The sequence below is a fragment of the Exiguobacterium sp. s91 genome, assembly GCF_018618915.1.
GTDB classification, from domain to species: Bacteria; Bacillota; Bacilli; order Exiguobacteriales; family Exiguobacteriaceae; genus Exiguobacterium_A; species Exiguobacterium_A abrahamii.
Genome location: NZ_JACSMZ010000002.1, coordinates 230,687 through 288,357 on the forward strand (window position 1 = coordinate 230,687; position 57,671 = coordinate 288,357).

Annotated in this window: 55 protein-coding genes and 2 riboswitches (2 of these 57 running past the window's edge); of the genes, 24 read left to right on the top strand and 31 right to left on the bottom strand. The window is 47.5% G+C overall.

The features are described from left to right. The 8 genes from KNQ06_RS12605 to pta form a co-directional block, all read right to left on the bottom strand. Positions 1 to 95, bottom strand: partial view of a GDYXXLXY domain-containing protein gene (locus KNQ06_RS12605; RefSeq protein ID WP_215148495.1) — the start only. Its footprint begins 349 nt before the window's first position; the window shows 95 of its 444 coding nt (coding positions 1–95); the start codon lies at positions 93 to 95; its stop codon lies off the left edge, out of view. Continuing rightward, positions 92 to 1,279 carry a DUF2157 domain-containing protein gene (locus KNQ06_RS12610; RefSeq protein ID WP_149426657.1) on the bottom strand — a complete coding sequence of 396 codons (1,188 nt, stop codon included), beginning with the start codon at positions 1,277 to 1,279 and terminating at the stop codon, positions 92 to 94. The genes KNQ06_RS12605 and KNQ06_RS12610 overlap by 4 nt, the downstream gene beginning before the upstream one ends. Before the next feature lie 168 nt (positions 1,280 to 1,447). Further along, positions 1,448 to 3,427, bottom strand: a complete 1,980-nt coding sequence (locus KNQ06_RS12615) for a methyl-accepting chemotaxis protein (protein WP_023466764.1) — start codon at positions 3,425 to 3,427, stop codon at positions 1,448 to 1,450. 155 nt (positions 3,428 to 3,582) lie between these two features. Further along, the gene (locus KNQ06_RS12620; protein ID WP_023466762.1) at positions 3,583 to 3,882 is read right to left on the bottom strand and encodes a rhodanese-like domain-containing protein; all 300 of its coding nucleotides are present in this window, start codon (positions 3,880 to 3,882) and stop codon (positions 3,583 to 3,585) included. 120 nt (positions 3,883 to 4,002) lie between these two features. Beyond that, positions 4,003 to 5,379 carry an amino acid permease gene (locus KNQ06_RS12625; protein ID WP_035399195.1) on the bottom strand — a complete coding sequence of 459 codons (1,377 nt, stop codon included), beginning with the start codon at positions 5,377 to 5,379 and terminating at the stop codon, positions 4,003 to 4,005. 221 nt (positions 5,380 to 5,600) lie between these two features. Continuing rightward, the gene (locus tag KNQ06_RS12630; RefSeq protein ID WP_214772013.1) at positions 5,601 to 6,902 is read right to left on the bottom strand and encodes a nucleobase:cation symporter-2 family protein; all 1,302 of its coding nucleotides are present in this window, start codon (positions 6,900 to 6,902) and stop codon (positions 5,601 to 5,603) included. Next, entirely contained in the window at positions 6,899 to 7,483 is a 585-nt protein-coding gene (locus tag KNQ06_RS12635; protein ID WP_035399199.1) for a xanthine phosphoribosyltransferase, read from the bottom strand. The genes KNQ06_RS12630 and KNQ06_RS12635 overlap by 4 nt, the downstream gene beginning before the upstream one ends. Before the next feature lie 75 nt (positions 7,484 to 7,558). After that, positions 7,559 to 7,658: riboswitch (purine riboswitch) on the bottom strand. A gap of 70 nt (positions 7,659 to 7,728) precedes the next feature. Beyond that, positions 7,729 to 8,715, bottom strand: a complete 987-nt coding sequence (pta, locus tag KNQ06_RS12640; RefSeq protein ID WP_214724837.1) for a phosphate acetyltransferase — start codon at positions 8,713 to 8,715, stop codon at positions 7,729 to 7,731. Between the two features lie 345 nt (positions 8,716 to 9,060). On the opposite strand from pta, the gene hemQ reads away from it, so the two are divergent. Both hemQ and KNQ06_RS12650 read left to right on the top strand, forming a co-directional pair. Further along, positions 9,061 to 9,837, top strand: a complete 777-nt coding sequence (hemQ, locus tag KNQ06_RS12645; protein ID WP_214772011.1) for a hydrogen peroxide-dependent heme synthase — start codon at positions 9,061 to 9,063, stop codon at positions 9,835 to 9,837. Positions 9,838 to 9,940: 103 nt separating this feature from the next. Then, entirely contained in the window at positions 9,941 to 10,090 is a 150-nt protein-coding gene (locus tag KNQ06_RS12650; RefSeq protein WP_023466754.1) for a hypothetical protein, read from the top strand. 97 nt (positions 10,091 to 10,187) lie between these two features. Here the strand turns inward: KNQ06_RS12650 and KNQ06_RS12655 are convergent, their stop codons facing one another. Beyond that, a complete protein-coding gene (locus tag KNQ06_RS12655) occupies positions 10,188 to 10,556 on the bottom strand; it encodes a DUF423 domain-containing protein (RefSeq protein WP_023466753.1) in 369 nt (122 codons plus the stop codon). Between the two features lie 2 nt (positions 10,557 to 10,558). Beyond that, positions 10,559 to 11,164: a trimeric intracellular cation channel family protein gene (locus KNQ06_RS12660; RefSeq protein WP_023466752.1), complete on the bottom strand. Its 606-nt coding sequence runs from the start codon at positions 11,162 to 11,164 to the stop codon at positions 10,559 to 10,561. 165 nt (positions 11,165 to 11,329) lie between these two features. Between KNQ06_RS12660 and KNQ06_RS12665 the strand changes: the two genes are divergently transcribed. From KNQ06_RS12665 to KNQ06_RS12680, 4 genes are all read left to right on the top strand, one after another. Further along, positions 11,330 to 12,958, top strand: a complete 1,629-nt coding sequence (locus KNQ06_RS12665; RefSeq protein ID WP_058265463.1) for an ABC1 kinase family protein — start codon at positions 11,330 to 11,332, stop codon at positions 12,956 to 12,958. 142 nt (positions 12,959 to 13,100) lie between these two features. Beyond that, the gene (locus tag KNQ06_RS12670; RefSeq protein WP_174514744.1) at positions 13,101 to 13,952 is read left to right on the top strand and encodes a GRP family sugar transporter; all 852 of its coding nucleotides are present in this window, start codon (positions 13,101 to 13,103) and stop codon (positions 13,950 to 13,952) included. 17 nt (positions 13,953 to 13,969) lie between these two features. Further along, positions 13,970 to 14,755, top strand: coding sequence for a glucose 1-dehydrogenase (locus tag KNQ06_RS12675; RefSeq protein WP_149426654.1), 786 nt, complete (start codon positions 13,970 to 13,972; stop codon positions 14,753 to 14,755). 32 nt (positions 14,756 to 14,787) lie between these two features. Beyond that, the gene (locus KNQ06_RS12680; RefSeq protein WP_149426653.1) at positions 14,788 to 15,765 is read left to right on the top strand and encodes a cation diffusion facilitator family transporter; all 978 of its coding nucleotides are present in this window, start codon (positions 14,788 to 14,790) and stop codon (positions 15,763 to 15,765) included. 41 nt (positions 15,766 to 15,806) lie between these two features. Here the strand turns inward: KNQ06_RS12680 and KNQ06_RS12685 are convergent, their stop codons facing one another. The 3 genes from KNQ06_RS12685 to KNQ06_RS12695 all read right to left on the bottom strand — a co-directional run bounded on the left by KNQ06_RS12685 (position 15,807) and on the right by KNQ06_RS12695 (position 17,570). Further along, on the bottom strand, positions 15,807 to 16,517 hold the full coding sequence (locus KNQ06_RS12685) for a thermonuclease family protein (RefSeq protein WP_353049198.1): 711 nt from the start codon (positions 16,515 to 16,517) through the stop codon (positions 15,807 to 15,809). Positions 16,518 to 16,592: 75 nt separating this feature from the next. Further along, complete coding sequence (locus KNQ06_RS12690; RefSeq protein WP_214772007.1) at positions 16,593 to 17,243, bottom strand: SDR family NAD(P)-dependent oxidoreductase; 651 nt, start codon at positions 17,241 to 17,243, stop codon at positions 16,593 to 16,595. A gap of 60 nt (positions 17,244 to 17,303) precedes the next feature. After that, positions 17,304 to 17,570, bottom strand: coding sequence for a DUF5327 family protein (locus tag KNQ06_RS12695; RefSeq protein ID WP_050677319.1), 267 nt, complete (start codon positions 17,568 to 17,570; stop codon positions 17,304 to 17,306). Between the two features lie 57 nt (positions 17,571 to 17,627). Here KNQ06_RS12695 and KNQ06_RS12700 point away from each other — a divergent pair, with 57 nt between their 5' ends. Continuing rightward, positions 17,628 to 18,596 (top strand): Gfo/Idh/MocA family oxidoreductase, encoded by a 969-nt coding sequence (locus KNQ06_RS12700; protein WP_215148499.1) that lies wholly within the window; start codon positions 17,628 to 17,630, stop codon positions 18,594 to 18,596. 32 nt (positions 18,597 to 18,628) lie between these two features. Continuing rightward, positions 18,629 to 20,290 carry a glycerol-3-phosphate dehydrogenase/oxidase gene (locus KNQ06_RS12705; protein ID WP_058265456.1) on the top strand — a complete coding sequence of 554 codons (1,662 nt, stop codon included), beginning with the start codon at positions 18,629 to 18,631 and terminating at the stop codon, positions 20,288 to 20,290. 46 nt (positions 20,291 to 20,336) lie between these two features. Here the strand turns inward: KNQ06_RS12705 and bcaP are convergent, their stop codons facing one another. The 6 genes from bcaP to KNQ06_RS12735 all read right to left on the bottom strand — a co-directional run bounded on the left by bcaP (position 20,337) and on the right by KNQ06_RS12735 (position 28,410). Further along, positions 20,337 to 21,773: a branched-chain amino acid transporter BcaP gene (gene bcaP, locus KNQ06_RS12710; RefSeq protein ID WP_047391976.1), complete on the bottom strand. Its 1,437-nt coding sequence runs from the start codon at positions 21,771 to 21,773 to the stop codon at positions 20,337 to 20,339. A 217-nt stretch (positions 21,774 to 21,990) separates the two neighbouring features. Further along, a complete protein-coding gene (locus KNQ06_RS12715; protein WP_215148501.1) occupies positions 21,991 to 23,295 on the bottom strand; it encodes a DUF2252 domain-containing protein in 1,305 nt (434 codons plus the stop codon). Between the two features lie 67 nt (positions 23,296 to 23,362). Next, entirely contained in the window at positions 23,363 to 24,310 is a 948-nt protein-coding gene (msrA, locus tag KNQ06_RS12720) for a peptide-methionine (S)-S-oxide reductase MsrA (protein WP_064300483.1), read from the bottom strand. A gap of 69 nt (positions 24,311 to 24,379) precedes the next feature. After that, complete coding sequence (locus KNQ06_RS12725; protein ID WP_035399267.1) at positions 24,380 to 24,562, bottom strand: hypothetical protein; 183 nt, start codon at positions 24,560 to 24,562, stop codon at positions 24,380 to 24,382. Positions 24,563 to 24,622: 60 nt separating this feature from the next. After that, positions 24,623 to 26,383: a solute:sodium symporter family transporter gene (locus KNQ06_RS12730; RefSeq protein ID WP_215148503.1), complete on the bottom strand. Its 1,761-nt coding sequence runs from the start codon at positions 26,381 to 26,383 to the stop codon at positions 24,623 to 24,625. A 545-nt stretch (positions 26,384 to 26,928) separates the two neighbouring features. Beyond that, complete coding sequence (locus KNQ06_RS12735; protein ID WP_215148505.1) at positions 26,929 to 28,410, bottom strand: amino acid permease; 1,482 nt, start codon at positions 28,408 to 28,410, stop codon at positions 26,929 to 26,931. 131 nt (positions 28,411 to 28,541) lie between these two features. After that, positions 28,542 to 28,730: riboswitch (Lysine riboswitch) on the bottom strand. A 165-nt stretch (positions 28,731 to 28,895) separates the two neighbouring features. On the opposite strand from KNQ06_RS12735, the gene KNQ06_RS12740 reads away from it, so the two are divergent. Then, positions 28,896 to 29,351 carry a MarR family winged helix-turn-helix transcriptional regulator gene (locus KNQ06_RS12740; protein WP_215148507.1) on the top strand — a complete coding sequence of 152 codons (456 nt, stop codon included), beginning with the start codon at positions 28,896 to 28,898 and terminating at the stop codon, positions 29,349 to 29,351. A gap of 138 nt (positions 29,352 to 29,489) precedes the next feature. Beyond that, complete coding sequence (locus KNQ06_RS12745; RefSeq protein ID WP_231884709.1) at positions 29,490 to 30,581, top strand: diguanylate cyclase; 1,092 nt, start codon at positions 29,490 to 29,492, stop codon at positions 30,579 to 30,581. A 42-nt stretch (positions 30,582 to 30,623) separates the two neighbouring features. Here KNQ06_RS12745 and KNQ06_RS12750 read toward each other — a convergent pair whose 3' ends face one another. Next, positions 30,624 to 31,229 (bottom strand): TetR/AcrR family transcriptional regulator, encoded by a 606-nt coding sequence (locus KNQ06_RS12750; protein ID WP_050677328.1) that lies wholly within the window; start codon positions 31,227 to 31,229, stop codon positions 30,624 to 30,626. A gap of 192 nt (positions 31,230 to 31,421) precedes the next feature. Between KNQ06_RS12750 and KNQ06_RS12755 the strand changes: the two genes are divergently transcribed. The 4 genes from KNQ06_RS12755 (at position 31,422) to KNQ06_RS12770 (ending at position 35,368) form a co-directional block, all read left to right on the top strand. Beyond that, on the top strand, positions 31,422 to 32,078 hold the full coding sequence (locus tag KNQ06_RS12755; RefSeq protein WP_149426645.1) for an HlyD family secretion protein: 657 nt from the start codon (positions 31,422 to 31,424) through the stop codon (positions 32,076 to 32,078). A gap of 12 nt (positions 32,079 to 32,090) precedes the next feature. After that, positions 32,091 to 33,782: a DHA2 family efflux MFS transporter permease subunit gene (locus KNQ06_RS12760; protein ID WP_058265449.1), complete on the top strand. Its 1,692-nt coding sequence runs from the start codon at positions 32,091 to 32,093 to the stop codon at positions 33,780 to 33,782. A gap of 345 nt (positions 33,783 to 34,127) precedes the next feature. Further along, complete coding sequence (locus tag KNQ06_RS12765; RefSeq protein WP_149426644.1) at positions 34,128 to 34,685, top strand: hypothetical protein; 558 nt, start codon at positions 34,128 to 34,130, stop codon at positions 34,683 to 34,685. Between the two features lie 125 nt (positions 34,686 to 34,810). Next, complete coding sequence (locus tag KNQ06_RS12770; protein ID WP_023466727.1) at positions 34,811 to 35,368, top strand: nitroreductase family protein; 558 nt, start codon at positions 34,811 to 34,813, stop codon at positions 35,366 to 35,368. 120 nt (positions 35,369 to 35,488) lie between these two features. Here KNQ06_RS12770 and KNQ06_RS12775 read toward each other — a convergent pair whose 3' ends face one another. Genes KNQ06_RS12775 through KNQ06_RS12785 form a run of 3 tightly spaced genes read right to left on the bottom strand, consistent with a single transcriptional unit; the run spans position 35,489 to position 38,458 of the window. Beyond that, positions 35,489 to 36,691, bottom strand: coding sequence for a CDP-glycerol glycerophosphotransferase family protein (locus tag KNQ06_RS12775; RefSeq protein ID WP_149426643.1), 1,203 nt, complete (start codon positions 36,689 to 36,691; stop codon positions 35,489 to 35,491). A 31-nt stretch (positions 36,692 to 36,722) separates the two neighbouring features. Then, positions 36,723 to 37,748, bottom strand: coding sequence for a ribitol-5-phosphate dehydrogenase (locus tag KNQ06_RS12780; RefSeq protein WP_064300479.1), 1,026 nt, complete (start codon positions 37,746 to 37,748; stop codon positions 36,723 to 36,725). Continuing rightward, positions 37,745 to 38,458, bottom strand: a complete 714-nt coding sequence (locus KNQ06_RS12785; protein ID WP_056064491.1) for an IspD/TarI family cytidylyltransferase — start codon at positions 38,456 to 38,458, stop codon at positions 37,745 to 37,747. The genes KNQ06_RS12780 and KNQ06_RS12785 overlap by 4 nt, the downstream gene beginning before the upstream one ends. 298 nt (positions 38,459 to 38,756) lie before the next feature. On the opposite strand from KNQ06_RS12785, the gene KNQ06_RS12790 reads away from it, so the two are divergent. From KNQ06_RS12790 to KNQ06_RS12800, 3 genes are all read left to right on the top strand, one after another. Further along, positions 38,757 to 40,523, top strand: coding sequence for a CDP-glycerol glycerophosphotransferase family protein (locus KNQ06_RS12790; RefSeq protein ID WP_231884708.1), 1,767 nt, complete (start codon positions 38,757 to 38,759; stop codon positions 40,521 to 40,523). Next, entirely contained in the window at positions 40,520 to 41,581 is a 1,062-nt protein-coding gene (locus KNQ06_RS12795) for an acyltransferase family protein (protein ID WP_214771998.1), read from the top strand. The genes KNQ06_RS12790 and KNQ06_RS12795 overlap by 4 nt, the downstream gene beginning before the upstream one ends. Before the next feature lie 362 nt (positions 41,582 to 41,943). After that, positions 41,944 to 43,140 (top strand): MFS transporter, encoded by a 1,197-nt coding sequence (locus KNQ06_RS12800; protein ID WP_149426640.1) that lies wholly within the window; start codon positions 41,944 to 41,946, stop codon positions 43,138 to 43,140. A gap of 60 nt (positions 43,141 to 43,200) precedes the next feature. Here KNQ06_RS12800 and KNQ06_RS12805 read toward each other — a convergent pair whose 3' ends face one another. From KNQ06_RS12805 to KNQ06_RS12815, 3 genes are read right to left on the bottom strand one after another with little or no spacing between them, the layout of a single operon-like run. Beyond that, positions 43,201 to 43,728 (bottom strand): DM13 domain-containing protein, encoded by a 528-nt coding sequence (locus KNQ06_RS12805; protein ID WP_215148509.1) that lies wholly within the window; start codon positions 43,726 to 43,728, stop codon positions 43,201 to 43,203. A gap of 27 nt (positions 43,729 to 43,755) precedes the next feature. Beyond that, positions 43,756 to 44,208, bottom strand: coding sequence for a DUF4385 domain-containing protein (locus tag KNQ06_RS12810; RefSeq protein ID WP_215148511.1), 453 nt, complete (start codon positions 44,206 to 44,208; stop codon positions 43,756 to 43,758). 49 nt (positions 44,209 to 44,257) lie between these two features. Then, entirely contained in the window at positions 44,258 to 44,887 is a 630-nt protein-coding gene (locus KNQ06_RS12815; protein ID WP_215148513.1) for a TetR/AcrR family transcriptional regulator, read from the bottom strand. A 108-nt stretch (positions 44,888 to 44,995) separates the two neighbouring features. Here KNQ06_RS12815 and kynU point away from each other — a divergent pair, with 108 nt between their 5' ends. The 4 genes from kynU to kynB are packed head-to-tail and all read left to right on the top strand — an operon-like array spanning position 44,996 to position 49,163. Continuing rightward, a complete protein-coding gene (kynU, locus tag KNQ06_RS12820) occupies positions 44,996 to 46,273 on the top strand; it encodes a kynureninase (RefSeq protein ID WP_215148515.1) in 1,278 nt (425 codons plus the stop codon). Between the two features lie 10 nt (positions 46,274 to 46,283). Further along, entirely contained in the window at positions 46,284 to 47,663 is a 1,380-nt protein-coding gene (locus KNQ06_RS12825) for an amino acid permease (protein WP_251133565.1), read from the top strand. Positions 47,664 to 47,686: 23 nt separating this feature from the next. Continuing rightward, the gene (gene kynA, locus KNQ06_RS12830; protein WP_215148517.1) at positions 47,687 to 48,526 is read left to right on the top strand and encodes a tryptophan 2,3-dioxygenase; all 840 of its coding nucleotides are present in this window, start codon (positions 47,687 to 47,689) and stop codon (positions 48,524 to 48,526) included. Positions 48,527 to 48,539: 13 nt separating this feature from the next. After that, a complete protein-coding gene (kynB, locus tag KNQ06_RS12835; RefSeq protein ID WP_029343146.1) occupies positions 48,540 to 49,163 on the top strand; it encodes an arylformamidase in 624 nt (207 codons plus the stop codon). A gap of 40 nt (positions 49,164 to 49,203) precedes the next feature. Here kynB and KNQ06_RS12840 read toward each other — a convergent pair whose 3' ends face one another. The 3 genes from KNQ06_RS12840 to cydD form a co-directional block, all read right to left on the bottom strand. Beyond that, entirely contained in the window at positions 49,204 to 49,842 is a 639-nt protein-coding gene (locus tag KNQ06_RS12840; RefSeq protein ID WP_215148519.1) for a cyclase, read from the bottom strand. A gap of 125 nt (positions 49,843 to 49,967) precedes the next feature. After that, positions 49,968 to 51,677, bottom strand: a complete 1,710-nt coding sequence (cydC, locus tag KNQ06_RS12845; protein ID WP_215148521.1) for a thiol reductant ABC exporter subunit CydC — start codon at positions 51,675 to 51,677, stop codon at positions 49,968 to 49,970. Continuing rightward, on the bottom strand, positions 51,674 to 53,404 hold the full coding sequence (gene cydD / locus KNQ06_RS12850) for a thiol reductant ABC exporter subunit CydD (RefSeq protein ID WP_215148523.1): 1,731 nt from the start codon (positions 53,402 to 53,404) through the stop codon (positions 51,674 to 51,676). The genes cydC and cydD overlap by 4 nt, the downstream gene beginning before the upstream one ends. A gap of 208 nt (positions 53,405 to 53,612) precedes the next feature. Here cydD and KNQ06_RS12855 point away from each other — a divergent pair, with 208 nt between their 5' ends. Together KNQ06_RS12855 and KNQ06_RS12860 are read left to right on the top strand one after the other, a co-directional pair. After that, on the top strand, positions 53,613 to 54,095 hold the full coding sequence (locus KNQ06_RS12855; protein ID WP_215148525.1) for an Rrf2 family transcriptional regulator: 483 nt from the start codon (positions 53,613 to 53,615) through the stop codon (positions 54,093 to 54,095). A gap of 22 nt (positions 54,096 to 54,117) precedes the next feature. Next, positions 54,118 to 54,486 carry a nuclear transport factor 2 family protein gene (locus KNQ06_RS12860; protein WP_029343141.1) on the top strand — a complete coding sequence of 123 codons (369 nt, stop codon included), beginning with the start codon at positions 54,118 to 54,120 and terminating at the stop codon, positions 54,484 to 54,486. Positions 54,487 to 54,547: 61 nt separating this feature from the next. Here KNQ06_RS12860 and KNQ06_RS12865 read toward each other — a convergent pair whose 3' ends face one another. Both KNQ06_RS12865 and ypfJ read right to left on the bottom strand, forming a co-directional pair. Beyond that, on the bottom strand, positions 54,548 to 54,715 hold the full coding sequence (locus KNQ06_RS12865) for a hypothetical protein (protein ID WP_214724810.1): 168 nt from the start codon (positions 54,713 to 54,715) through the stop codon (positions 54,548 to 54,550). Between the two features lie 83 nt (positions 54,716 to 54,798). Further along, positions 54,799 to 55,641, bottom strand: a complete 843-nt coding sequence (gene ypfJ / locus KNQ06_RS12870) for a KPN_02809 family neutral zinc metallopeptidase (protein ID WP_214724808.1) — start codon at positions 55,639 to 55,641, stop codon at positions 54,799 to 54,801. A gap of 183 nt (positions 55,642 to 55,824) precedes the next feature. Between ypfJ and KNQ06_RS12875 the strand changes: the two genes are divergently transcribed. Next, a protein-coding gene (locus KNQ06_RS12875) for a glucosyltransferase domain-containing protein (protein ID WP_215148528.1) crosses the window boundary here: on the top strand, positions 55,825 to 57,671 show its start. It continues 2,599 nt past the right edge of the window; 1,847 of the gene's 4,446 nt are visible here — the first part of the coding sequence; it begins with the start codon at positions 55,825 to 55,827; its stop codon lies off the right edge, out of view.

Genomic DNA, 57,671 nt, shown 5'->3' on the forward strand with positions numbered 1-57,671 from the left:
CGGTACGATGTTCCGAACCAGGAGGTCGCAAAAAAGCTGACGATCAACAGACCAACGGCGCACGTCTGCAATACAGGCATTAGATAGCGCTTCATGACGTCACACCTCCTCTACGGCGTAACCACCATAAGACACCGGACAATAGGAAGATGAGGAGCGCACCGATGAGGAAAAACAAAGACATGTTTAAACGATCCCACGCATAGATGACGTATATCGCGATTTGAACGAGAATGAAATAGAGGAAGGCTGGCCAGATGACGGCATGACGACGTTCTTGATACAACAGATACAGTAGCGCGGATAGTTCAACGAGAATGGCGAGTAGAATGGCCTGTTCATCAAGCCACAGGACTCCAACGAATCCAAGCGGAACGATAAACAATAAGGAGCGACGTTTTTGATAGAGGAAAATTCCTAACCCGATGGATACGATAGCTAGCAGAATCGCTTCTGTCATGGATGGTAATGCGGCATTTGATTCCGCACGTACAGACAGATAGACGATCGAACTGATGGCAGCAACGACCAGATAGACCATTTCGACGATCCGGCGATTGGACTCCTCACGAACAAGCCAGAGAACTGGAACGAGTAAAAATAGCGTCCAGACCGGCCACAGGAATCCGTCATATGATACAAGGAGAAACAAGGAGAGACCACTGAAGAAGAGAAACAGCCAGCTAAACAAAAGCGATGGCAGACGTTGACTGAAGTAAAACCAACTGAACGACAACACGACCATCAGACCGAACGACGTCCAGTCGAGATAACTCGCCTGTTCTTGACCAAAACCACCGAGACTCGTGAAGATCGTCCATCCGGAAAGGAAGGCTACGACACCGTATGCTTCATGACGCCAAAGCATATAATGCACTAATGCGGCGACAAACATACACCAACTGAGCAGTGATCCTTCCATCGGCAAGTGAAAACTTTGAACAACTACGAGAATCGAGGCGCCAAACGCTAGGATTCCACCGATTCGAAAGACGACCGGATGAAGAATACGACGACGTTCCGAAAGATCCGCCATGATGTAACAAATCCACATGAGTGCTACGACAAGTCCGATTTTCCAGCCGATCGGCATCGCTTGCCAGTTGGCAGCTAAAAAGCTGAATACAGCCAAGACGACGAAGGTCCCTCCAACAATCAACAAGAGCGGGAGGCGTTGTTTCGTTGAATGTTGCTTTTCGTAGTTCATGATTCGTTCGACGGTTGATTCATCCAACAGACCCGCATCCTGCCACTCACGTATCTTGCGTAACTGCTTCACCGTACCCACCTCCTTCGAAGTGTTAGATACTTATTATTTTCCCGTTTTAACCCCGTCTCAAGCCCGGATTCACAAGGATTCCAAGCTATTTGTTCAGTTCGTCACAGAATAGTGACAGACGAAAAAAAGCAAGGAAAACTAGCTTCCTTGCTTTGTATAATCGATAGGTTAAACACGGAAACGAGCAACGAGTACCTGTAGCTCTTCCGCCATATCGGATAATGCTTTGGCTGATTGCGAAATCTCTTCCATCGCACTCAACTGTTCTTCTGTCGTCGCTGCGACTTGTTTCGACGCCGATGAATTCTCTTGCGCGATATGTGCGATTTCGGTTGCAGAGGCAGAAACCTCTTGAACGTTCGCTGCGATTTCCTCGACAGTTGCTGTCACATCTTCGATTCGCGGTGTCATCTCTTGCGTCCGTTCGAGAATCTTCTGGAATCGTTCTGCTGATGCTTCTGTCGTCGATAAACCGGCTTTCGTCTGTCCTGATACTTCTTTCATCATCGTGACTGACTGATCTGTCTCCTGCTTGATGTTTTGAATCAGCTGTGCAATCTGCTTCGTTGAATCCTGTGACTGCTCTGCTAGTTTACGCACTTCACTTGCGACGACGGCGAACCCTTTTCCGTTTTCGCCTGCCCGTGCTGCTTCAATCGCCGCGTTCAGTGCCAATAAATTCGTTTGTTCGGCAATGCCGTTGATGACATCGACGATTTTCCCGATTTCATTCGAACGATGTGCGAGTGAGCTGATGACACCACCGAAGTTTTGAACGGAGGCATCGATTTCTTTCATCTGCTGGACGTTCTGTAGTACAGCAACCGTTCCGTTCTCGGCTTCTGTTGCCGTTGAACGTGATAGCTCTGACACATCGGTTGAGCTCTCAGCAATTCGCATGATGCCCGCTGTAATCGACTGGAGCGAAACGGCATTCGCATCGAGTTGACGTTTCGATTGATCCGCCCCTGCTGCGACCTGTTGAATCGATCCCGCGATCTGTTCCGATGCGGACGTCGTCTGGGCAGAGTTCGCCATTAATTCCTGCGACGAGCCGGCCACTTGTGTGATCGACTGGTCGAGATTGATGATGATCGAGCGGAGTGAATCGACCATGACGTTAAAGCTTTGCGCAACTTGCCCGACCTCATCGTTTGATTCAACGATGACGGGTTCCGTCAAATCACCAGATTGAATCCGTTCTGCCCCACGTGTCAAATGACCGAGTGGGCGTAAGATCGAGCGAAGGATGAAGTAAATGAAGACGGCTGCGACGAGTAACATTCCGCCGATGACAGCAAGCGTTGTCCACAGAATACTCGACGTCGCATCGGTGATTTCATGATCGTACAGGGTTCCGGCAACCTTCCACTTCGTTAAATCGTTCGTCATGAAGTCCATCTGTTTACCTTCATTTTCGAATTCATACGAAAATTGTCCGGCTGGGTCATCGTAGAGTGGCGCAACCCAGTTCCCTGTTGCCTTTTCACCTGGTTTTAGCGTCGGGTGCGTAACGAACTTCTTATTCGAATCGAGAATCGTCACATAACCCTCTTTACCAATTTTAATCTTTTTCGCGATTTCCGCGATGCGGTCGACATCGACATCAATCGCCACGACACCTCTTCCGTTTCCGGTCGTTTGTGACAATGTCACCATCATCTTGTTCGAGGCAGCATCGACGTATGGATCCGTGATGACGACTTTTCCACCGGCTGCTTCAGCCGATTGGTACCACGAGCGCTCACGTGGGTCATAATCCTCGGGCATGACTTGTTCCGGGAAAATGTTCATATCCCCTTCTGTCGTCGCGAAATAGATGTTCGCCGCTTGCGGATGCATGTCGAGATATTCCGTCATTTTTTCCTTCAACGCTGCATTTTGTTTTCCTTTTTGATAAAGCGTTCCGTCAATCCGGTCCGCAAAAAAGGCGACATCGCGTCGCATCGGATCAATGATATTCTGAATCTCATCATTCATCCGATCGACTCCACCATGTGCCGATTGTAGAATTTGCTCCGTCATCGTTTGTTTCGCCTGATTGTAGGCAACAAATCCGATCACAAGTGCTGGAATTACTAATAGGAGAATTGATGTCAGAATTAATTTTTGTTTGATGCTCATCGTGCGTTTGATCTTTTGTTCCATGTGTCACTCCATTCCCGAGTGCAAGGACTCGCTATTCTACCTTCTTTATCGGAAGAATAGCGAAGAATATTCATAGTAAAAATAATAATCGTTCATTGATTCACATGAAAAAAAGACGACCCGTATGGAGTCGTCTTCCTTGGTAACGCTTACCCTTATGCTTCTTGATCGCCCTTCCAGTTCATCATGCCGCCTTCGACGTTGACGATATCATATCCATACTGCTCGAGGAAACGACCGACGTTTTCGCTTCGCGCGCCCGCTTTACAGATTAAGTAGTAGGTTTCACCTTCTTGCAGCTCCGTATAGCGTTCACCGATTTCAGACATCGGAAGGAAGCGGACGTTCGGAATATGTCCTGCATCGTATTCATCCTGCTCCCGGACGTCAACGACGTGTAACGCTTCGCCTGCCTCTAATCGCTCTTGTAACTCATCTACATGAATCGTTTTCATTTCGTATGACCTCCTGTATGGTTCTGCCGTAAGTGTAGCAAATTCATCATCAAAACAAAACGAAACCGTTTGATACGAAGTGATGAAAAAGCGGACCCGTTTGCGGATCCGCCCATCTCATTATTCTCCTGATGCTCGACGCGTCGATTGACGTGTCTCCTTATGCATTCCCCGTGCATAATAGACAGCAATCAGAATCGCGTACCATAGTGGTCCAACGACCAAAGCGATGCGTGTACTTGCGTCAAATGCCATCAAGACGATGACACCAGCAAGTGCCGCGAGGGCAATGTAGTTCGCGACCGGGAAGAATGGAACAGCGAATTCTGCTGAACCGTGTACTTTCCGCGCCCGCATCTGAGCGATCAGAATCATCGCCCACGTCCAAACGGCTCCAAACGTCGCGATACTCGTAACGATCGCAAAGACGTCTTCCGGTAAGAAGTAGTTCAAAGCGACACCAACGAGCAACGCAACACCTGAAAGAATCGTCGCCAGTGCTGGGACACCGTTTTTCGAGATTTTCGAGAAACGACGTGGTGCTTCACTGTTCTCGGATAAGTTCATCATCATCCGGGCTGTCGAGAAGATACCGGAGTTACATGACGAGAGTGCTGCCGTTAAGACAACGAAGTTGATGATGCCGGCTGCTGCTGGAATACCAAGTGAATCAAATAATAATACGAACGGACTACTATTGTTCGCTCCGACTTGATCCCACGGATAAATCGATAAAATGACGAAGAGCGCACCGATGTAGAATACTAAAATCCGAAGGAAGACGTTATTGACGGCTTTTCGAATCGTTTTCTTCGGGTTCTTCGCTTCCCCTGCTGTGACCCCAATCACTTCAATTCCTAAGAACGCAAACATGACCATCTGCATGGCAAGGAGTACTCCACCGAATCCGTTCGGCAGGAATCCACCATGTGACCACAGGTTTGAAATTCCAACCGGTGTGCCGCCGTTTCCAAGACCAATGACAATCGTCAAGGTCCCTAAGATGATCATGGCGACGATCGCGACGATTTTAATCAACGCAAACCAAAATTCGAATTCACCATAAAATTTAACAGCAATGAAGTTGATGCTCGTCATCAAGACAAGTGCTGCTAGTGCCCATACCCACCCCTGAGAATCCGGGAACCATACTTTCATGTAAATACCGACTGCTGTGATTTCCGCCATACACGTAAAAATCCAGAGTAACCAATAATTCCAACCTGTTAAAAAGCCAGCTAGTGGACTGACATACTTCCGGGCATACTCCGCAAAACTACCAGCCACCGGCTCCCGCACTGCAAGCTCCCCAAGTGCTCGCATGATAATGAAAATGATGACACCACCAATCAGATAACCAAGTAAGATCCCTGGTCCTGCTAATTGGATCGCTTTTGCTGACCCTAGGAAGAGTCCGACACCGATTGCCGCCCCCAGCGACATCAGTGTAATATGACGTTCTTCCAGTCCCCGATTCAACTCTGTCTGTTGTTTCATTTTTACGACGTCCTTCCCGTCTCTGTTTGTTTCTTAGCAGTTCCCCGTACCGCTACGTTGTCAGTATAAAGAAGATGTGTCGATTTTGTAAACGTTTTCATATGATATTTCTTACCAAAATCACATACTCGGAATATTCTGATTACGTTAGCATTATAAAAAAAGGAACCTCCTGCTACTAAGTAGTATACAGGACGGCTCCTTTCGGAAAGTTACAATTGTTAATCAACTTTAGCAAGTGGCGCGTCTACTGACTCCGACTTACTCGTCAATCGGAAGATTCCATTTAGCAATAATGCCGTTAGCGATCCTGCGACGATCGGGCTGTCCGTCAAGACACGGATTTGTGACGGGAGACCGGCTACGATCTCAGGATTCATACTGATTCCTAAACCAATTCCGAGCGCGAGTGCCACCGTGATGACGTGTTCGTTCTTCGAAAAATCGACCCGCGACAGAATACGAATCCCGCTCGCTGCGACCGTTCCAAACATGATCAACATTGCCCCACCTAGCACAGGTTTTGGAATCAACGTCGTGAACGTCGCCACTTTTGGTAAGAAACCGAGCAAGATTAAAAATCCACCCGCAAATAAAATGACTTTACGTGTCTTCACGCCAGTCAACTGAACGAGACCGACGTTTTGGCTGTATGTCGTATACGGGAAACTGTTGAAGATACCGCCAACAATCGTCGCGACACCCTCTGCCCGGTAGCCACGTGCTAGATCCTTATCCGTCAAGCGACGATCCGTGATCTCACCGAGTGTCAAGAACACACCTGTCGATTCAACCATCGAGACGAGACCAACGAGCGTCATCGTCAAGATCGCCGTCGTATTGAATGTCGGTACACCAAAGTAGAACGGCGTCACCATTTGGAACCAAGACGCTTCCGCCACCGGACTGAAGTCGATCATCCCCATGCCGAACGCGACGAGTGTACTGATCATCACAGCAATCAAAACGGCTGCTGCTTTTGAAAAGACCGTGCCGTAGCGATTCAAGATTAAAATCAAGACGATCGTTAGTCCGGCGAGTCCAAGATAACGTGCGTCACCAAAGTCCTTCACCCCTTGTCCGCCCCCGATATCGTTGATTGCAGCCGGAATCAAGGAAATCCCAATGATCGTCACGACAGAACCAAGGACGACTGGCGGGAACAGGACTGCAATCTTACTAAACCAGCCTGAGATGACGAGAATGATCAAACCACTCGCAATTAAAGCACCATAAATCGCCGTAATCCCTTGAAGACTACCGATCGCGATCATCGGACCGACTGCGGTGAAGGTACAACCGAGGACGACAGGAAGACCGACGCCTGTATATTTCGTGACGAGCACTTGTAGTAAGGTCGCTACGCCACACATGAAGAGATCAATCGCAACTAAATAAGCAAGTTCTTCTCCCGACAATCCGATCGCACTACCAACGATCAGCGGAACGACAGCTGCTCCTGTGTACATCGCGAGCACATGCTGAAGTCCGAGACTAGCGGCTTTGAAGTTCGATAGTTTCATACGGTCACCGAGTCAACGAACGTCGCTTTTCCATCCTTCAACGACTTCACGCGAGCGAGTGACTCGACGCGGAACCCGGCTTCGATTAACTTTTGACGTCCCGGTTGGAACGACTTTTCAATGACGATTCCAAAGCCGGCAACTTCCGCACCTGCTTGTTCAACAAGGCGAGCGAGACCAAATGCCGCTTCTCCGTTCGCGAGGAAATCGTCGATGATCAGAACTCGTTCACCCGGTTGTAGGTATTTTTCTGCAACCGTAATCGTACTCGTCTGTTGTTTCGTAAACGAGAAGACTTCAGCTGAAATCGTTCCTTCATTCAAGGTGACGGATTTCGTCTTACGGGCATAAACCATTGGTACCCCTAGACGGAGCGCCGTCATCATTGCCGGGGCAATACCACCTGCTTCGATCGTCAAAATCCGCGTGATACCGGCATCTTGGAAGCGATCCATGAACTCATAGGCGATTTCCCACATCAAGGTCGGATCGACCTGATGGTTTAAAAAGGCATCCACTTTCAATACTTGATCCGATAATACGATTCCCTCTTGATTAATCATGTCGTGTAGACGTTTCATACATGCATTCTCCTCTTTAAAAACGAAAAAACGTACAGCCGCTACCCGGGGGCAGCCACTGTACGCCAAAAAAGAGAGCAGTAACTCACCACCCGTAGTCGGACCGTTACGGCGATCCGGTAGAGACTCGTGGGCCAATTCCCACTATTATACGAGCGTTGCTATACGTTTACGTTTCGTGATTTTCGTGATGTGTACCATTGTACGGGGTTTAGCGAAAAAGTAAAGACTTTTTCACACCGTGCTTAGGCTTGGCGTTCTTCGACTGCTTGCGCTGCCGTGATGATCGCGAGTTTGTAGACATCCTCTTCGTTACAACCGCGTGAAAGATCGTTGACCGGTTTGTTCAACCCTTGAAGGATCGGACCGATTGCTTCGAATCCACCAAGACGTTGTGCGATTTTGTAGCCAATGTTTCCAGCTTCAAGACTTGGGAAGATGAAGACGTTCGCTTGACCTGCGACATCTGATTCTGGTGCTTTTGATTTCGCGACGCTTGGAACGAATGCTGCATCGAATTGGAGTTCCCCATCGATTGCAAGCTCTGGTGCACGTTCTTTAGCAATGCGAGTTGCTTCAACGACACGCTCTGTCTCTGGTGATTTTGCTGAACCTTTTGTCGAGAAGCTGAGCAATGCCACTTTCGGATCGATACCGAATGTTTTCGCTGTTTTCGCAGATGCAATTGCGTTCTCTGCTAGATCGTTCGCATCTGGTGCGATGTTGATTGCGCAGTCTGCGAAGACGTATTGCTCATCGTCACGTACCATGATGAAGACGCCTGATGTTTTTTTATAGCCTTCTTGCATCTTGATGATTTGAAGTGCTGGACGAACTGTATCGCCTGTTGCGTGCATGGCCCCCGATACAAGACCTTCTGCTTGCCCTGTGTGAACGAGCATCGTACCGAACGTGTTCACGTCTTTTAAGATGACAGCACGTGCTTGCTCTTCTGTTGCTTTCCCTTTACGACGCTCAACGAACGATGCGACGAGCTCATCGATTCCAACGTAAGAAGCAGGATCAATCGTATCAAGTCCCGTGACATCGATTCCGTTTGCTGCTGCTGTTTCTTCAATTTGTACACGTGGTCCGATGACGACCGGTGTGACGAGACCGTCTTTCTTCAAACGGACAGCTGCGCCAAGAACACGCGCGTCAATTCCTTCTGGGAAGACGATTTTCGGTTGGTGCGCTTTAATCTTTTGTTCTAACATATCGAATAATTGCATGAATTTCTCTCCTTTTTAGGTAAACACGACGTCGTCGATTTGATCCATTTTCTTTTCCATCGTTTATTATACACAGTTCTCAATCGTTGTTAAAACAATTTGCAAAAAAGTTATCTAACAAAAGCACTGAAGCCATATTCACCGACTATTACAGTCATTTTCAAGAATGGTACAGAGACTATTTCCAAGCAACGTAATCTCCACTCCCCCTTTTACCCACTCTCTGCTTTTTTCATGTGTTACGATCTCATGGACAAAGACCTTTTCGGGCGAAGCGTTTCAATAGAATGTGATAAGATAGGATATGGAAAAAGACAATTTATTTCAGACTCAGGAGGTCATCCCATGCAACACCAAACATCTGAACCGACTGCTACGCAACAAGCCGCTGAAACACTCGACGGCTGGTATACATTACATGATTTCCGCCGGATCGATTGGTCACGCTTGAAACAAGTCGACGCGACAGAACGCGCGCGCATGATTGAAGAGTTCCAAGCCTTCCTCTCAGAGCTTTCTGGTGTCGAAGCGGCAAAAGACGGAAGCCATGCACTTTACACGATCATCGGTCAAAAAGCCGATCTCGTCTTGATGGTTCTTCGTCCAACGATGGAACAAATCCAAGACGTCGAAGTCAAAATGCAAAAACTCGATCTCTATGATTACTTGATCCCGACGTATTCTTACGTTTCTGTCGTCGAACTCGGTACGTACCGTGGTTCAGGCGAAGGAAACCCATACGAGAACCCTTACGTGCGTGATCGTCTCTATCCAATCTTGCCGCAAGCGAAGCACATCTGCTTCTACCCGATGAGCAAGTCGCGTCGCGATGGCGACAACTGGTACACGCTCTCAATGGAGAAACGTAAAGAGCTCATGTATCGTCATGGTATGATTGGTCGGAGTTATGCTGGGAAAATTCAGCAAATCATCGGTGGATCAACTGGATTTGACGATTGGGAATGGGGCGTCACGCTCTTCTCAGACGACATTCTCCAGTTCAAGAAAATCGTCTATGAAATGCGTTTTGACGAAGTCAGCGCGAAGTACGGTGAGTTTGGTGAGTTCTTCATCGGGAACCGTCTCGAAAGTGAACAATTAAATACTCATTTTGCACTTTAATGTGTTGAATGACGTTTGATTGAAATATCTCATGGGAATATACTCCTTGCGGCTATAAAACAGGCTATAAAATAGTAGGTTGATTACGTAAGGAGGAATTACCATGGGGAATGCTATGAACCGATCGACACGATCGCGTGAATTGCAATTCGCTGTGCTTTCAAAAGAGCTGAAACCGGTTGCAGATCGTGTACTGGATCGCTATGAGCAAGCATTATCGAAGCTAAACAAAACACAAACGACAAAACGATGAACTCGTTTTGATACTTACGCCTACTCCATCGCGAGTAGGCGTTTTTCATACAAAAAAAGACCGTTCTTCTCCATGACGGAAGAAAAACGGTCAATCATCATAGTCCTTTGTAGGCACCAATCGCGACAAAGATCCATGCTGCGATGAACAAGACGCCACCAATCGGTGTGATGGCACCCAGTTTTGTTACATTCGTCAATGCCATGACGTACAGACTACCGGAGAAGAAGACGATTCCGGCAAGCATCAGCCATGCAGCCAACGACCATTGCGGGATCGATGCTTTTAATAAGAGTCCCCCGAGTGCTAGGATACCGAGCGAGTGTACCATCTGGTAAAGTACGCCTGTCTGCCAGTTCGCGAGCATCCGTTCCGTCAACATATCTTTTAAGGCGTGTGCACCGAATGCACCTAGTGCGACCGATAACATCATCGAGATCGCGCCAATCATAATGAAAACTTTCATGCTTATTCTCCCCCTAACCGTCGTGCTGGTAAATTCCATTCATAATAATACGATAGCATACGTAAAACAGTGATGAGTCCGAGCAATGTGAACAAATGTAGAGGATTCGTCAATTGGAAACGATCAATCACAAGTGCTGCCATGACGGCCCACATCGCATAAATCTCTTTATGCAAGACGAGTGGTTTCCGACCAGCGAGTAAATCGCGAATCACTCCACCACCAACACCAGTCAGCACAGCAGCCGAAATCGTTGCTGACAATGGCAGTCCTTTTGCTGTCGCCATCAAAGCACCTTGAATCGCAAACGCAGACAATCCGAGCGCATCCGCGAGGACGCCCCAACGTGTCCAGTGCGGCAAGAACAACTGGGGTAACATGAAGATCAACAACGCAACGAGAATCGCGACTAAAAAGAGACCACCTTGCGACCAGAGAGCGGATACCGGTACACCAATCAGTAAATTACGAATGGCACCCCCGCCGAATGCTGTGATCAAAGCAAGTAACCAGACACCGAATAAATCATATTTTTCTTCCATCGCAACAATCGCACCACTCATCGCAAAAGCGACCGTGCCGATGATATTCAATAAGTCCCAGGACATGCGCACATTTCACCTTTCTACAAAGAAATTCCAATACTTACTATACTCTCTTTTTAGTTTCCGTAAAGCATTAATTTTCTGTCACCGTTTCGATCGTTTGCGAGTGACGTTTTTAGGTAAAGTAACCTATACTGAAACAAACTGTACAGGAAGCTAGGTGACCGTATGAAACGTTGGGCGCTTTATCGCATCGTCGTCATCGTGACGATGTTCGCACGTTACATCTTTACGATCTATCGATTCACCCGGAAAAACCGGCCAGGTACGAACAACGAAGAGTTTGAGCGCATCATGATCCGGATTGCGCGTGACTATAAGAAAAAAGCATTACGGTTAGAAGGGTTACTGATCAAGCTCGGTCAGTTCTTGTCGATTCGAGCCGATCTATTTCCTCCGTCCGTCTTGATGGAACTGACCGAACTCGTCGATAAAGTTCCTTCAAGTAAACTTGGAGAGTCACGTAAGATCATCGAAGAGGATTGGGGTATGCCGATCGAAGAGATCATCTCGGATATCAGTTCCCGTCCTGTCGCTTCTGCCTCGATTGGTGAGGTGTACAGCGGAACCTTAAAATCAAATGGTAAAAAAGTTGCGATCAAAGTTCAGCGACCGAACATCGAACAAATCATCAAAACCGATTTCCGTGCCATGCGCATCGTCATTGCCATGTTACGCCGGACTTCATTAAACAAATCGACTGATTTACAAAGTCTGTATCGCCAAATGGTCTTCGTCATCGGTGATGAATTGAATTACCGAACTGAATTAAAAAACGGTCTCTACTTTAAAAAAATGTATGAGACGAATCCTGTCATCTATATTCCGAGTTATTATGAAGAACATTGTACGAATCGTGTGCTCGTCATGGAATGGATTGACGGGACACGTATCACCGATCTCGATTATTTAGCGGAACATCAGATTGATCGTGACGAACTAGCGCGTAATCTCTTCTTGAACGCTGGTGAGCAATTACTGTTCGGCGGGAAATTTCACGCCGACCCACACCCGGGCAACGTCCTCGTCCAGTCCGACGGCAAAATCGTCTTGCTTGATTTTGGGATGATTGGAGCGACGACGCCTGATGACATGCGAGCGATTCAACGAATCCTCCAATCCTTCGTCACATTAGATTATGATGCAATCGTCGATGGTCTCGAAGATTTACGATTCCTGTTGCCGAATGCGAATAAGCAAAATATCCGACAAGCAATTGAAAAAGCGGTCACGTTCTATCTCGAGAGTGATATGGAAAACGTCGACACGAAACTGATTGAGAAGGTCTTATCCGATATCGAATTGCTCGTCCGAAACGAACCGATCCAGCTCCCTGCCGAGTTTGCGTTCTTCGGTCGTGCTGCCTCGACGATTCTTGGGATTCTTCAGATTCTTTCACCGCAAATCAACCTGCTCGAGTTAGCCAAACCAATGGTTCGGCGTTGGCTCGATGACGAAGGAAAAAACCAAAATCGTTATCTCCAGATTGCCGGTTCTTACGGTGCGCGATTGCTCGCCTTCCCGCGTCTTGTTAACGATGCCTTAAGCGAACCGACACGTTGGCGCATCATGGAGCAACAAAAGTTCTCTCGTGTCGCGAACATCGAGTCACTCAAAATCCGGCAGTGGACGAGTTCGCTCGTCGGAATCATTAGTCTGCCTTTTAGTTATCTCGGCTATTATTTTACGCAGTATGACGTCATGGGCATTTCCTTGACGATCGCCGTCATCGCTTTATGGAATGGTAGACGGATCGGACGACAAATCGTCCGGATCGCCGATGAACCGTTCCGTTAAATAGAACGACAATATGCGTCCACTTCGGTGGACGTTTTTTTATTTCAGAATAATTCCTCTTTGGGCTTCGAGGTTTTTCCTCGCGTCTCGCGGGGTACAGCTTCAAGTAGAGAGATAACAATAAGGAGAGGTGAAACACTTGATTGATATTTTAATTGCCATCGTTCCTGCATTAATGTGGGGATCGTTGCCGCTCGTCGTCTCAAAAATCGGAGGTTCAACGGCGCAACAAATTATCGGTACGACTCTGGGTGCGTTGCTTTTCGCGATCGTCACCTTCTTTTTTGTCAGCCCAGAGCTGTCGACGACTGCTTGGGTCGCCGGATTCTTTTCTGGTGCCTTCTGGGCGCTCGGTCAAAAAAATCAGTTTGCCGCATTCCGTCAAATGGGTGTCTCAAAGACGATGCCCATCTCAACAGGGATGCAACTCGTCGGAACATCGTTGTTTGGTGTTCTCGCTTTTGGAGAGTGGTCAACGACAACTGCGTTGATTCTCGGAATCAGTGCCCTTGTATTGATCATTGCCGGAGCAGCTTTCACGTCTTACAAGGAAGATAAGAGTAAAGAAGATGAGAATATCGGAAAAGGACTGACGCTTCTTCTCATCTCGACTGTCGGGTATGTCGGCTACGTCGTCATTGCCCGTTGGTTCGATATCAATGGATGGGAAGCAGTCTTACCACAAGCTGTCGGGATGGTCGTGAGTGCGATTCTCCTTTCTTTACGAGAAGGAGATCTCTTCACGAAGAAAACAGCCGGCAATACAGTCGGTGGACTCATGTGGGCTGTCGGGAACGTCGCTTTACTGTTTGCCACAGCAAAAGTCGGAGTCGCAACGAGCTTCTCCTTATCTCAAACAGGAGTCGTCATCTCAACGATTGGCGGTGTCCTCTTACTAAAAGAAACGAAGACAAAGAAAGAAATGACCTTCGTCATCATCGGTTGTATTTTAGTCGTTGCTGGTGGGATCATGATTGGATTTACGAAACAATAATGAAGGAGTGAAGCATCATGTATGAAAGTTTAAAGGGAAAAGTAGCCATCGTGACAGGTGGATCAATGGGAATCGGTGAAGCCATCGTCCGCCGTTATGCAGAGGAAGGTATGCGTGTCGTCATCAACTATCGCAGTCATCCGGAAGAAGCGAAGAAAATCGCAGAATCGATTCAAAAACAGGGTGGCGAAGCCATCACGATTCAAGGAGATGTCTCAAAAGAAGACGATATGATCAATCTCGTCAAAGAGACTGTCGCTCACTTTGGTCAGTTGGATGTTTTCGTCAATAACGCAGGAATCGAGATGCCGTCAGCATCTCATGAAATGTCACTCGAAGACTGGCAAAAAGTCATCGACGTCAACTTAACAGGGGCATTCCTCGGTGCGCGTGAAGCACTGAAGTACTTCGTCGAACATGATGTCAAAGGTAGCATCATCAACATGTCGAGTGTTCATGAAATCATTCCATGGCCAACGTTCGTCCACTACGCTGCAAGTAAAGGTGGCGTTAAATTAATGACACAAACCCTTGCGATGGAATATGCACCAAAAGGAATTCGGGTCAATGCGATTGGACCTGGTGCGATTAATACACCGATCAACGCTGAAAAATTCGAAGATCCGGAACAACGAAAAGAAGTCGAGAGTATGATTCCAATGGGCAATATCGGAAAACCTGAGGAAATTTCAGCCGTTGCCGCATGGCTTGCGTCGGACGAAGCGAGTTATGTCACTGGTATCACACTCTTTGCGGACGGCGGAATGACACTTTATCCATCGTTCCAAGCAGGACGCGGTTAACCTATTTTGAATAGACAAGGAGAGAACCGCTCATGGCCACTTTTTTCTCATTGATCCGTCGCGGCAATAAGTCAGCACTTGCTGCTGCTGTCGTCAACACGATCATTGCTATCATCAAGTTCGTCGCTTATATCTTGACTGGGAACGTTGCAATGTTCGCTGAAATGATGCATACGATCGGTGACGCGGCGAATCAGTTTTTCGTCTATATCGGTTCTGCTCTCAGTAAAAAAGCACCAACGAAACGATTCCCGAACGGATTCGGTCGGCTTGTTAACCTCGTGTTACTTGCTGCAATCATCGTCGTCGCACTCCTTGCGTATGAGACGATTCGTGAAGGCATCTTGCATATCGCACACGGTCCTGGCGAAGAGACGACTGGGCTTTGGATCATTTTGACGGCACTTGGAATTGGTGTTGTCCTCGAAGTCGGCGTCTTTTATAAAGCAATGATCGAGATTGCTCATGAAACCGGGCTCAAATCCCGAGGATTGACGCTTGTCGGACAAAGCTTCACCCATCTTGGGCAGGCAAAACCAGCTACACGTCTTGTCTTCATGGAAGATCTTGTTGCGACTCTCGGTGGTATCATCGCGATCATTGCCGTTCTGATTTCGCATTACACATCGTTTTATCAAGCAGAGGGCATTGCATCGATTTTGATTGGTCTGATGATGTTCTACGTCGTCTATAATGTCTTTATTCAAAATGCTGCCGGTGCGCTCGGTGAGATTGATGAAGTACTGACTGCTAAAATCGGTGAAATCCTATTACGTGATGAAGCGGTTCGTGATATTGAAAAGCTTGAAGTCATTAAGGAAGGGGATCACTTCCATGTCGAGACAGAGATTGAAGTGGATCCTAACTTAACGATTGCCCAAGCGGACGACATCAAGGACCGGCTTGAACTTCAAATCCGAATTCTTAAAGGGATCACCGATGTCACGATTTCCTTTGATGAAGATGATAAAGTACAGCAGTATCAATCCCCCTCACCACCTGTAGAATAAACAAAAAGCCATCGATTTCGATGGCTTTTTGTTTGCATTCATTAGCGTGCAGCGCGGACGAATCCGGCTTCTTCTGCTTCTTTTTCCGTACAGAACTGTTGCTCTGGCTTCACTTCATCGTAGGACTGACCTCCCGGTACATGGTAGATTTTTTTACCCGACCGATTAATGTTGCCTTTGATTTCGCAGGATTTCGTTTCTGTAATCGCTTGAGCGTCGAAGCCACGATTTGTGACGTAGCCATCGTGCTCCCAAATCTTTTTCTTCGCCTGCTTGGCTTCCTGTTCGATCTGTTCGAACATATCGACATAACGTGTGTCCGGCTCATAGACGAACGCTACACGTGCGAGTCCTTTTCGAAGTAACTCCTGATTCAACATCTTATCGCCGTACCAGACGTATGCGAGTAATCTTCCGTATCGATCGGTCCGGGAATGATCACGCTCCAACCGAATGGCTGTCCCGCTCGGTAAGGTCTCTTTCGTAAACGCTGAAGCTTCCGTTCCATACGGTTGAACCGGTGTATCCGGTTTGACGGTTTCTGGTGTATCGACAAGGAGTAGACGAACGTCCTCCGTTTTCCCATCCGCCAACTTCACTTTTAACGTATCCCCATCGATGACGCGTTCGACCGTCGCCTTCGTGATTTTTTCGTCGTCCGGTTGCTTGATGCCAAGCAAATCGGTTTCTTCTGGTGCACAACCGATGAGAACGAATAAAAAAAGTAGACTCATCATTGCATATCGTCTCACTTCTGTTTCGCTCCTTTCCATGAAAATACGGATTCGGTCAAAGCCCGAACCCGCATACGCTATCTTGTTTATTCGTTAGTCTGCTGAAAGAACCGTTTCAACTTCATTTCGGTTCGTATAAAGTTGATAGAACGCTTCCGCTACATTTTTCGGATCAAGTGCCGTTCCACGCTTCACTTCCCCGGCAATCGTGACAGTTCCGACGTAGACACCGTCTTCCTTCAACGTATCATGTAACATATGCGTCACTTGGCGAACGCCTGCCTTCCCGATTGAAAGCCCTGGTAACGATTTGATCGCTTGCATCGCAGCGCCGCCTCCAGTAATCAGGATAACGCCGTCTTTCCGTTCCTGCATCGACGGAGCAACGAGTTGTGCGGCATGCAGTGCACCGAGTACGTCGATTTCGAACTCTTTCGTAATCTGTTCTGCCGAAACTTCGAGGACAGACGCTTGATGTAAAATCGAAGCATTGTAGACTAAGACATCGACTTGTCCGTATTGCTCCTCTGTCCATTCGATGAGTGATGCGACATCGGCTTTTCGAGAAGCATCACATTCCACTCCAACCGCTTCCACGCCCGCTTCTTTTAGTTCCGTGATGACGGCTGCGAGTGTTTCTTGCGTCCGCGCCGCACAAACGACTTGAAAGCCTTCTTTTCCGAATCGTTTACTGATTTCATATCCGTTTCCTGGCCCTGCTCCGATGACGATTACTGTTTTCATGACGTATCTCCCCTTCTCATTTCAACTGTGATGGTTATTCCCTGAATCGCGTCATTTCATTCAAAAATCGAGCAATGAAGTGCCTTTTTCTTCTTTCTCCTGCGAAACACCCATGAAACGCGCTAACATCGGATCGACTGTTGGTGTTGCCTGAGGTGTTGACGTAGGTAGCGATATCGTTGAACTTGATGTCGCCTCAGATTCAAGTAATAGTTCACAGTACGTTTTCATTGCTGCAATCTGCTCTTTCTGCGCGGCTCCTGTCGTTTGCTCAATGCGTTGCATCGCTTGACGCATCTTTTCGATGATGTGTTGTTCCGTAATCATCTTGTATTCCTCCTTATGGTAGATTGAGGGTATGAACTTGAAAAGGATGTGTTTTCCATGATTCGTACCGCTTTAGTTGGTTTTGGTATTGCCGGTGAACATTTACATGCTCCTTATTTACACGCACCTGATTATCAGTTAGTCGCTGTTCAGTCGAGTCGTCCGGAAGCAGTCGCTGCTTATGACGCGACGCTACCTGTTTATTCGACACTTGAAGCCCTGCTCGCTAAAGAACAAATCGATTTAGTCGTCATCGCGACAGCAAATGAGCTACATTATCCACTTGCGCGCCTCGCTTTGCTATCGGGCTGTGATGTACTCGTCGAGAAACCGTTCACTGTCACGCTTGAAGAAGCCGAAACGTTGACGGAACTAGCACGTGTACACGATCGGTTACTGACAGTTTATCATAATCGTCGGTATACGAAGGACTTTCGAACGCTGATGACCTTACTCGAATCCGGACATCTCGGCACGCTCCAAACGTTCGAAGCGCATTATGATCGCTATCGTCCAGACGTTGAGGATCGTTGGCGCGAACAGGACGTACCCGGTGCTGGTCTCTTGTACGATCTTGGATCACACTTGATCGATCAAGCACTCGTCGCCTTCAATGCAGTACCAGATCGCGTCTTTTGTGATCAAACGATCCAACGGCAAGGTGGGATCGTTGATGACTATACACATTTGATTTTAGCATTCGGCACGCGACGCGCTATTTTACACATCGGTTCCATCGTTCCGGCTGTTGGTCCTTCGCTAATGGTACATGGGACAAAGGCTAGCTATTTCGTCGATGAAGTCGATACGAAACGCGCGACGTATCAATTGGCTGAAGCAAACGGCCCCCTTGAAGACTTTCCTTTTGTCTCCGGGCAATTTGGGGATTATTATACAGACCTTGCGCCAACCATACGACAGCGAACAACCCCACCTGTCTCTCCGAAACAGGCTGAACTCGTCATGAAAATCATTGATCGTGCTCAAAAGAGTGCAAAATCGGGTACATGGATAGAAGTAGACTAACTATCCATTCAGACGAACAGGGGGAAGACAAGATGTTTTCAAGTACGGAACGGACAGCTTGGTTAGAAGAGATGGGACAAGAACTTTTAGACGTGCTCGTCATCGGGGGCGGTATCACAGGAGCCGGTATTTTGCTTGACGCACAAAGTCGAGGCATGCGGACAGGATTGATTGAGATGCAGGACTTCGCCGAAGGGACATCGAGCCGATCGACGAAACTCGTCCATGGTGGATTGCGTTATCTGAAGCAGTTCGAAATCAAACTGGTTGCCGAAGTCGGAAAAGAACGTGCCATCGTGTATGAGAACGCCCCACACGTGACGACGCCGGAGTGGATGATGCTTCCACTCGTCGAAGGCGGAACGTTCGGCAGCTTCTCGACATCAATCGGCCTACGCGTCTATGACCAGCTCGCAGGCGTCAAACGCAATGAACGCCGGACGATGCTCAGTAAAGAAGAAACATTACGTTACGAGCCACTATTACGTTCGGAACATTTAGTCGGTGGTGGTCGTTATGTCGAATATAAAACGGATGATGCCCGATTGACAGTCGAAGTCTTAAAGGCAGCCGTTGGTTACGGTGGACGTGCCGTCAACTATACGAAGGCTGAATCGCTCGTCTACCACAATGGAAAAGTTGTCGGTGTCGAAGTCCGTGACGTCTTAAGTGACAAAACGTATACGATTCGGGCGAAGAAAATCATCAATGCAACCGGTCCGTGGGTCGACGAACTACGTGAAAAAGATGGTTCGAAAGCTGGGAAATCGCTCCACCTGACGAAAGGGATTCATCTCGTCATCGATCAAGCGCATTTCCCACTCCAACAGGCTGTTTATTTCGACGTTCCAGATGGTCGGATGATCTTTGCGATTCCACGCGAAGGGAAAACCTATGTCGGAACGACTGACACGAACTATAAAGGAGATATCCTTGAGCCGGGTGTCACCGTCGAGGATCAGGATTATATCCTAGAGGCGACGAATCAAATGTTCAACGTCGAGTTACGACCTGAACACGTCGAATCGACATGGTCTGGACTACGCCCACTCATTCATGAAGATGGAAAGGACCCGAGTGAACTGTCTCGAAAAGATGAAATCTTCGTCTCGAAATCCGGTCTGATGTCAATCGCTGGTGGGAAGTTGACCGGGTACCGGAAGATGGCAGAACGAATTATCGATATGGTCGCAGACCAATTCAAGACAGAAGAAAATCGGATTTACCTCGCTTCCCGTACGCACGATATCTTGCTTGGTGGTGGTCATCCACAAGGAAGTAAAGGATTTGCCCGCTACTTGAAGGAACAACAACCAAAAGGAGAAGCACTCGGATTGTCACCGAATGAGGCGACATGGCTCATCCAACGTTACGGTACGAATGTCGAACGTGTCTACGAATTGATTCGGACACGTGGTGACGAGGCGGCTCGTTATCAATTACCGTTACACTGGTTCGGCGCTCTTCTATATGGATTAGAAGCTGAGCTCGTCATGCAACCCGGCGACTTCTTGAACCGTCGTGCCTCGGCCGTCTTCTTTGATTTCCCTCACGCTGAACAGTACGCAGATGGTGTTCTCGCCTTGATGCGTAGCGAACTCGGCTGGTCGGCAGAAGATGAAGCGAGAGCCAATGAAAGCATTCGTCGTGAATTTGATGCGGTCCGCGTCAAAGGACCTGTTCCACTTTCATAACATCAGAAGACCCGATCGCCTTCAGGCGACCGGGTCTTCTTGTATGTTACTGTTCTTCTTTCGAAGCAGCGAGTTCCGCTGCCGGCATGTTGCCTGGGTGTAAATTCGAACTCTTACGTGCAAACGTAAAGTAAAGGACTAAACCAATAGCAAGCCAGATTCCAAAAGCAATCCATGTCTCGAGTTTCAAGTTGAACATCAAGAAAAGACATGCAGCGATTGCTGCGATCGGCACATATGGCATACCTGGACATTTGAACGCACGTGGGAGATCGGGCTGTGTCTTACGAAGAATCAAGACAGCGACAGAGATCAAGACGAATGCTGCGAGTGTACCCATGTTGACAAGGTTTGCGATGACATCGAGCGGAACGAATCCAGCAACGAGTGAGCTACCCAGTCCGATCATCCAAGTCGCCTTGAATGGTGTTTGGTACTTCGGATGCACTTCAGAGAACACTTTCGGGAACATTCCGTCACGCGAGATGGCGAATGCAAGACGCACCATTCCGTAAGTCATGACGAGAATGACTGTTGTGATCCCGAGGATCGCACCGAGATCGATGAATCCAGCTACCCAGCTTTGACCCGCCATTTGAATTGCAAGTGAGACTGGATGATCGACACCAGCGAACTGTTGGTACGGTACGATACCCGTCATGATGGCTGCGACGATGACGTAAAGGACTGTACAAACAGCAAGTGAACCGATGATCCCGCGTGGCAAGTTTTTTTGCGGATCGCGGACTTCTTCAGCTGCTGATGTGACGGCATCAAAGCCGATGTACGCGAAGAAGACGATTGCGGCACCCGAGAAGACGCCTCCCCAACCAAATGGTGTGAACGGTGTCCAGTTCGATGGCTCAACGTAGCCGACACCAACAACGATGAAGAGAATGACGACTGCGACCTTGATGACGACCATGATGTTGTTGACACGTTTCGTTTCCTTGATTCCCATCGACAACAATGCCGTAATGGCAAAGAGGATTAAGAATGCTGGAAGGTTGAAGTATGTCTTGGCTCCTTCGACTGCTCCAGGAGCTGCTGATAAGGCTGTTGGCACATGGATGTTGAATCCTGCAAGTAAGGACTGGAAGTACCCAGACCAACCGGCTGCAACGGCACTGGAGGCGAGTCCATATTCGAGGATCAAGTTCCAACCGATGATCCAAGCGAAGATCTCTCCCATCGTTGCGTACGTGTACGTATAGACGGATCCACTGACCGGAATCGTTGATGCGAATTCAGCGTAAGCAAGAGCAGCTAGACCACAGGCGATGGCAGATAGAATGAATGATACGATAAGTCCTGGTCCTGCAGTCAATGCTCCTGTTCCTGTCAAAACGAAGATTCCGGTTCCGATGATGGCGCCAATTCCTAAAAACGTTAAATCCATCGCGCCAAGATTTCGAGCAAGTCCACTGTTTCGTTTACTTGCAGCAATCATAGCGGAAACATCTTTTTTCCGCGTCAAACTCATGATGTCTTTCCCCCTGTACCTGTTATGATTCGTCCTACGGAGCAAGTCGTCCGTAAGAACTTAATCAAAAATTTACGAAGTTTTCTGATAAATTGATATAGGTCATTATACCTATTTCTATTTTGTTGAACGCTTTCATTCGTTAAACAAAAAAATCCGTACAAAAAAGATGGATGTGTAACACATGTTACACATCCATCTGACAAGTCTCAGTTTGTTAGGTTTTTAATTTGTTTTTTCGGGTCTTCACCCACTCCAAAAACACTTGGTAATCCAGCTTTGTTCGTGTCACATAGGCTTCTGACCAACGCTCGATTTGTTCTAAGAAAGCAGTGTCTGAAACACCGATGGCTTGGATGATTTCAACATCGGCATGATGCGTTAAAATTTTTTCTTTAATCCCGGCATCCTGATCCGCCCGTGCATGTACTTTGGCGGTAATTTGACCTTGAATGCATAAGACATTCTCGAGGTCATCCTGACTTTTGATATGCTTTGCTTTTAGTTTTTTCTTATATGGCGAGCGCTCACGTACATAATATTCCTTTTTTCCAATCGTCAGGTAGCCAAGATATGGATCCTCATGTGCCTGCATCGCTTTTTGGGACGTGATGATCCGGCGTCCTTGATGAACTGTTTCTGCTTCTGGACGATAGACGGGAAGGAACAACGAAGGGACAGAAGTCTGAGCTTGTTTCATCTCTAGAATCAAATCCTCTTCCCCTCCCTCCCCCTCAATTAGGAGGTAATAGCGCTCAAGACCAATCGATGCCGTTCCACTGTCTAGCTTACGAACGATATCCTTAATCGTATAGAACGATTCGTCACGACGATCCTCGGCATCAATCGTTTCGATATAGGAGGACCAAGCAGACTCAATCGCCATTCGCGTCGGATCATCTATCGCTGCCATATCTGGTAATGTACAAAAACGTCTCACGCCATCCACCAGTTCCGTCCGCTCTCCCATTAATTCCTCACGTTTCTTTTCTGCTTTTTTGATCAACTTTTTGATTGGTCCTTTTGTATTTTCTCGCGTAAAACAAACATCACTCGGATCTTTTCCAAGAGCGTACTTTTTTAAATCGTGTAAGTATTCAAGGACATAATTACGAATCGCAGGAGTCGGGTCGTATCCTGCCTCTTCAGCGAATAACCGGACGGAGACCGCCATGCGAATCAAATCATATAAATAAGATCCTAAGTATCCTTCATCAAAGTCATTGACGTCGTAGATGATCTCTCCCTTCGCATTGCCATGGACACCGAAATTCTCAAAATGAAGATCTCCCTGAATCCAGGTCGGTTTATCGCGAGGCGTATCAAAACCAAGGGGGATTCGCGTCACGTCATAATAAAACAGATGCGAACTCCCACGGAAAAAGCGAAACGGACTCAAGCTCATCTTGTCGTACTTTTCCTGACGTGCTTGCTCATCGAGCTGACGGATTTCGTGATCGTAGAAATCAAGCACCTTCGCAATCGTCATTTGTCGAATCTCTTCATATACGGGTCGAAACATTCGATTCTCTCCCTTCCATTTGAAAAAAGAGCAGTCAAAACGAAATCGTTTGACTGCTCCTTACGTGTTACTCGAAATGTTTTTTATATTCCCCATATCCTGCCGAATCAAGCTCTTCAAGCGGAATAAATCGTAATGCTGCTGAGTTGATACAATAGCGAAGACCACCAAGTTCTGTCGGACCATCATCGAAGATATGACCGAGGTGACTATCCGCATTCGCAGAACGCACTTCCGTCCGCGTCATCCCGTGACTCGTATCGAGTTCGACTTCCATCTTGTCTTCTGAGATCGGTTTAGCAAAGCTCGGCCAACCACAGTTTGACTGGAATTTATCTTTCGATGTGAAGAGTGGTGTACCATCGACGATATCGACGTACAGTCCTGGACGTTCTTCATCCCAGTATTCGTTACGGAAAGCGGGTTCTGTCCCGTTCTCTTGTGTGACTTTATACTGAATTGGTGTCAGACGCTCTTTCAGTTCTTTTTCCTTACCTTGGTCCTTCCACGCTTCCTTGATGAATTTCGCGCGACCTGAGCCGACACTATACATCTGATAACGGAACGGATTCTTTTTATAATAATCTTGGTGATATTCTTCGGCTGGCCAAAACGGCTTTTCTGGACGAATCTCTACCGCGACCGGACGCGAGAAGCGTCCTGATGCGTCAAGCGCTGCTTTCGAACGTTCAGCTGCTTCACGCTGTGCTTCATCGACATAAAAGATGGCCGGTTGGTACGATTCACCACGGTCATTGAATTGACCTCCACCATCTGTCGGGTCAATTTGACGCCAGAAGATCTCGAGTAATTCTTCGTACGTAATGACGGACGGATCGTACGTGACTTCAACCGCCTCCAAGTGACCTGTCGTTTCCGAACAGACCTCTTTATAAGTCGGGTTCTCTGTATGACCACCGGTATATCCTGAAATGACCTGCTCTACCCCATCATATTTATGGAATGGCTTGACCATGCACCAGAAACAACCACCTGCAAATATTGCTTTTGCCATCTATCTTCCCCTCCTCTGTATGTGTCTATTTTACCGCGTTCAGAGAATGGACTCGACTTTCCTGCTCATTCAATCCTCTGGATTCGCTTTTAGACGACGCATGACGAAGTAAATCGCCGCAAAGACAAGAAGAAGTCCTCCGAGCGAATACCAGATGTTATTCAAACGATAAATCATTTGGTACAAGGCAAGCGTCACAAGCAATAATGCGATCGGTAAGAAGGCACGCTTGAAGTGGTACCAGTAATTCACGAAGATCGCCTCCTGTTTTTCTTTCATCTTACCCGATATGTCATGTCTTCTGCGAGAGGATTATTCTGCTTGACGGTACTCTTCTTCGAGATAGGTCCGGTACTTCGCTTCCCAAGCGTTTAGCGACACACGCCATAATACGATCGTTGCCATGACAAGTCCTAACGTAACCGGCCAGAACCAAATCGATACGATGCCTGCTGTCGAAGCCAGTCCGATTTTTGAAAACAGAACGTACGTCCAAATGATGGATGTGCATAATAAGATCGAAACCGGAATCGCGAACTTCCATGGAGTGAGCTCGACAGACTGTCGTCGATTGACCTTTCTTGACTGGACGACCGGGTAACGATATCCCATGAATACCATGAACAGCACTTCAATCACGAGTAGAATACCGTACCCATGAATATAGCTAATGCCATGATCCCAGCCGAACAGTTGTTTGAAACCGAAGACGAATAAGTAATACGCGAACACGTGAAAGACGATGACGATTTTCGCTGCAATCGCCGGAATTCGTTTCATGAAAATCCCCATTAATACGATGACGAGAATCGGAATGTTGAAAAAACCTGTGAATTGCCGGATCAAACTCCATAAGCCGTCCGGCGCGTACATCAAGAATGGTGCGATGACGAAAGAGATTAAAGCAACGATCGTTCCGAACCATTTACTGACACGAATCAAATGTTCATCACTCGCCTCTTTCGCAAACACCGGCTGATAGATATCGAGGACAAAAAGTGTTGCAATACTATTTAGCAACGAGTTAAACGAACTGAAGACGGCTCCGAGTAAGACAGCTAAGAAAAATCCCATCAGCGAGACAGGCAACAACTCCGTAATGAGTCGAGGATATGATAAATCACCGCTCGTTAGTGTGTTCCCATACAAGTGATAGGCAATGATCCCAGGAATCAGCATGAAGATTGGAACTAATAACTTCAAGAATCCTGTCATGAGGACGCCCTTCTGTCCTTCCTTCAAATCTTTTGCCCCGAGCACACGTTGAATGACATATTGATTGAGTGACCAATAAAATAAGTTCGCAAATAGGATACCCGTGAAAATCGAGAAGAACGGAACGGCATCGGTTGAGCTTCCAATTGCGTTCAACTTCTCCGGTTGAACGGTCGCAATCGTCTTCATCCCTTGAAGTAAATTCCCGTCACCCAGTGCAATAAAGCCAAGCACCGGAACTAGGAATCCAACGAAGACGAGCCCGATCCCGTTCAAGGTGTCCGAGACAGCCACCGCACGTAGCCCTCCAAAAATCGCATAAATCGCTCCGATGATCCCGACGACCCAAACGACTAACCAAAGGGATTGCGTATAACTGAGACCAAATAATTCCGGAACATCGAACAGCTGCAAGACAGCAATCCCACCCGAATAAAGCATCGAAGGAATCGTGACGCACATATATCCGAGTAAAAAGAGTAAGACTGTCATCCGGCGCACCGTCTCATCATACCGGTGACTTAAGTATTCCGGTAAAGTCGAGATACCGAGCCCGAGAAACTTCGGAAGCAGATAGATAGCCATGATGATCGCAGCAAACCCCGCCGTGACTTCCCACGCCATACTCGACATGTTTCCCATGAAGGATTGTCCGTTTAGTCCAATCAATTGTTCTGCCGACAAATTCGTCAGCAGTAGCGATCCGGCAATGAAAACGCCACTTAGCCCACGCCCCGCTAAGAAGTATTCATCGACGCCTTGTGTTTTCCCACGCGTCAATCGGTAGGATATGTAGGCAACGAGCAACATGAAAAACGCTGCAGAACCTAATGTGAAAAATAATTCAGATGTAGTCATGCGTCTCCCCCTATTCTTTATTCATATTTGCTATTTTTGAATATGTATTCATTGATTCCTTTTTTATACTTTTTCAAAACTATATTTTAGAAAACGTTTTCATTTAATTGAATAAAAAACCACCTTCATTCTAGAAGGTGGTTCCGATTGCAGAAAAATGGGCTGACTCAAAAAAAAAATGACGCGTCTTTTCACGCCCTTTCCTCATGCGAGACACAAGCCAGTTTTCCCGCTCCAGTCGAGCAGGAAAACGGGTCTTGTTTGTCTCTGAAAGCACAAAATTGCGCTTTTTCCTGTAGGAGTGGCGTGTAACGTGTCATTCTTTTTTATACCGGCAGGAGAATCAGAGAAGCGTTTTGTTCACTCGACATCGCTTCCTAGGGAAAAACAAGCAAGAGCGACCCTGCAGCGAAGCGATGCTTGTCCCTGGAAAAACGATTCGAAACGAACAAAAAAGCGCAATCTTTCTCATCAGACTCATCAGAGAAAAATTGCACTTTGTCTTCAATCTCAATCACCTTCATTTATAGAAGGTGGTTCACACATTATGATTGACGTGGATGTTCCGGGAAGTCCATCTCGTCATAACGAACGATCGACGTTCGATTTTTGAATTTATGTCCTAACCAGAAGGCAAGGAATAATGGAATACCAACATACGTTGCGGCAATTCCGACCCAATCGATTTGATCCGCAAGGAATGCTGCGTAGTTTTGACCAACGATGACGAGGAAACAAAGACCGAATGCGAACAGCGGACCAAACGGGAACGCTGGTGCAACATATGGTAAGTCTTTCAACGAGTGACCTTGTGCAAGGAATCCTTTACGGAAACGATAGTGACTGATTGCAATCCCGAGCCATGCGATGAAGCCTGTCATCCCCGAAGCATTGAGTAACCACAAGTAGACTTGTCCACCAAACATCGACGTCAAGAAACAGAGTGCACCGATTGCTCCTGTTGCGAGCAAAGCGTTACGCGGTACACCGTTTTTCGATACTTTCGCGAACAACTTCGGTGCATCCCCTTGGCGAGCAAGCGTATAAAGCATCCGAGTCGAAGCATACATACCTGAGTTTCCGGCAGATAGAACAGACGTCAAGATGACGGCGTTCATGAGTGCTGCTGAGAAGGCAAGACCCGCTTTTTCAAAGACAAGCGTAAACGGACTAACCGCTACGTCCGTAATGTCATTGGAAACCAAGTTCGGACTCGTATACGGAATGAGCATTCCGATGACGAAAATCGCGAAGACGTAGAAAAGCAAGATGCGCCAGAAGACTTGTTTGACTGCTTTTGGAACATTCTTTTTCGGATCTTCCGACTCACCCGCGGCAATCCCGACCAGTTCTGTACCTTGAAAACTGAATCCGGCAACGAGAATGATACCGATGACGGCAGGAATCCCACCGACGAACGGTGCATCGCCAAGTGCAAAGTTTTTAAAGCCAACCGGTGGCTCTGATGTAAAGACACCAAAAATCATCGCAACACCGACGACTAAGAAGACGATGACGGTAACGACTTTAATCATCGCAAACCAATACTCCGCTTCCCCGAATCCCTTAACGGAGAAGTAGTTCAAGCCAATCATGAGTAAGAGGAACAAGGCACTGAAATAAAATCCAGGAACATCCGGGAACCAATATGTCATGACGATTTGTGCTGCGACGAGCTCGACTGCGATCGTGACTGCCCAGTTGTACCAGTAGTTCCAGCCGAGCGCAAAGCCGAATGATGGATCGACGAATTTCGTTCCATAGATCGAGAAGGATCCAGCGACCGGCATATACGCTGCCATTTCACCAAGACTTGTCATGAGGAAGTAGACCATCAGACCAACGATTGCATACGATAGGAGCGCCCCACCTGGTCCTGCTGCTGCGACGGAAGCACCGGACGCAATGAAGAGTCCTGTTCCGATCGCTCCACCGATGGCGATCATTGACATATGACGGGCTTGTAATCCACGTTTTAATCCTTCTACTGTCGAATCTGTTGTTTGTTTCACATCTAGATTGTTCATTTCGTTCGCTTCTCTCTTTAATAAATTTTTGAGAGGACACTTTTTGAATGAAAAAACAAAAAGCGCCCTCATCTTCCAGATGGAAGATGAGAACGCAACATAATAAAATGGATGCGCCTCATTCTACCGTCGTGAAAGATAGCTCTCCACAAGTAGGTGATACCCGACTTGTGACAGTATTAGACCTATTTGATCTAATCCCAATCGATCATCTTCAAAGCGATGATTGATTTCGGCAATTCTTCCTTTCAGGTCACCTCATCTGTCGCTTGACGACATCCGTAACCGTACTCTTAAGAACTGCAACCTCCATCCCACTGGTTGAGTGAGAACTGAATTAAGTTAGTTATTACTACGCCATATTACACAAAACGCCACGAAATTGTCAATTGCCTTTTTCGAATCTGGGGTAGTCGATGGTAAAAATCCGATATGTTTAGTACACTAAATGGTAGAAGTCCACTGAGAGAAAGGATGCTGCTTGCATGCCACAGGAACGTGATTTGCTAACTTATCGACTCGAGGAACAAATGCGTGTCATTCTTCGTACCCTGCGACGTGAACTTAACCGGCTATTTGAAGGAACGGCGACCCGGAGTGATTTTTTCATCTTACGAAGCCTTTCAGAAAATGGTCCTCAGCGCCCGACGCTTCTTGCGGAACAATTTGAGCTCGCGACGAGTCAAGTCACTGCTTTGACGGATAAGCTGTATAAACAAGGATATGTCACACGGACACGTTCGACGGAAGATCGTCGTTCAATCGTACTCGCTTTGACGGAGGACGGGGAACGTGCATTTCGGGATCTCGAAATCGTCCGGAAAAACTATTTACAAGACCGCTTCGGTACATTGACGGAAGAAGAGCTCGAAACGATGATTCATGTCTTTGATAAAATTTTACAGACGATGGATGAGGATACCCTTACTTCATCTTCTTAAAAACGGTAGATTTTCTACCGTTTTTTCTATTTTGGTCTAAAGATTTCCCTCTGTCTAACCGTTATCTACTTGAGTATACTGGAAGTATATATATGGAAATCTGTTAGCTGGGGGAGTTGGGAGGATTTGTTGTCCATCATGAATCAATTCATCATTAACTTTTGTCTACTGTTCACAACGATTACTCTCTTGTTCTTACCGTTTCGGAATCAACCGCGTATTTCATTGAACTCCAAATGGAGCATTCGACTTATACTCGGAGCAGTCTCTGGTCTGATTGCGGTCTTATTAATGTTCAATGGGATCCAAATCGATGTCGCCCGTGTTGATTTACGTATCGTTCCCGTCGCGATCGCCATGCTGTTCGGTGGTTTCCCAAGCGCCATCGTTGCAGGAGCAATGATCATCGGGACACGTTACTTTTTAACACCAGTTGATCAAATGGAAGGATTTTATTTATCTACGCTGATCATCGTCTTATTCATCACGACGATTGGGATCATTCGTCGATTCGTCCATGTCTCGATGCGTCATTTTCAACTTATGGTGTTGGTCGGTATTCTCTATTCGTTACCCGCCATCTACATCTTGACGCACAGCTGGTCGACATTCTTTAAAATCTCGATTGCGTACGTCTTCTTTAATTTATTAGCTGGCTTTGTTGCCTTTCGATTACTGACGGAATTACGCCGTCACTTCGAAAACATCCAGTATCAGCAGAAACTCGCCATGACGGATGCTTTGACAGGGCTCGCCAATCGCCGTCGTCTGGATGACTCGCTATCGCTTGTCGGTTCGACCGATCAAGGCTATTCACTTGTGCTCATCGATATCGATTTCTTCAAGCATGTCAATGATACATATGGTCATGATGCGGGCGATGATGTGTTACGCCAACTCGGCATGACTCTCGCTTCCTTGACGCGTCCAGACGACCTCGTCGGACGGTACGGTGGTGAAGAATTTTTAATCATCTTACCAAGTACTTCGGCGAAAGAAGCGCAAAAAATAGCAGAACTAGCTCGGCTGACGGTCGCACGTAACCTGTTCCCGACAGCAGATGTACCTGATCTACAAATTACGATCTCACTTGGGATTTCACATTCCAGTGGTTCGCATACGTCACTTGAAGCATTACAACAGGCAGATAAAGCGTTGTATTATTCAAAAGAAAGCGGACGGAATCGGAGTACGATCTATACGAAAGAACTCGCATTCCGACAGGCTTAAACTGATTGGACACTTCCGCAGGGAAGTGTCTTTTTTACGTCCTCATTCCGTCTCTTTAGGAAAACCGATACTCTCAACCGTTCCAAAGACGATCATCCGACTTAATTGTTCTGCCATATACTCTGATGAATACGGTCGACCGTTTCGTAACCAAGAAATCAACAATCCCAACTGTCCACCAATGACATAGTTCAATAATAAGTCCCGATCGACGAACGTAGCTTCTTCTGTGATTTGCGGTCGAAACACAAGACGATAGTTATCTTTCAATGTATCGAGAAAACGGGAGATGAACGTTTTGATCGGTCCTTGAACGAGCATCGTTTGATAGAATAATTCATTTTCTTCGATATGAATGAACAAACGAGCAAAATAGCGACTCACCTGCTCGACTGTCGGAAAGACAGTTCCTGTACCCGTGATCCGAATTGCTTGTTCAAGTGCCTTCATTTGCTCCTCAACGATTTGGTCGAGCAAATCATACTTATCCGTATAGTGTGCGTAGAAGGTCGAACGGTTCACACCGGCTCCATCCGTCAGCATTTTGACAGTAATACTCGAGAAGCTGTGCGTCTTCAATAAACGAAATAATTCCATTGTAATACGGTCACGTGACCGTTTTGGTCGGGGATCACGGCTCTCATTCATCCATATTTCACTCCTTTTTCATCCTCTTTTCATTAATGAATCCGTTATCATCTATTTTTCCAACATTTTGTCGGAAATTGTCGGTTGTTTGTTAGCTAATGATCCATATAATTAACTATATTAATTACTCCTCCCCCCAGAGGAGTACTTTTTTTGAATCGATTGTACACAAGAAAGGATGCTAACACACCCATGAGTATGAAAAAATTATTGATCATCAATATCGTGACACTCATCGTTTTAATCGGTGGTGGTGTTGTCGGATACTACTATTACGATCAAGCAACGAGCTATGTCAAAACAGACAATGCGAAAATCGACGGTAAGATGATAACGGTTGCGAGCCCAAGCGCTGGTAAATTAACAGACTGGTCTGCGAAAACAGGCGAATCACTCGCCAGTGGAGCAACAGTCGGACACGTCATGACGGCACAAGCCGGACAAAAATCGACGGACCTCTCTGTTTCAATGCCCTCAAAAGCAACGATCGTTCAGTCGATGGCGACAAAGAACGGCTTCGTCGCAGCAGGTACACCTCTCGCCTATGGTTTTGACTTAAACGACCTTTGGGTCACAGCGAACATCGAAGAAACAGAAATCGATGAAATCAAAGTCGGACAAACAGTGGATGTCTATGTCGACAGCTATCCGGACACGACACTTTCTGGTGAAGTCGAGCAAATCGGTATGACGACGGCTTCCACGTTCTCAATGATGCCTTCTTCAAACGGAAACGCGAACTACACGAAAGTCGCACAAGTCATTCCAGTTAAAGTATCACTCTCGCAAGAAAAATCACTCGACATTCGACCTGGTATGAATGTGACCGTCCGCATTCATAAGGATTAAGGAGGGACGTTCATGTCTACTACCTTCTTGTTCGGATACAGTGCGTTCACGATTCTGATCATCATCGGCGTCAACTGGATCGCCCGTCGAAGTCGCTCATCCGACACGGCGCTGGCGACGGACGGACCGACTCTTGAGGAATCCCTCGAGGCGGAACCGACGATGACCGTGACACCACCAGTCGCAGCACCTTCAAAACAGGTATCGACTGAAAACGTCAGTATTCCGAAAGTACTGACGGTCTTACTCATCGGTATGTTCATTGCTATTTTGAACCAAACGTTGATTAATGTCGCGTTACCAGTTCTGATCAATGACTTCAACGTGTCGACGTCCACTGCCCAGTGGTTGACGACGGGCTTCATGCTCGTTAACGGGATTTTGATTCCGATCAGTGCCTTTTTGATGCGAAGCTATACGTTCCGCCAGCTGTTCCTCGCTTCGATGACACTGTTTTTCTTCGGATCGGTCATCTGTTCGATGGCAATGAACTTCCCGGTCATGATGATCGGTCGTGTCGTTCAGGCAGCGGGGGCTGGTATCTTGATGCCACTCGGATCAAACGTCTTCATGACATTGTTCCCACCGCATAAGCGCGGTGCTGCCATGGGAATGCTCGGAATCGCGATGATTCTCGCTCCTGCTGTCGGACCTACGATCACAGGATATGTCATCCAAAACTATGACTGGCACGTCATGTTTTATGCGATGTCGTTCTTTGGATTAGTGACGTTGTTACTCGGTACGGCTTGGTTCCGCCTGACGCAGCCACTCTCGAAACCTTCTTTTGACGCACTGGGCGTCTTATTCAGTACGATCGGATTCGGGAGTCTCCTTTACGGATTCAGTGAAGCCGGGAATGACGGCTGGGATAGCCCGATCGTCATCAGCACGATCGTCATCGGCTTAATTGGAATTGCTGCTTTCGCAATGCGTGAGCTGTCGATGGAAGATCCGATGTTGAATATTCGCGTGTTGAAAGTGCCGGAATTTTCGTTCACCCTCTTTATCAATGTCATCGTTACGATGGCGTTGTTCGGTGGGATGTTACTTTTACCGATTTACCTTCAAAGCATTCGCGGTTTTTCACCGGTCGATTCAGGTCTTCTCCTTTTACCCGGATCACTAATCATGGGAATCACCGGACCGATTGCCGGTCGTTTATTTGACCGCTTCGGTATTCGACCGCTCGCTATCTTCGGTTTGACGTTGATGACGTACGGGACATGGGAATTGACGCAATTGAACATGGATACATCGTATTATTCCATCATGGGTATCTACATGCTTCGGTCATTCGGTATGGCATTCATCATGATGCCAATCATGACTGCCGGTATGAACGCTTTACCGATGAAGATGATCCCGCACGGAAACGCGACACAAAACACACTTCGTCAAGTCGCCGGCTCCATCGGAACGGCAATTCTCGTCACCGTCATGACCCGTCAAACGACGGCTCACTTGGCAGACGACGCGAATCAGTTTACGACGCTCGACCCGACGCTTTCGCAACATTTAAACGATCTTGGACAACAGCTGGGTAGCTCACAAGCCGCTTCAACGAGTTGGTTTACGATGCTGACGAAACAAGCAACGATTCAAGGGATCACCGATGCGTTCTGGATTGCAACCGTCTTATCTGCGCTTGCACTGATTCTGTCCTTCTTCTTGCACGGAAAAAAAGAACCGAATCTGGATTGATTGACGAAAGGGGCTGACTCAAAAGTCAGTTTCCACAAAGGTAAGGGTGGCAGAATGATGATCTGCCACCCTTACCTCATAACAAAAAGAATGACGCGTTTCACGCAACTCCTACAGGAAAAAGCGCATCTTTGCGCTGTCAGAGACAAACAAGACCCGCTTTCCTGCTTGAATAAAGCAGGAAAACTGGCTTGTGTCTCGCCTGAAGAAAGGGCGTGAAAAGACGCGTCATTCTTTTTTGAGTCAGCCTCTTTTCTTATACTTTACGAAAAGTTCTTCTTTGCACTTCAGCCTTAAAATCGATACACTAGGGACAATGAGTTTCATATCTAAAGGAGATGCTTTATGGTTGCCTTTCTGCAATTTTATGCGTTCATCTTTGCTTGTTGTTTTGCTTGGCAAGTTGGTCGACCATCCCCTTGGTCACAAAAGATCGTTCGTGCCTTTTTAACAAGTGTCAACGGGCTCTTCGTATTCGCACGTGCCTCGATTTCAATCTTTTTATTAGTTGGACCACTATTACTCGTCACCTATCTTGTCTTCCCACGGTTAATCGCTTTTGAAAATGGTTTAGCGATGGTGATCAGCGTGCTTGTCATCGGACTGGTTGATCGTCTCGTCAGTCTCGTCGTTCTGCCACTCATACGTTCCTTTTTCTTAAAACGTCAACGCGTCATGCCACAATCGGTGGAAATGGTGCTTTATACGATGGCAATGGCTGTCTTGCTCTTTATACAGCTTCATGCTGTTCCTGGCGTTCAACTTCATGTAGCGTTAACGATTTTCCTTGGTTTTACGATCTATTTCGCCCATTATCTATTTGCCTTATACCGGATTCGTCTTATGAAAAAGAAGCTAACGACTGTTGCTCAAGATCAAGACGAGGAACGAAAAGTCTCTTAATTCGAATGCAACGAAAGATGATTTCCTATCGGGAATCGTCTTTTTTTGTTTTCTGACAAATAACGTTGACAATGATAATCGTTATCATTTATAGTGAAAAAGTACTCAGTGAGGAGATGAAACGGATGCATGCCCAACAAGTGATTGAAACACGCCGGTCGATCCGGTCCTATACGGAACAACCCGTTCCGGTCGAATTGGTAGAAGCATTACTCGACACGGCGATTTATGCCCCGAATCATAAATTACGAGAGCCTTGGCGCTTTGTTCTCGCAATCGAAGACGGACAAACACGGTATGTCGATGCCTTGATGGAATTGCTGACAGCGCGTGGTCAATTCGAGACGAAAACGTCTGAACAACGTCAACAGGCTGAACAAAAATTACGGGAAGTCCCGGTTTATTTAACGGTACTTTGTCAGGTACAAGGGACACCGGATCAACAGCTAGAGGATACACTTGCAACTGCTGCGATGATTCAAAATCTGCAGTTGGTAGCAACAGAACGAGGTCTTGGGTGTTGCTGGAAGAGCGGAAAACACTGGTTCACACCAGAGTATGCCTCACTCGTTGACGCTTCTGAAAACGAACGCGTCCTCGGCGTCATTCAAATCGGCTGGCCTGCCATCGTTCCACCTGTCAAACCTAGAACGTCCGCAAAGGACAAGTTGACGCACTTTTAAGAGGTGCGCATTCTGCGAGCTACCCCTGCTCGCGCCAATCAAGCCCCAATTCAAAAATAAAAACGTTCCGATGACGTCTCTCTCCCCAAACGGAGACGCAATCGGAACGTTTTTCTGTATTCACACTGGTGTTTTCGTATAGACAGGCGCCTCTGGAATCGTGTCATATAACATATGGTCGACGATTCGTTTGGTCGCTTCTCCGTCCTGATACGTAAAGAACTGATTCGCAAATGTCTCGATTTTCTGTGTATCGAATTGCCCACGTTTAATCCAAGCAATGACGTCTTCGAACGTCGACACGATTGGTCCCGGTACGAACGTTTCATATGGGAAGTAGAAATCGCGTTCTGCTTTATACGACTGAAGATCGTTAACGAGAAAAATCATCGGCTTCTGCAACAAGGCAAACTCAAAGATGACAGACGAATAATCCGTAATCAGAATATCCGCAATCTGCATCAAATCATTGATGTCCGGATAGTCTGTCATGTTAATGATTTGATCCGTATACGCGTCCGGTACGACGGGTGGATTGAGAACAAACGGGTGCATGCGAAGCAAGAGGACTGTATCCGGTCCAAGCTCTCGACGGAACTTCTCAAAATCAAGCTCTTGATCGTAATGTGCCGTTGTCTGTCCATTTCCTCGGAACGTCGGCGCGAGTAAGATGATTCGTTTCTTGCGCCATTCTGGATATCGGTCATACAACTTTTCTCGAACACGGGCTTGACGTGCTGTGTTCAGTAGCTGATCCGTCCGTGGAACCCCTAATGGATAGATCCTTTTCTGCTCCATTCCGAAAGCATCCGCATATGGTGCGATACATGCTTCACCAGAAACATAGACCTTGCTATAGTTCCGGTGAATCTGGACCATCTTCAAATAATCATCATCCGGTGAATAGGATTTATCAAGCACACTATAGCCGAACTTTTTAAAGGCTCCACAAGCATGCCATAGCTGAATGACTTCTGTCCCTTCCCGTAAGGACGACACATATACAGGGTAATAATAATCATCAATGATGAAGTAACGAGCAGTCGCTAACTCGTACGTCGCTCGCATCATATGAAAGACGTATTGAATTTGTCCCGCCAACGATTGAGGGAATCGCTTTAACAAAAAAACGTATTCATACCCTAAGTCGCGACGTTCGAGTTCATCGTAGACGGCACGAAAGTTATCGACAAGACGATCGGAACGATACGTCGCAAAGACGACTTTTTTCGGTTGAATCGGTAACCGTTTCGTCAACCAGTACGTCACAGCAAGCAGATAGTGGACCGTCCGTCGTTGCAATAACCGAATTTTTTGTTTCATAGACGATTCTCCTCTTTTTCAGCGCACATCGTTACATGCACCATTCCATGACCGTCTTTCCGAACCGGTTCGTTAAATCGTTTTCAAACGCTTTATGGATATCTTCGATTTGTCGAATTTGGAAGACGCCTGAAACAAGGTTCGATAAATAAGCTGGAATATCAGGATGTGCTTGATACAATTCCATCGTCCGTGCGAAATCAGCCGGTGTACTCCGACTTGAACCATAGACACGAAGACCTTTTTCAAGAATCATCCGCGTGTTGATCGCGACGGCATCCTCTGATACACCGAGTAACGCCATCGTGCCTTCCGGAATGATATAGTCGATCATCTGATTGATCGCATATTGACTGCCAATTCCCCCAACACATTCGAAACCGTGGTTGAAGGAGACATCGGCTGGAATCTGATCGATGTGGTACGTCTCGTCTGCAAACGAGAAATAGTCAAGCTTCGACTGCGTTTTGCCAAAGACAAGTAATTTCGCTTCCGGATACAACTTACGTAGCAAGAGTGCTGTGATGAAGCCAAGGTTCCCGTCACCCCACACTCCGAACGTCTCGCGACGAGGATGGGCAATCTTTTCGAAACGAGTCAAGGCATGGACCGATACACTGACGAGTTCAGTGAATGCCGCGACTTCAGGGTCAAGATCAGCCGGTACTTCGACAAGGCGGTCTGCTTTTAAGAACACATAGTCTTGCATATAGCCATCGTATCCACTCGAACGGAAACGACTCGTTCGCAAATAGTTTTCACCGATGATGTCATCTTCTTCCGTCGGTGTATTCGGAACCATCGCGACGAGTGTTCCCTTCTTGAATGTTCCACTCGGATCATGTACGACTTTTCCGATGCCTTCATGAATCATGGCCATCGGTAATTTTTTCGCCAATACTTCCGCACTACGGCTACCCGTGAAGTAGCGTTGATCCGCGTGACAAATCGATAAATACGTTGGACGCACGACAACACGATCGGTATTCAATGACCGTTCATCATACGTCACTTCGATTTGACGCGGGGCGACGAGTTGATAGACTTGGTTAATCATTGATGAATCCGCTCCTTCAAGATAGCATTCGCAATCCGTAGGTCGTATGGTGTCGTCACTTTAATATTGAACAGTTCACCCGTGACGAGCGCCACATCTTCTCCTTTAAGTAAAAGAATCTTACAAGCATCCGTCAAAATCGCTCGTTCTTCCGTCGAAAGCGACTCATAATGCGATTTCAACTTCGTGATCTGGAAACTTTGTGGTGTCTGTCCTTGATACATTTGATCACGAACCGGAATATCCGTGATCGTTTTACCGTTCGTTGAAGCGACGATCGTATCGATTGCTGAAATGACCGTATCGCATGAGCCGAATTCTTGTGCTGCTTCAATGTTTTCTTTAATAATGCGGTGCGTCAAGAACGGACGGACGGCGTCGTGTGTGACGATGATATCTTCCTCAGACAGACCGTTTTTCTCTTCGATCCAGTTCACCGCTGCCATGATCGATTCATTTCGATCCTGTCCACCCGGTGTAATGACGAGGCGTTCATCTTTTCCGATGTATTTCTCCAAAATATCGCGCGTATAGTTAATCCAAGCAGTCGGTGTGACGATGATGATGCGGTCAAAATCCTCATGTAATAGGAATTTCTCTACTGTATGGACGATGATTGGACGTTCTCCGATCGATAAGAATTGTTTCGGTCGATCGACATTCCCCATCCGTGTTCCTTTTCCTCCAGCTAAAATGGCTGCATAAATCATCTTCTGACGCAGTGTCTCGTTGGCTCTTTCAAACGAGACGATCTGCTTCCCTCCCTTATGAAATAATCGAATTTCGGTTTTCTTTCCCTAGCGTTCAGGGTATGTGTAATGATGCAGTCTGTGTTGAAGTGTTATTTTACAAAAACACAAAAAAATAAAGAAATCCCTATTAATTTTAATGTCTCACGATATAATGAGTGGTGATTTCTAGTTTCACTATACTATGTTCACGTAAAATTTAAAAATCTATCATGATTGTGTAAATGCATTGTAATTATTCAAGCGAGGAGAGATGGTTTTGATAGAAGAGACACTGACCCCTACCTTACATGCTGAGGTCACCTACTTGGAATTAGCTGGAACGACGTTTCGTTTCGAAGCACGTTTAAGTGGATTGGCTGATTTTTTGCGTGCCGAACAAACGTTATTTGAAAATCCTACATCGCAACAGCAACCTGAACTTGAGGAACATGACGATGAGTATATTCAGTCTGAACCTACTGAAGCATTGGTACCGCTTGAACGTGCCATCGTCTTTCGTAATAAACGAAACAAACGGACGTTCATTTGCCGCTTTCCGTTCGAAGGTGACTGGACGGAAGAGTCCTTTACAGGCGAATTGAATCTGAATCATATCACGCCGACCGGTCGTCCATTGCCGATGGGCTATTTTGATGCGTTCTTCGCCATCGTCCAAGGAAAGACGATCTTACATGAAGCGCCTTTTGGTGATACGCGTTCGTTAATCCCGGTCGCTTACCGCGTCGATACAAAACATAGTAACGCCTTGATCTTACTCGAATATGAACTTGTCGTGCAGTATTCGGAATACAGCAACTCTTTAGGTTTCCATTCCCTGAAGAAAGGCGAATCGAAACGTCTAATCCAAGTCATCGATCGCTATAAGAAGTGGAAGAAGAACATGAAGAAGCGCGCGTTCAAGTTCCGCCGTTTCACATTTAAGGCGATTTATAACGTCACGAAATGGACGCAACCAATCCAAGAGAACAAAGTCATCCTCGCTTCGGATTCGCGGAGTGATATCAGTGGGAACTTTGCTTATATCTTGGATGAAGTCAAACGCCGCGATTTAGATCTTGATGTGAAAACCTTCTTCAAACCGAATCTTCAGTCTCGTCGTGATTGGCGTGACAAATTTGCCTTGCCATACCACTTAGCGACAGCAAAGACGATTCTTGTCGATGACTTCTATCCGATGATCTACCCGTTGAACATTCGTAAAGGCAGTGATTTGGTTCAAGTCTGGCATGCCGTTGGCGCCTTCAAGACATTCGGGTATAGCCGTCTCGGAAAACCAGGTGGTCCAAGCGCGAACTCGCTCAGCCATCGAAATTATACGAAAGCGATCGTCAGCTCGCATAATGTCGCCCGTCATTATGCTGAAGGCTTCGGGTTACGGGAAGATCAAGTCATCGCGACCGGTATTCCACGGACGGATATGTTCTTTGATCAACCGTTCATCGAGGAAGCGAAAGCACGTATCTATGAGGAATATCCCATCTTCAAACAAAAGAAAGTCATCATGTTCGCGCCGACGTTCCGAGGAAATGGTGCGAAGAGTGCCTATTATGATTTTGATCAACTCGATCTCGATGCGCTGTACGAAGCACTTCATGAGGAGTACGTCTTCGTCCTTAAACTGCATCCATTCATCCGCCGCCGGATGGAGATTCCAGAAGTCTACGCTGACTTCTTCCTCGATTTGACGGATCATCGTGAAATCAATGAGTTGCTTTTCGTCTCAGACATCTTGATTACGGATTACTCATCGACTTGTTTCGAGTTCTCCCTATTGAATCGACCGATGTTGTTCTTCGCGTATGACCTTGAGGACTATATCTCAAAACGTGATTTCTATTACGACTTCGAGGAATTCGTTCCGGGTCCAATCGTCAAGACATCAGAAGAGTTGATTGAACGGATTAAAAACAAAGACTTCGAAATGCATAATGTCAAAGCATTCGCAGAATATTTCTTTGAACATCAAGACGGAAAATCGAGTGCCCGGTTTGTTGATCAAATCCTGCTGGGTGAGAAAAAATGAATCGCTCCATCAAACCAGTGACCACACCAGCGTACGATCATTGGCTTGGGAACTATAAGGTCTTACTCATCTTCATGGTCGTCTTCGGTCATTTGATCGAGACGTTCCGTGATTTACCGGGAAACGATAGTGTAAGGATGGCGTATAATGTCATTTACTTGTTGCACATGCCCGCCTTCATCTTCATGAGCGGCTACTTTTTCAAACAAGTTCGACCGCAACGCATTCTCGCCTTCGTTGCCCTGTATTTCATCTGGCAATCGATTCACGAAATCTATTTATCCTACACGCAGGATGATTCCTTACGTGAGATGCTCGATGGGTTACTCCATCCGCTCGTTCCGAATTGGACGCTTTGGTATCTGCTTGGGATCATCATTTGGCAAACCGTCACACCGGCATTCCGGGTGATGCGTTTCCCGCTGATCGTCAGTGTCTTATTTGCCTTGTTGATCAATGCCAATCCAGACTCGATCACGAACTTCCTGTCGTTACAAAAAGTCGTCAGTTTTTATCCGTTCTTCTTGATGGGTTACCTCGTCAAAGAGCGTGGTTGGTTGACAGACGCTGGCTGGCGAAAGCAGATGACGGCACCGATCGGTCGACTGATTGGACTAATCGTCTCACTCTTGATTGCCGTCTTCATGATTGTCTGGACGAAAAACGGATTTGATACGGTCTGGCTCTTCTACCGCGACACCTACGGGGAATTTGAAGTCTCGCTTCTGAAGGGAGCAGCGATTCAATTGTTCCTCTATGCCGTCAGTACGATCATGATCTTCTCGGTCTTGTTGCTCGTGCCGCATCGGTCATTCGGAGATCGATTCGACCAGATCGGCATCCAGACTCTTTCGATCTACTTGATTCACTCGTTCATCGTCCGTTTGTTCCGTGATTCAGTTCCACCAGCCATTACGGAGTCGCCCCTGTTACTGATTGGACTGTCGTTCTTGCTCGCTACCGGATTCGTCTGGTTGCTGTCGAGTCGCCCCGTCGTGACAATCTTCCGACCGTTGCTGTCACCGAACATCAAATGGTTATTAAAAAAAGACCAATAAATCTGAACCGAGGCTGACTCAAAAGTCAGTCTCTACAAAGATAAGGGTGGCAGAATAAAAATCCGCCACCCTTATCTCGTAACACAAAAAATGGCGCGTCACACGCCACTCCTACAGGAAAAGCGCATTTATGCGCTGTCAGAGACGAACAAGACCCGCTTTCCTGCTTAAATGAAGCAGGAAAACTGGCTTGTGTCTCGCCTGAGGAAAGGGCGTGAAAAGACGCGTCATTCTTTTTTGAGTCAGCCCCTTTTTCGAATCCTCGACTCGTCTGCGTTGACAGGCACTTTAGCTTGAATCTAAGATAATGAAGGTGAAACAAATAACCGCTTACAGAAAGCGGGTCGAAAGAAGGGGTCCCCTTGCACGCGGATCAACGAAAAAAATTAACGGTCCTCATGATCAATATGTTTATTGCGGTCGGGAGCTTCGGGATCATCATTCCGATTCTACCCGCTTACTTAGCGTCAATTGGACAAGGTGGGACGGCGGCTGGGTTAATGATCGCCATCTTTGCCGGAGCACAACTCGTCATGTCACCGATTGCCGGAAAATGGGCGGACCAATACGGTCGTCGCAAGATGATCATCTATGGATTGATCGGCTTGACGCTCTCGATGTTTGTCTTCTACTTCTCCAATTCCGTCACGGTCCTCTACATCTCGCGCGCAATCGGCGGTGCCGGTGCTGCACTTCTGATTCCAGCGATTTTTGCTTACGTCGCGGACATCACGACGATGGATCAACGCGCAAAAGGAAACAGTTACGTCTCAGCTGCGATGTCACTCGGAATCGTCATCGGTCCTGGAATTGGTGGATTCCTCGCCGAATACGATTTAAAATTGCCACTCCTCGTCTCAGCGATCGTCTCGGGTCTTGCCGTCTTATTCAGCGTCCTGTTACTTCAAGAAAGCGAACAACACGATGCGACAGCGATGGCACCAGACGAAGGGTCGATGCTTAAGAAACTGGGGACATCGTTTAAGAAACCGTACTTCGTACCGCTCGTCATTACACTCGTCATGAGCTTCGGTCTCATGGCATACGAATCAGTCCTTGGTCTATTCGTCGATGACCAATTCGGTGCTTCACCGAAAGACATCGCGATCATGGTGACGTCGACCGGGATCATCAGTGTCATTGCTCAAATCTTCATCGTCGATAAGCTGTCACGTAGCCTCGGAGAAGGAAAGGTCTTGAACCTATTCCTGTTCATCGCAGCGCTCGGCTTCCTATTGTCATTATTGACATCAAGTTACGGTGGATTCTTTGCGATTACCCTTGTCATCTTCCTTGCGACATCAATTTTACGTCCCGTCTTGAATACGATGATTTCAAAACTCGCTGGTAATGAGCAAGGCTTTGCTATGGGGATGAACAACGCCTACATGAGCATCGGGAACGTGCTCGGACCGACGCTTGCGGGTGTCCTATATGACGTCAATATTCTCTATCCGTTTGCACTCGGTCTGATTTTCCTCGTCGTGACGTTCATCGGATCGTTCATCTGGCAGAAACGTCAATCGCGTTTAATTAAAAAAGTCGAACAAACTTCTTAACGTCAAAAAAGCAATGCGTTCCCGATTTTTTATTCGGAAGCGCATTGCTTTTTCATTCATTCATTCATTCATTGCTTTTAAATCACCTGTTCCAAAGTCAGCATCAAAGGCACGACACCAAATGACGACACGGCTATGTTTCGTCAAATCGACGTCTTTTGGAATCATATAGTTCTGATTTCCTTGATTCCCTTTTAAGGCACCGAGACGAATTCCATCTGCTGTATTTTCACCGGGTTCGACCAAATACACAAACAGATCCGGACCGTTCGTCGTTTGAAAATCTTCAAAACGTAGATACAATGCACCGTCTACAGTTAGCGTCTTAACGTCCCCTGATGTTTTGTAATTTTTTTCACCGTTCATGAATGTACCTGAAAATACAGTTTCTGTTTCTTCAGGAGAAGGTTGTGACGTTTCGGGGGTGTTTTCCTCCTCTTTTTGTTCCACTGTCGAAGAACCTGGTGGCAGTCCTTCATCGACTGATTCATTCAAAAAAAGAGGTGATGCGAGCCACCAAACTAAAGCCAGTACGAAAACAATGACGATTCCCACGATGACTTTTGATCCTGTTCGCACTACTTCCACTCCATTCCTCTATTAGAGAATCGCAATTTAACCATATTGTTTTTGATGTTCCCGTTTTAACGCCAAGTACTCTTCATCCGCCCGAATCAAATCCCATTTTTCTTGGAAGATGGCCGCAGATTTTGCTTTTTCTTCGTCGATCTCGCGCGTGTGCAATTCTTTGGTCTCTTTATCTTTATATTTACGCCCACCCTTATAGTTCGCGTAACGTCGTGCGCGCGTATGCCCCATCTGAATGAACTTCCGTGCCATATCCATACCGACGAAGTCTCCGTCTTCTTTATAAGCTAAATACATCTCATAAATTTTTTCAGACGATTCCTTCGCGATGTCCGGCGTCTTAAAACGCCAATGCGGCAAAATCTCACTTTTATAAGGTTCGACGAGTAAGACCCCTTGCTCCCCGCGTCCAACTCGGTACTTTTCCGGCTCCTTGCGAAAATCCGTCGTCTTGAAATCAAGCTCGTAATCAAACGGCATCCCGGTCACGCTCCCTTCTACTTCGAAACGTTCCCTTCCCGTCCGTTCATCAATCCTCGATCCGGTAGAGTCCTTGCGTATAAATCGTTGCTAGGACATGTGCAATCTCTTCGATCGTCGCTGTCGCCTCTTCACGGACGACTTCGAATAAGTACATCTCGTTCGCGAAGAACCAACCACGGGCGACGAGTTTCGGATCGACATCCTGCCGCGCGAGTCCTGTCTCCTGCGCATATTGAATATCCTGACTGATCCGATCAATGAAGCGTTCCCGAATCGCTTTCCATTTCGCACGGACGATGTAAGAAACACCGATTGCTTGTTCGACAACCCGTAGTATCGCTCGTTCTTCTTCCGCGAGACGCAAGAAATCCGTCGCTTGCGTCACGATGCGTTCCTTTGCCTCTAGCGGCGTCGTCGGTTCGAATGTTCGTTCCGCGATCGCGTGGAAGCGGCTCATGACATCTTCCATCAAGACGACGAGCAGCTCATCTTTTCCTTCAAAATGGACATAAGCCGTTCCGTAGCCGACGCCAGCTTGTTTAATCACTTGTGAAATCGTTGCCGTTTGAAACCCTTGTTCTAAGAAGACGTCACGTGCCGCACTCAACAGTTTCTCGCGTGTCCGCACTGTGCGCAGATGACGTTTATCGATTTTTTCTGGTTGAGAAGATGACATGTCCTTCACTCCTTTTGTTTTCTCTATTCGATAATATTGACACAATGTCAATTTGTTTGCTACGCTTTTGTCAAAATTGATTGAACATTCATTTGAGGAGGATGACGTATGACACTGCAAGCAAAACGGACCGATGCTGTTACTCAGGATGAGCAAGATGCACTCGCTGCCTATCGTGATGAGTTTTATCTGCAACCGGGTAGTATCTATATGGACGGAAACTCGCTCGGCTTATTGTCGAAGCGTGCCGAGAAGACGTTGCTCGAGTCGCTATCAGACTGGAAAGAACTCGGAATCAATGGCTGGATGAAAGGACGTCATCCTTGGTTTGAATTATCGGAACGTCTCGCTGCTCTCAACGCTCCGCTCGTCGGCGCACAAGCTGAAGAAGTCATGGTCACTGGTTCGACGACCGTCAATCTCCATCAACTCGTCGCGACATTCTTCCAACCAACAGAAGGACGAGATAAGATTTTAGCGGATGCGCTGACGTTCCCGTCGGATATCTATGCCCTCCAAAGCCAACTTCGCTTACGTGGTCTGGATCCGGAGACACATCTCATCCAAGTACCGAGTCGGGACGGTCGCTTTTTAGAAGAAGACGATATCATCGCCGCGATGACGGATGATATCGCGTTAATCGTCTTGCCGGCGGTACTTTACCGAAGTGGACAAATTCTCGATATGGAGCGTTTGACGAAGGCGGCACATGACCGTGGCATCCTGATTGGTTTTGATGGTTGTCATTCCGTCGGAGCCGTTCCCCACGCGTTCCATGACTGGGGCGTCGACTTTGCCTACTGGTGTAATTACAAACACTTGAACGGTGGTCCTGGAACGGTTGGTGGATTATTCGTCCACGAACGTCATTTCGGAACGTTGCCTGGTCTGACGGGCTGGTTTGGTTCGCGGAAGGATAAGCAGTTCGATATGGATCATACGATGACACCGGCGGCACATGCCGGTGCCTTCCAGATCGGGACACCACACGTCTTAAGTCTCGCTCCACAAATCGGTGCATTAGAGATGTTTGACGAAGTCGGTATCGAAGCCGTTCGGACGAAATCACTCGCGTTGACGCAGTACATGATGGAACTCGTCGAGCAGGAACTCACACCGTACGGTTTCGTCATCGGAAATCCGATCGACGATAAACGCCGCGGGGCGCATCTCAGCCTCGAGCACCCGGAAGCAGCACGGATCTGTAAAGCACTCAAGGAAAATCGGATCATTCCCGATTTTCGGGCGCCAAACATCGTCCGTCTAGCACCCGTCGCGCTCTATAATACGTTTACCGATGTCTATGACGTCGTCGCGACACTCAAACGAATCATGAAAGATAAAGAATACGAACGTTTCGCGAATGAACGCGAAGTCGTTGCTTAAGGAGTACACCATGGAACAACCTACTGAACTACGGCGTGAACTCAAGACACGCCAACTCACGATGATTGCAATGGGCTGTGCGATCGGAACCGGTCTTTTCCTCGGAAGTGGACTTGCGATCGGGCTTGCCGGACCGAGCGTTTTGATCAGTTACGCTGTCGGCGCCTTCATCGTCCTACTTTTAATGGGCTGTCTGGCTGAAATGACGGTCGCTCATCCAACATCTGGCTCGTTCGGTACGATTGCCGAACGATACATTAGTCCATATGCGGGTTTTCTCGTCCGCTATTCATACTGGATCGCAAATGTTCTCGCGATCGGCGTTGAAGTCAGTGCGATTGCCATCTATATGAAATACTGGTTCCCGGACGTTCCCGGAGTCGTCTGGATTCTCGTATTCGCTGCCGCGTTGATTTACATCAATGCCACGACAGTCAATACGTTCGCGACCTTCGAATACTGGTTCTCAGTCATTAAAATCAGTGCCATCTTGCTATTCATCCTGCTCGGTGCCTACTTGGTCATCGGTAGTCCAAGTCCTGAGATTGGTCCACAAAACTTCACGAATGATGGTGGTTTCATGCCATTCGGTTTCTCGGGTCTCTGGATTGCGATCTTCATCTCTCTGTTCAGCTTCCTCGGAACGGAATTGATTGCCGTAACCGCTGGTGAAGCGAAGGACCCGGACGTTGCCGTACCGAAAGCATTAAAAGCAACGGTCTTCCGTCTTTCGACGTTTTATGTCATCACGATTGCTTTGATGTTGATGATCGTCCCGTGGCAACAAGCAGGCGGTGTCGATCAAAGTCCGTTCGTTAAAGTAATGGAGATGCTATCGATTCCGTATGCAGGCGGCATCATGAACTTCATCATCCTGACGGCGGCGCTGTCTGCGATGAACAGTCAACTGTATGCTTCGACACGGATGATGTATTCGTTATCGAAGGCAACGTATGCGCCAAAAGTATTTGGGCGTTTGAATCGAAAAGGTGTACCGCTCTTCGCACTCGCCTTGTCGACACTTGGGATTTTTCTCGCGGGGATCATCAGCAGTCAATCGAGCGTTTCTTATCCATTCATGATGGGAATTTCGATGTTCGGGGCGATTTTCACATGGTTCATGATTTTCATCTCCCATCTGTACTTCCGTAAAGCCTGGGAACGTGAAGGTGGACGGACGTTACCGGTTCGGATGATGGGCTATCCCTATCTGACTGCCCTCGGTGCGTTGCTATTATTCGCACTCGTCCTAACGACATGGTTCACGGATTTCCAAATCGTCTTGAAGTTTGGCGTACCGTGGTTAGTGTTCTTATCGATCGCCTATTTCTTCTGGAAACGGGCGCATCCGGAACAACCACAGACCGCTGAAAAACGAAAACTGAATTAACATGATAAAGGGGCTGAATGGGAATGACAAAGACAGATCCTACGTCTATTGAAGCATCGATTCAAACGGATTTTAAAAAAGATATGTCCTACGGGGATTATTTACAACTAGATCCATTGCTTACGAGTCAACATCGCTTATCGGGGCATCATGACGAGATGCTGTTCATCATCATTCATCAAACGAGCGAACTCTGGATGAAGCTGATCCTGCATGAGATGCGAGCAGCGACGCAAGCGGTCGCAAACGATGATCTCGAATCATCCTTTAAAATGCTCGCACGTATCTCAAAGATTCAGCACCAGTTGATTCAGTCGTGGAATGTCTTGTCGACCTTGACCCCTGCCGAATATCTGGAATTCCGTGACGCGCTTGGTCACTCATCCGGTTTTCAATCGTATCAAAACCGTCAAATCGAATTCGCGCTCGGCTTCAAGAATGAGCAGATGCTAAAAGTGTATGCGCATGACGAAACACTCTATCCGATGATGCTGAAAGATCTGAAGACACCAAGCATCTACGACGAAACAATCCGGGCGATGGCGCGCCATGGGCTACCGATCGACGAATCCGTCCTCGAACGTGATGTCACGCAAGACTGGACGCCGAATGCAAGTGTCGAAGCGGCTTGGGCAAGCGTCTATCGGGATGTCGAACAATACTGGGATTTGTATGAACTCGGCGAAAAATTACTCGATATCGGGAGCCAGCAACAGATGTGGCGCTTTAACCATATGAGTACCGTCGAACGGATCATCGGACAAAAGCCAGGAACGGGCGGTTCTTCTGGTGTCAGTTATCTACGACGTGTGCTCGACCACCGATTCTTCCCGGAACTGTGGTCAGTCCGCACGACATTATGAGGAGGATGAAGCGATGACACGATGGATTGATGTTTCACAACCACTTGATCGCCACGTCACGACGTGGCCGGGAGATACACCGTTTGAAGCGACATTGACATGGAATAAGGCAGACACCGGTTCCGTTAACGTCGGAAAGGTAACGATGAGTCTGCATACTGGCACTCATGTCGACGCGCCGTTTCATTTTGACGATGCCGGACAAAAAATCATCGATCTTGATCCGGATCTCTACATCGGACATGCGCGCGTCATTTACTTACCAGGTCGTACAGAAATCACAGCCGCTGATTTAGATGGCTTTGAGCTAAATGATGTCCAGCGCTTGATCATCAAAACAGATGGTTGGATCGACAAATCAACTTTCCCAGAAACGATTCCCGTCTTGACGCCAAGTCTTGCTGAGCGTCTCGGAGAACTCGGGATTTCGCTGATTGGTCTCGACTTACCAAGCGTCGATGCGATCGATAGTAAGGAAATGGCGGCCCATCACGCACTGGCGCAGCATGGAGTCCATATCCTCGAAGGACTCGTCCTTGATGCGATCACGCCTGGTGATTACCACCTCAACGCTGTTCCACTTCCGCTCGTCGACGGCGACGGTAGTCCCGTCCGTGCCTTACTTCGTCCATACTAAAAAATCCGTCCAGCAGGCGCTCTGCTGGACGGATTTTTTGTTACTTAGGTAGTGGTTCGAACAAACTGGCTTCGATTTGACGAACGACATGTCCTAGGACCGCAAGCGATGGATCAACCTCGAATCCTTGATCCAAGGAGTGATTCGCTCCTTCCATGATATCAATCGTCAGTTGTGAGGTGCGACACGTTTCAAGTGCCGCTTCATCATAAAACTTATCGGCTGTTCCGATGACGAGGAGTCCAGCTTGCGACGAATTGGCGATTTGTTCAGCCACTTCAGTCAGGACGGGTGTTAAGAAGACAAAGCGTGCTGTCTGTAGACTCGGCTTAGCAAGTAATGCCGCTAGCGGAATCGTTCCTAACGACTTTGCGATGAACTGAACGTTTTCGTATGTATGTGTCGCCAGCACTTCAGAGACGACAGCGTCGACCCGACGTGTCATGCAGGTATTCGATTCAGTGTCTGACATCGAAAATAAATCTTCCGTCACATAATGAATACAGATGACATCGATGTCTCGAGCTAGTAGTGCCATCCGGCTGTAGTAGAAGTAAGGATGGTCGTACAAATAAGATGCTCCCGAGATCAAGAAGCAGACCTGTTTGGATCCCATTTGAAAATGATCATATGAAACGGTCGTCTGATCGACGACGATAGATGATTGTGTAATGCGCATGAAATCCCTCCGCGTTTTTTCTAGACTTTACCATTTCAAAAGTAGACTGTCATGTCTTTTTCGGCTCTCCCTTATAAACTAAAAAAGGCGATGCACCACATTGGGTCATCGCCAATCCTATATCTTTATCCAATTGGAGCAAAAACGGACTGTTCGACTTGTTTTAATTCATAGAACGCCCCTTGTCGCGCCATCAATTCGGCATACGTTCCGACTTCGATGACTTGACCTTGATCCATGACGATGATTTGATCCATCGCTTCAAGACCTGCTAACCGGTGGCTAACAAGGACAAGTGTCGCGTCCGCTGCCCGTGCGAACAGTCGATCGAGAATCATCTGTTCCGTCAAAGCATCGACGGAAGACGTTGGTTCGTCAAGCAAGTAAAGCGACGCTTCCCGCAAAAGCACACGGGCAATTGCTAAGCGTTGTTTTTCTCCTCCAGACAAGTTCTCGCCTTTTTCAAATACACGATCGTTTAATTCGAACGTCGTTAATCCGACATCATCGAGCGCTTGACGCATCGCCTCGTCCGTTGCTGCTTCGTTCGCGAGCAATAGATTATCGCGAAGCGTTCCATAAAAGTAATGATTCTGTTGGAGGACGACATTCGCATGTTGCCAAAGTCCTTCCGGATCAACCGTCTGACTGTCTTGACCAGCAATCGTTAATCCGTCTGTCGGATACATCCGTAACATCAATTGAAGTAACGTGGATTTCCCGGAACCACTCGCCCCGACAATCGCCGTCTTCTTGCCAGCAGGAATCGAGACGGTGACGTCACGTAAGACCGGACGCGGTGCATCAGGGAAAGTGAACGTCAACGCGTTCGTTTCAAAGGATGGTGCCTGATTGAGAACAAACGTGTCATAAGTTGGCTCTTCTTGCTCGGTCACGACTTCATCAAGTCGTTTCGCAGCATGCCGGCTATCTTCGAAAAAGCCCGGTAAAATCGCCATCGGTGCGGCGTTTTCAAAAACGGTCAGCGATGTCATGACGAGTAAAGCGAGGAAGACCCCTTCGAGCTGTCCACTCGCGACGAGATAGGCACCGACACCAAGAACGAGCCAAGAGATGATCAGCGTCACCATCGTATTCAAGGCCAAGTTCGAGACGGCGTGTAACCCATTACGTTTTTCTTCCTCGACATACCGTTTCGCGACGGCATTCAAGTCCTGTTCTTTTTGATCAAGTTGCTGGTAAATCTTTAAGTCACGATAGCCTTGGAACAACTCTGTCACTTCTGTCGAAAGATCACCACGTCGGACACGAACTGAGCGTGCAAAACGTTGTTCGCGGTACGCGAACCAACCCGGAATCAAGAAACCGGTCAGAATCAAACCAAGTAATAGAATCCCGGCAATCGTCCACGAGAAGAAACTGACGAAAAAGATCGTACAGAAGAAGACAAGCAACAAGACGATCGGTGGATAGAGAACACGTAAGAACGTATTTTGCAGACTCTCGACGTCCCCGACGATCCGAGCAAGTAAATCCCCACTCCGGTATTTGCCGAAAATTCCTGGCGCGAGCGGCTCGAGTCTCCGGTAGAACGACGTCCGGATATCACTGAGGATCGTAAACGTCGCCCGGTGCGAATAATAACGTTCCGCATATCGACTGGCGGCACGTGTCAGACTCGAGATTTTTTGTAGCGCAATCAGGACGGCAAGCGTCTGGATCGGTGGCAATAAGGCTGCCTTTGAAATCAGGTAACCACTTGCTGCGAATAACCCGACCGCCGTCACTCCAGCGAGGACACCGAAGAAGATCGACCAGGCGATATCGCGTTTTTGATGCACCATCAACCGAAAGACTCCTAATAGTTCCTTCATCGTGTTTCCTCCCCTCTCTGGACGCTACGCATCCGGGCATATTCCGAATCACGTCCAAGCAGTTCATCGTGCGTACCACGATCGACGATTCGTCCGCCGTCGAGGACGACGATTTGATCTGAGCGCTCGATCGTATGCAGGCGGTGTGCGACAGTGATGACTGTCGCTGTTTGTCCAAGCTGTTCGATCGCTTGTTGGAGCAGTCGCTCCGTTTTGACGTCGAGTCCTGTCGTCGGTTCATCAAAGACGATGACGTTCGGTCGTTTCAAGAACGCTCGTGCCAACGCAACGCGCTGTTTCTCGCCACCTGATAGACCACGTCCGCCTTCTCCAATTACTGTGTCAATCCCTTCAGGTAACGTCGCAATCAACTCCTCGAGTCCTGCTGCCTGCGCCGCCTCAAAGATTTCTTCCGGCGTCGCTTGACGGAGTTCACCGATCGCAATGTTTTCTGCCAGCGTTCCGGCATACAGATAAGGATGTTGCGAGATGTAGCTCAACTGACGGAACCAACTCGCTTCCTCCACCTGACTGCGATTAATCCCGTCAAGCAGAATCCGTCCTTCTTTTGGATCCGCGAGTCCGGCAATCAACTGCAAGACAGTCGACTTACCGGCACCACTGCGACCGATCAACGCCACCTTTTGATACGGTTCAATCGCAAGTGTCACGTCTTGTAAGGCAAAGCGTCCTTCTTGATACGTAAAATCAACTTCATCCAAGACGATTCGTGGTGGACGGTTCATCGAAAGTTCTGATTGACCGAAGGCAACAGGACGATCGTCTGCCGTTAGTTCGGCTGCGATCTGTTTCGCTGCCGCGACACTACCGCGTCCCGTATGGAAGGCAGCTCCCATCTCTTTTAAGGCAAGATAGTATTCTGGTGCCAACACGAGCATCAAGAACGCCGGGATGAAGGTAATGCTTTGGAACAAAATCAACCGCAGACTGACTTCAAGTGCAATCATTCCCATGCTGAGCATCGAGATGAACTCAAGCATCAACGACGACAAGAAGGCGAGCTTCAAGACCGTTAACGTCGCATCCCGGAAATCAAGACTGCTTTTTTCGATGACGTCACGTTGTCGTTTCGCACGACCAAATAACTTCAAGGTCGTCAGTCCTTGCAACGTATCAAGGAAAGTTCCCGAGAATGCCGTCATCTTCTCGAGTTGAGCATCCGCCCGCTTTTGCGTCATGATGCCGATGATGATATAGAACAACGGAATGAACGGTGCTGTGATCATCATGACGAGACCGGTGATCCAGTCATAGCTGAATGCCGCGATCAAGACCATCAAGGGAACGATCGTCGTCTGGACGACTTTCGGCAAGTACTGACTGTAGTAGCTGTCCATCTCGTCTACAGCGTCGAGCAAGACACTGACCTTCTGTCCCGCTTGCCCTTGTAGCATCATCTCGACCGAACGACCCGTGTATTTCGCAACGAGCGCTTCCCGAAGCGCCTGCTTCATGTGTGCCGATAACGTCGTACCGAGACGACCGTTCCAATACGTCACGGCGACCCGGAGCAACAGCATCCCGAGGACAACGAGCAGTAACGGAATGACGGCTTCAAACGGTTGTTCTTTCAAGAAAATCCGATCGACCGTCAACACGATACCAAACGATTGACCGACGACCGCAACCCCCATCAGGAAAGCTGCAATGATGAATTGAATGAGAATACTGCGTGGAATCTCGACGATTCCTTTTAATGGATTCATATACAAACGTCCTTTCACAAAGTGTGAACGACTTTTAGTGAATATTTTCACATATCGTACATTTAGTATACCGAATCCGGAACGGGGATGCCATGCAGATGCTGTCGAAAAGGTGTGACGGTTTTGTGAGAGCATATGACTCGACAATTCTTTCGAATAAAACTATTATGGATATACATTATCTACGTTTAACGAAAGGGGACTTCTCATGCAAATGAAAACCGGGGTCGAGCAATCTGTCTACGCGATGTTGCTCTTGACCTTCCTTCCGGATCGCGCTGTGTTGCCCGGTGAATTCATCAGCCAGCAACTTGGTGCCTCGCCGACTTATTTCCAAAAGCTCTTACGAAAACTCGTCCAAGCGGATCTGTTGTATTCCGTACCGGGTGTCAAAGGCGGCTTTCGTTTACGGCGTCCGGCAGACGAAATTCAAATCTTTGATGTCTATCAGGCAATCGAGGGCAAACAGACGTTGTATGCGTCAAGCGGTGTCTTCGAGGATTTGATGGGAATTCAGGAACAGGAAATCGGTCTACTCTCGAATCTAATGACAGAGGCGGAAGAGGCGTGGCAATCGACGTTGAAGCGCGAATCGATCGGCTCGATCCGTCAAGCAATCGACGCCTCCTGTCCACCGGAACATTTAGAACGGTTGCATGCGTTAATCACAAACCGGATGATGACACTTTAATGAACAGAAAGAGGTTTTTACTATGGTATTGAATCGTTATTTTGACTTATTCGACGCGTCACGCACGGACGCACAAGCTTTTGAGGACCTCGTTTCCTTATTCACGACAGACATCACGTTCGTTCTGAACGGACAACCAAAGCACGGCATCGACGCCTGGAAACAGTTCGTCCGTCATGTGTTCACGGCGAATCAGGATATTAAGCATATGTATGCGGGCTGGGAAGAAACAACACCAGGAACGTATGAAACACGCTGGGCAGTTTGCGGAAAACGGGCAGACGGTAGTGTCTTCACACAAGACGGAAAAGATATCGCACGTCTCGATGAAAACGGACGGATCGCTTACCTGGAGAACGTTCCAGATGATCCGACGATGTTCCGTTCATAAGAAGCTTTTAAATAACGAAAACCTGTGTTCCGCGCAAGCAGAACACAGGTTTTTTTGGTATTTAGCGCTTCAGTACGAGTCGTTTCAACAAATAGCCTGTGATGACAAGTAATGACGCAATGGCGAAATAGACCATGTAGATCAACAAGTCCGGCGCAAATCGTGACACGATGTACGTCAATCCGACGACAGCCGTATAGAGCAATAGAAATAGACTGATGTGCTTCAACTTCGACACTCCCCTTTGAATCCTTCCCTCTTCTTTACGAAAACAATTGGAAGATGTTTCAAGAGGTCTGTCGTTGCTTCGTATTATAGATTCTTCGCTTTGAATGTATCTCCGCCTTCAATCGTGCCGTTATCAAAACCTTTTTGGAACCAACGCTCCCGTTGCGCCGATGTGCCGTGGGTGAAACTTTCCGGTACGACATATCCTTGTCCCTTCTCTTGTAACGTATCATCCCCGACAGCATTCGCTGCCGTCAGCGCTTCCTCGAGATCGCCTTCTTCGAGTAAGTTTTCGCCTTGCGCATGGTGTGCCCAGACGCCGGCATAATAATCGGCCTGTAGCTCGAATCGAACAAGGTACTTGTTGAACTTCTCCTCACTCATCTGCTCTCGAAGGGGCATGATCTCGTCCGACTTTCCGAGTAACGTCTGGACATGGTGTCCGACTTCATGCGCAATGACATAGGCCATCGCAAAATCGCCCGGGGCTCCGTACTTCGACTGCAGTTCATCATAAAAGCTTAAATCAATGTATAATTTCTGATCACCGGGACAATAAAAGGGACCGACGGACTTCCCTGCTTGTCCGCAAGCCGAACTGACTTGATCCGTATATAAGACGAGCTTCGGTTTTTTATAGGTCTTACCATCTTCTTTGAATTCCTTCGTCCAGACCCGTTCCGTATCCGCTAAGACGACGGAGACGAAGTCCGCTGCTTCTTTTTCCTGTGCTGTTTCTTCATACGTCGTATTTTGCTGATCCCCACCGGTTAAGTCTCCGAGTAATTCAGCTGGATTACCACCCATCAAGGTGATGACGATCAGCAGGATGATCCCGACACCACCACCGATACCAGCGATTCCTTTCCCTCCCATTCCCCGTCGATCCTCGACGTTCGAACTCCGCTGTCTTCCCTTCCATTTCATGCGTTTTCCTCCTACTCGTTTCGTTGTAAGTCTTTACCCGAAAGCATTCGTCTGTAACGCTCCGTCTGAGGATGGACGTTACTTCTCGCAATCATTGCTAAAATAAGTACATCCATTTCTAGGAATATCGCCCTCCTGTAGAGAAGAAGTTCAGCACGGATTTTCGCAGAAAGGAGTTGTCCGATGCACTCGTTCCGTCAACACCTCAAGAACTTCATGCATACGTATCGTAAGGACATCCTTGTCCTATCTGGTATGTTTGTATTCATCCTGATCTATAGCTTTCCGTTGTTTCGTTCCGGTATGGTGACGTTCAGCGATCTATCCTTCGGACTGTCCTCACATCGCTATTTAGAAGAAATCTACGGTGCTTGGAACAACCGATGGAGCACGACGACGCTTCTGAATGTCGCACGACTGCTCTACATCCTACCGTTTTATGTACTCAGTCTATTGTTTGGCTCATCCGGTCCCGTCTTGATCAAGTTATTCATAATCGGACTGTTAACGATCTCTGCTTTATCGATGTTTGCTTTTACGAAACGGCTCCATTCCGTTTATGTCTCGAAGCACTTTTCTTATCTCTCACTGATTGCCTTTGCGATTGCCGCGTTGTTTTATGCCTTGAACCCGTGGGTGATTACGCGGATTCAACATATCTATTTATTATGTGGCTATTCCGTCTTTCCTTACGCTTTGATGTTGTTCTTCAACATCTTTGACCCGAAGTTTCGGGAACAGCTCGATCCTGGTTTTCGTTTGTCTGATCGATTGAGTCGACGGACATGGATTGATATCACTGGACTATCGATCGTCTTCGCCTTCATGGCGGCGGGGATTCATTATTTCTTCTTCTCGCTGATCTATATGGGAATCATGGTCGGACTCATTTTCCTAAAGACGAGCTGGACGCGTCGCAAAGAACGGATTTGGTCGTCGTTACTGTGGTTTTATGTTCGGGCGACTTGTGCGTTTGGTCTCGTTTTTCTACTATTTAATGGATATTGGTTCTTGATGTACGTCGGCTCGATTCTGACTGGCTCACAAGCTTCACAACACAATATCAATGTCTCTGATACGTTGATGTTGTTCAGCCGACACTCGAGCTGGACGAACGTTTTATTTTTAACGAGCTACTGGTGGCCGATGTTTGATTTGACGACGTTACCGCTGACGTTTTGGATTGGTGGTGCGATCACGCTTTTACTCATCTTACTAGGAGCCGTCATTGCGTATCGGCAACCGATCCATCTGTTCTTTAGTCTGCTTGCGATTCCGCTGATCGTCTTTGCGACCGGTACCCATGAACAAGTTGCCGATGCATTTGTCCTGTTCGTGACGAAGACACCGTTGATTGGTGCGATGTTCCGCGATCCGAATAAGCTAGTTGGTCTCTTGATGGTCAGTTACAGCTTGTTGCTCGCCGTCGGATTAAATGCCGTCTTTATCCGTGCGTCCCGGACGATTCCACTGAAGTTGTACCGGGTCGTCTCGATCGTCGGAACACTGATCGTCGTCGCCTGCTTTTTTCTTCCTTACCGGACTGTCTATATGGAAGGTTTTTATCATCCAGTCAAAATGCCTAAGGAGTACACGGCTATCCAAGAAGAAGTCGATGGGAAATGGTTGCAATTCCCGATTGCAGACGAGATGACGCAACCGAGTACCGGCATCGCGACTCCACGCTGGAATCAAAATCCACGAAAAGGTGGCGAAATCAAAGCAACAGGTGACGTGCAAGTCTATACGTCGGCACACGATACCGTCTTTCATCATGAAGGAGCGTCACCGACCATCAGCTATATGATGACCTTCATGCAGTATCTACTCGATACCGGTCGGTCGGAACAAGCCGGACAAATCGCAAAAGCGTTCGGACTGAAACAATTCGCTTACCGGGATGAGTACACGGGGATGAAGGACCGACAAGACTTCAATCTAAAGGTTCTACAGGAACAACGTGATCTCGTACAGACGAAACAAGTCGGCTTGTTCACCTTGTTCGACTTGATCGCACCGCTCGACACCCG

Coding starts and splice junctions, on each gene's coding strand:
- KNQ06_RS12615 (WP_023466764.1), bottom strand. CDS start 3,427: ATGGAACAAAAGATCAAACGCACGATGAGCATCAAACAAAAATTAATT.
- KNQ06_RS12620 (WP_023466762.1), bottom strand. CDS start 3,882: ATGAAAACGATTCATGTAGATGAGTTACAAGAGCGATTAGAGGCAGGC.
- KNQ06_RS12625 (WP_035399195.1), bottom strand. CDS start 5,379: ATGAAACAACAGACAGAGTTGAATCGGGGACTGGAAGAACGTCATATT.
- KNQ06_RS12630 (WP_214772013.1), bottom strand. CDS start 6,902: ATGAAACTATCGAACTTCAAAGCCGCTAGTCTCGGACTTCAGCATGTG.
- KNQ06_RS12635 (WP_035399199.1), bottom strand. CDS start 7,483: ATGAAACGTCTACACGACATGATTAATCAAGAGGGAATCGTATTATCG.
- pta (WP_214724837.1), bottom strand. CDS start 8,715: ATGCAATTATTCGATATGTTAGAACAAAAGATTAAAGCGCACCAACCG.
- hemQ (WP_214772011.1), top strand. CDS start 9,061: ATGCAACACCAAACATCTGAACCGACTGCTACGCAACAAGCCGCTGAA.
- KNQ06_RS12650 (WP_023466754.1), top strand. CDS start 9,941: ATGGGGAATGCTATGAACCGATCGACACGATCGCGTGAATTGCAATTC.
- KNQ06_RS12655 (WP_023466753.1), bottom strand. CDS start 10,556: ATGAAAGTTTTCATTATGATTGGCGCGATCTCGATGATGTTATCGGTC.
- KNQ06_RS12660 (WP_023466752.1), bottom strand. CDS start 11,164: ATGTCCTGGGACTTATTGAATATCATCGGCACGGTCGCTTTTGCGATG.
- KNQ06_RS12665 (WP_058265463.1), top strand. CDS start 11,330: ATGAAACGTTGGGCGCTTTATCGCATCGTCGTCATCGTGACGATGTTC.
- KNQ06_RS12675 (WP_149426654.1), top strand. CDS start 13,970: ATGTATGAAAGTTTAAAGGGAAAAGTAGCCATCGTGACAGGTGGATCA.
- KNQ06_RS12680 (WP_149426653.1), top strand. CDS start 14,788: ATGGCCACTTTTTTCTCATTGATCCGTCGCGGCAATAAGTCAGCACTT.
- KNQ06_RS12690 (WP_214772007.1), bottom strand. CDS start 17,243: ATGAAAACAGTAATCGTCATCGGAGCAGGGCCAGGAAACGGATATGAA.
- KNQ06_RS12695 (WP_050677319.1), bottom strand. CDS start 17,570: ATGATTACGGAACAACACATCATCGAAAAGATGCGTCAAGCGATGCAA.
- KNQ06_RS12700 (WP_215148499.1), top strand. CDS start 17,628: ATGATTCGTACCGCTTTAGTTGGTTTTGGTATTGCCGGTGAACATTTA.
- KNQ06_RS12705 (WP_058265456.1), top strand. CDS start 18,629: ATGTTTTCAAGTACGGAACGGACAGCTTGGTTAGAAGAGATGGGACAA.
- bcaP (WP_047391976.1), bottom strand. CDS start 21,773: ATGAGTTTGACGCGGAAAAAAGATGTTTCCGCTATGATTGCTGCAAGT.
- KNQ06_RS12715 (WP_215148501.1), bottom strand. CDS start 23,295: ATGTTTCGACCCGTATATGAAGAGATTCGACAAATGACGATTGCGAAG.
- msrA (WP_064300483.1), bottom strand. CDS start 24,310: ATGGCAAAAGCAATATTTGCAGGTGGTTGTTTCTGGTGCATGGTCAAG.
- KNQ06_RS12730 (WP_215148503.1), bottom strand. CDS start 26,383: ATGACTACATCTGAATTATTTTTCACATTAGGTTCTGCAGCGTTTTTC.
- KNQ06_RS12735 (WP_215148505.1), bottom strand. CDS start 28,410: ATGAACAATCTAGATGTGAAACAAACAACAGATTCGACAGTAGAAGGA.
- KNQ06_RS12740 (WP_215148507.1), top strand. CDS start 28,896: ATGCCACAGGAACGTGATTTGCTAACTTATCGACTCGAGGAACAAATG.
- KNQ06_RS12745 (WP_231884709.1), top strand. CDS start 29,490: ATGAATCAATTCATCATTAACTTTTGTCTACTGTTCACAACGATTACT.
- KNQ06_RS12750 (WP_050677328.1), bottom strand. CDS start 31,229: ATGAATGAGAGCCGTGATCCCCGACCAAAACGGTCACGTGACCGTATT.
- KNQ06_RS12755 (WP_149426645.1), top strand. CDS start 31,422: ATGAGTATGAAAAAATTATTGATCATCAATATCGTGACACTCATCGTT.
- KNQ06_RS12760 (WP_058265449.1), top strand. CDS start 32,091: ATGTCTACTACCTTCTTGTTCGGATACAGTGCGTTCACGATTCTGATC.
- KNQ06_RS12765 (WP_149426644.1), top strand. CDS start 34,128: ATGGTTGCCTTTCTGCAATTTTATGCGTTCATCTTTGCTTGTTGTTTT.
- KNQ06_RS12770 (WP_023466727.1), top strand. CDS start 34,811: ATGCATGCCCAACAAGTGATTGAAACACGCCGGTCGATCCGGTCCTAT.
- KNQ06_RS12775 (WP_149426643.1), bottom strand. CDS start 36,691: ATGAAACAAAAAATTCGGTTATTGCAACGACGGACGGTCCACTATCTG.
- KNQ06_RS12780 (WP_064300479.1), bottom strand. CDS start 37,748: ATGATTAACCAAGTCTATCAACTCGTCGCCCCGCGTCAAATCGAAGTG.
- KNQ06_RS12785 (WP_056064491.1), bottom strand. CDS start 38,458: ATGATTTATGCAGCCATTTTAGCTGGAGGAAAAGGAACACGGATGGGG.
- KNQ06_RS12795 (WP_214771998.1), top strand. CDS start 40,520: ATGAATCGCTCCATCAAACCAGTGACCACACCAGCGTACGATCATTGG.
- KNQ06_RS12810 (WP_215148511.1), bottom strand. CDS start 44,208: ATGCCGTTTGATTACGAGCTTGATTTCAAGACGACGGATTTTCGCAAG.
- KNQ06_RS12815 (WP_215148513.1), bottom strand. CDS start 44,887: ATGTCATCTTCTCAACCAGAAAAAATCGATAAACGTCATCTGCGCACA.
- kynU (WP_215148515.1), top strand. CDS start 44,996: ATGACACTGCAAGCAAAACGGACCGATGCTGTTACTCAGGATGAGCAA.
- KNQ06_RS12825 (WP_251133565.1), top strand. CDS start 46,284: ATGGAACAACCTACTGAACTACGGCGTGAACTCAAGACACGCCAACTC.
- kynA (WP_215148517.1), top strand. CDS start 47,687: ATGACAAAGACAGATCCTACGTCTATTGAAGCATCGATTCAAACGGAT.
- kynB (WP_029343146.1), top strand. CDS start 48,540: ATGACACGATGGATTGATGTTTCACAACCACTTGATCGCCACGTCACG.
- KNQ06_RS12840 (WP_215148519.1), bottom strand. CDS start 49,842: ATGCGCATTACACAATCATCTATCGTCGTCGATCAGACGACCGTTTCA.
- cydC (WP_215148521.1), bottom strand. CDS start 51,677: ATGAAGGAACTATTAGGAGTCTTTCGGTTGATGGTGCATCAAAAACGC.
- cydD (WP_215148523.1), bottom strand. CDS start 53,404: ATGAATCCATTAAAAGGAATCGTCGAGATTCCACGCAGTATTCTCATT.
- KNQ06_RS12855 (WP_215148525.1), top strand. CDS start 53,613: ATGCAAATGAAAACCGGGGTCGAGCAATCTGTCTACGCGATGTTGCTC.
- KNQ06_RS12860 (WP_029343141.1), top strand. CDS start 54,118: ATGGTATTGAATCGTTATTTTGACTTATTCGACGCGTCACGCACGGAC.
- ypfJ (WP_214724808.1), bottom strand. CDS start 55,641: ATGAAATGGAAGGGAAGACAGCGGAGTTCGAACGTCGAGGATCGACGG.